Annotated in this window: 50 protein-coding genes; 15 read left to right on the top strand and 35 right to left on the bottom strand. The window is 38.5% G+C overall.

Going from position 1 to position 57671, the window contains the following annotated elements; all coding sequences use genetic code 11:
* Positions 1–63 precede the first annotated feature (63 nt).
* On the top strand, positions 64–1203 hold the full coding sequence (locus Q8S11_RS07265) for a 5-(carboxyamino)imidazole ribonucleotide synthase (RefSeq protein ID WP_305661423.1): 1140 nt from the start codon (positions 64–66) through the stop codon (positions 1201–1203).
* Positions 1204–1253: 50 nt separating this feature from the next.
* Positions 1254–1754, top strand: a complete 501-nt coding sequence (gene purE, locus Q8S11_RS07260; protein ID WP_305661422.1) for a 5-(carboxyamino)imidazole ribonucleotide mutase — start codon at positions 1254–1256, stop codon at positions 1752–1754.
* A 69-nt stretch (positions 1755–1823) separates the two neighbouring features.
* Here purE and Q8S11_RS07255 read toward each other — a convergent pair whose 3' ends face one another.
* On the bottom strand, positions 1824–2387 hold the full coding sequence (locus tag Q8S11_RS07255) for a YqgE/AlgH family protein (protein ID WP_305661421.1): 564 nt from the start codon (positions 2385–2387) through the stop codon (positions 1824–1826).
* Positions 2388–2532: 145 nt separating this feature from the next.
* On the opposite strand from Q8S11_RS07255, the gene pdxH reads away from it, so the two are divergent.
* Genes pdxH through Q8S11_RS07240 form a run of 3 tightly spaced genes read left to right on the top strand, consistent with a single transcriptional unit; the run spans position 2533 to position 4900 of the window.
* Positions 2533–3186, top strand: coding sequence for a pyridoxamine 5'-phosphate oxidase (gene pdxH, locus Q8S11_RS07250; RefSeq protein ID WP_305661420.1), 654 nt, complete (start codon positions 2533–2535; stop codon positions 3184–3186).
* Positions 3187–3195: 9 nt separating this feature from the next.
* Positions 3196–3693 carry an NADH-quinone oxidoreductase subunit C gene (locus tag Q8S11_RS07245; protein WP_305661419.1) on the top strand — a complete coding sequence of 166 codons (498 nt, stop codon included), beginning with the start codon at positions 3196–3198 and terminating at the stop codon, positions 3691–3693.
* 25 nt (positions 3694–3718) lie between these two features.
* Positions 3719–4900 (top strand): NADH-quinone oxidoreductase subunit D, encoded by a 1182-nt coding sequence (locus Q8S11_RS07240; RefSeq protein WP_305661418.1) that lies wholly within the window; start codon positions 3719–3721, stop codon positions 4898–4900.
* A 60-nt stretch (positions 4901–4960) separates the two neighbouring features.
* On the opposite strand, the gene Q8S11_RS07235 is transcribed toward Q8S11_RS07240, so the two are convergent.
* Complete coding sequence (locus tag Q8S11_RS07235; RefSeq protein WP_305661417.1) at positions 4961–6052, bottom strand: S1C family serine protease; 1092 nt, start codon at positions 6050–6052, stop codon at positions 4961–4963.
* Positions 6053–6062: 10 nt separating this feature from the next.
* Positions 6063–6629 carry an RNA polymerase sigma factor gene (locus Q8S11_RS07230; RefSeq protein WP_305661416.1) on the bottom strand — a complete coding sequence of 189 codons (567 nt, stop codon included), beginning with the start codon at positions 6627–6629 and terminating at the stop codon, positions 6063–6065.
* 137 nt (positions 6630–6766) lie between these two features.
* On the opposite strand from Q8S11_RS07230, the gene Q8S11_RS07225 reads away from it, so the two are divergent.
* Complete coding sequence (locus Q8S11_RS07225) at positions 6767–6931, top strand: hypothetical protein (RefSeq protein WP_305661415.1); 165 nt, start codon at positions 6767–6769, stop codon at positions 6929–6931.
* Between the two features lie 133 nt (positions 6932–7064).
* Here Q8S11_RS07225 and Q8S11_RS07220 read toward each other — a convergent pair whose 3' ends face one another.
* From Q8S11_RS07220 to Q8S11_RS07200, 5 genes are all read right to left on the bottom strand, one after another.
* Positions 7065–7361: a hypothetical protein gene (locus Q8S11_RS07220; RefSeq protein WP_305661414.1), complete on the bottom strand. Its 297-nt coding sequence runs from the start codon at positions 7359–7361 to the stop codon at positions 7065–7067.
* A 110-nt stretch (positions 7362–7471) separates the two neighbouring features.
* Positions 7472–10858, bottom strand: a complete 3387-nt coding sequence (locus Q8S11_RS07215) for an efflux RND transporter permease subunit (RefSeq protein ID WP_305661413.1) — start codon at positions 10856–10858, stop codon at positions 7472–7474.
* Positions 10859–10900: 42 nt separating this feature from the next.
* Positions 10901–11995, bottom strand: a complete 1095-nt coding sequence (locus tag Q8S11_RS07210; protein WP_305661412.1) for an efflux RND transporter periplasmic adaptor subunit — start codon at positions 11993–11995, stop codon at positions 10901–10903.
* Positions 11996–12088: 93 nt separating this feature from the next.
* On the bottom strand, positions 12089–13426 hold the full coding sequence (locus Q8S11_RS07205) for a TolC family protein (RefSeq protein WP_305661411.1): 1338 nt from the start codon (positions 13424–13426) through the stop codon (positions 12089–12091).
* Positions 13427–13433: 7 nt separating this feature from the next.
* Positions 13434–14114 (bottom strand): TetR/AcrR family transcriptional regulator, encoded by a 681-nt coding sequence (locus Q8S11_RS07200; protein WP_305661410.1) that lies wholly within the window; start codon positions 14112–14114, stop codon positions 13434–13436.
* A gap of 178 nt (positions 14115–14292) precedes the next feature.
* On the opposite strand from Q8S11_RS07200, the gene purB reads away from it, so the two are divergent.
* Together purB and Q8S11_RS07190 are read left to right on the top strand one after the other, a co-directional pair.
* The gene (gene purB / locus Q8S11_RS07195) at positions 14293–15657 is read left to right on the top strand and encodes an adenylosuccinate lyase (RefSeq protein WP_305661409.1); all 1365 of its coding nucleotides are present in this window, start codon (positions 14293–14295) and stop codon (positions 15655–15657) included.
* 59 nt (positions 15658–15716) lie between these two features.
* Positions 15717–16280: a NifU family protein gene (locus tag Q8S11_RS07190; protein ID WP_305661408.1), complete on the top strand. Its 564-nt coding sequence runs from the start codon at positions 15717–15719 to the stop codon at positions 16278–16280.
* Between the two features lie 98 nt (positions 16281–16378).
* Here Q8S11_RS07190 and Q8S11_RS07185 read toward each other — a convergent pair whose 3' ends face one another.
* The 6 genes from Q8S11_RS07185 to Q8S11_RS07160 all read right to left on the bottom strand — a co-directional run bounded on the left by Q8S11_RS07185 (position 16379) and on the right by Q8S11_RS07160 (position 21540).
* Positions 16379–16846, bottom strand: a complete 468-nt coding sequence (locus Q8S11_RS07185) for a heme-binding domain-containing protein (RefSeq protein ID WP_305661407.1) — start codon at positions 16844–16846, stop codon at positions 16379–16381.
* A 67-nt stretch (positions 16847–16913) separates the two neighbouring features.
* A complete protein-coding gene (locus Q8S11_RS07180) occupies positions 16914–17720 on the bottom strand; it encodes an inositol monophosphatase family protein (protein ID WP_305661406.1) in 807 nt (268 codons plus the stop codon).
* Between the two features lie 3 nt (positions 17721–17723).
* Entirely contained in the window at positions 17724–18893 is a 1170-nt protein-coding gene (locus Q8S11_RS07175; protein WP_305661405.1) for a prolipoprotein diacylglyceryl transferase, read from the bottom strand.
* A gap of 96 nt (positions 18894–18989) precedes the next feature.
* Positions 18990–20309 (bottom strand): tRNA (N(6)-L-threonylcarbamoyladenosine(37)-C(2))-methylthiotransferase MtaB, encoded by a 1320-nt coding sequence (gene mtaB, locus Q8S11_RS07170; RefSeq protein WP_305661404.1) that lies wholly within the window; start codon positions 20307–20309, stop codon positions 18990–18992.
* A gap of 152 nt (positions 20310–20461) precedes the next feature.
* On the bottom strand, positions 20462–21025 hold the full coding sequence (locus Q8S11_RS07165; RefSeq protein ID WP_305661403.1) for a UbiX family flavin prenyltransferase: 564 nt from the start codon (positions 21023–21025) through the stop codon (positions 20462–20464).
* 188 nt (positions 21026–21213) lie between these two features.
* Entirely contained in the window at positions 21214–21540 is a 327-nt protein-coding gene (locus tag Q8S11_RS07160) for a hypothetical protein (RefSeq protein WP_305661402.1), read from the bottom strand.
* A gap of 229 nt (positions 21541–21769) precedes the next feature.
* Between Q8S11_RS07160 and Q8S11_RS07155 the strand changes: the two genes are divergently transcribed.
* Positions 21770–22873 carry a sensor histidine kinase gene (locus tag Q8S11_RS07155; RefSeq protein WP_305661401.1) on the top strand — a complete coding sequence of 368 codons (1104 nt, stop codon included), beginning with the start codon at positions 21770–21772 and terminating at the stop codon, positions 22871–22873.
* Positions 22870–23589 (top strand): LytTR family DNA-binding domain-containing protein, encoded by a 720-nt coding sequence (locus Q8S11_RS07150; RefSeq protein ID WP_305661400.1) that lies wholly within the window; start codon positions 22870–22872, stop codon positions 23587–23589. Before Q8S11_RS07155 ends, Q8S11_RS07150 begins: the two co-directional genes overlap by 4 nt.
* A 44-nt stretch (positions 23590–23633) precedes the next feature.
* On the opposite strand, the gene Q8S11_RS07145 is transcribed toward Q8S11_RS07150, so the two are convergent.
* Both Q8S11_RS07145 and Q8S11_RS07140 read right to left on the bottom strand, forming a co-directional pair.
* Entirely contained in the window at positions 23634–24365 is a 732-nt protein-coding gene (locus Q8S11_RS07145; RefSeq protein WP_305661399.1) for a ThuA domain-containing protein, read from the bottom strand.
* A gap of 502 nt (positions 24366–24867) precedes the next feature.
* Positions 24868–26166: a DEAD/DEAH box helicase gene (locus Q8S11_RS07140; protein ID WP_305661398.1), complete on the bottom strand. Its 1299-nt coding sequence runs from the start codon at positions 26164–26166 to the stop codon at positions 24868–24870.
* A gap of 282 nt (positions 26167–26448) precedes the next feature.
* Between Q8S11_RS07140 and Q8S11_RS07135 the strand changes: the two genes are divergently transcribed.
* Entirely contained in the window at positions 26449–27075 is a 627-nt protein-coding gene (locus Q8S11_RS07135) for a DUF6266 family protein (RefSeq protein WP_305661397.1), read from the top strand.
* Between the two features lie 71 nt (positions 27076–27146).
* Here the strand turns inward: Q8S11_RS07135 and Q8S11_RS07130 are convergent, their stop codons facing one another.
* The gene (locus Q8S11_RS07130) at positions 27147–28388 is read right to left on the bottom strand and encodes a DUF2130 domain-containing protein (protein ID WP_305661396.1); all 1242 of its coding nucleotides are present in this window, start codon (positions 28386–28388) and stop codon (positions 27147–27149) included.
* Between the two features lie 246 nt (positions 28389–28634).
* On the opposite strand from Q8S11_RS07130, the gene Q8S11_RS07125 reads away from it, so the two are divergent.
* Positions 28635–29342 (top strand): bifunctional 2-polyprenyl-6-hydroxyphenol methylase/3-demethylubiquinol 3-O-methyltransferase UbiG, encoded by a 708-nt coding sequence (locus Q8S11_RS07125; protein WP_305661395.1) that lies wholly within the window; start codon positions 28635–28637, stop codon positions 29340–29342.
* 316 nt (positions 29343–29658) lie between these two features.
* Complete coding sequence (locus Q8S11_RS07120; protein ID WP_305661394.1) at positions 29659–32442, top strand: bifunctional YncE family protein/alkaline phosphatase family protein; 2784 nt, start codon at positions 29659–29661, stop codon at positions 32440–32442.
* Positions 32443–33171: 729 nt separating this feature from the next.
* Here the strand turns inward: Q8S11_RS07120 and Q8S11_RS07115 are convergent.
* Together Q8S11_RS07115 and Q8S11_RS07110 are read right to left on the bottom strand one after the other, a co-directional pair.
* Positions 33172–34041, bottom strand: coding sequence for an aldose 1-epimerase family protein (locus Q8S11_RS07115; protein ID WP_305661393.1), 870 nt, complete (start codon positions 34039–34041; stop codon positions 33172–33174).
* A 69-nt stretch (positions 34042–34110) separates the two neighbouring features.
* Positions 34111–35340: a DEAD/DEAH box helicase gene (locus tag Q8S11_RS07110; RefSeq protein ID WP_305661392.1), complete on the bottom strand. Its 1230-nt coding sequence runs from the start codon at positions 35338–35340 to the stop codon at positions 34111–34113.
* Between the two features lie 301 nt (positions 35341–35641).
* On the opposite strand from Q8S11_RS07110, the gene Q8S11_RS07105 reads away from it, so the two are divergent.
* Entirely contained in the window at positions 35642–37252 is a 1611-nt protein-coding gene (locus Q8S11_RS07105; protein ID WP_305661391.1) for a CTP synthase, read from the top strand.
* Positions 37253–37280: 28 nt separating this feature from the next.
* Positions 37281–39158 carry a membrane protein insertase YidC gene (gene yidC / locus Q8S11_RS07100; RefSeq protein WP_305661390.1) on the top strand — a complete coding sequence of 626 codons (1878 nt, stop codon included), beginning with the start codon at positions 37281–37283 and terminating at the stop codon, positions 39156–39158.
* A gap of 94 nt (positions 39159–39252) precedes the next feature.
* Here yidC and Q8S11_RS07095 read toward each other — a convergent pair whose 3' ends face one another.
* From Q8S11_RS07095 to Q8S11_RS17825, 16 genes are all read right to left on the bottom strand, one after another.
* Positions 39253–39645 carry a hypothetical protein gene (locus tag Q8S11_RS07095; RefSeq protein ID WP_305661389.1) on the bottom strand — a complete coding sequence of 131 codons (393 nt, stop codon included), beginning with the start codon at positions 39643–39645 and terminating at the stop codon, positions 39253–39255.
* A 65-nt stretch (positions 39646–39710) separates the two neighbouring features.
* The gene (locus Q8S11_RS07090) at positions 39711–40865 is read right to left on the bottom strand and encodes a dipeptidase (protein ID WP_305661388.1); all 1155 of its coding nucleotides are present in this window, start codon (positions 40863–40865) and stop codon (positions 39711–39713) included.
* An 86-nt stretch (positions 40866–40951) separates the two neighbouring features.
* Positions 40952–41590, bottom strand: a complete 639-nt coding sequence (locus Q8S11_RS07085; RefSeq protein WP_305661387.1) for an HAD family hydrolase — start codon at positions 41588–41590, stop codon at positions 40952–40954.
* 99 nt (positions 41591–41689) lie between these two features.
* A complete protein-coding gene (locus Q8S11_RS07080; RefSeq protein WP_305661386.1) occupies positions 41690–42118 on the bottom strand; it encodes a nuclear transport factor 2 family protein in 429 nt (142 codons plus the stop codon).
* Positions 42119–42130: 12 nt separating this feature from the next.
* A complete protein-coding gene (locus Q8S11_RS07075; protein ID WP_305661385.1) occupies positions 42131–43252 on the bottom strand; it encodes a bile acid:sodium symporter family protein in 1122 nt (373 codons plus the stop codon).
* 44 nt (positions 43253–43296) lie between these two features.
* Positions 43297–44220 carry an RraA family protein gene (locus Q8S11_RS07070; protein WP_305661384.1) on the bottom strand — a complete coding sequence of 308 codons (924 nt, stop codon included), beginning with the start codon at positions 44218–44220 and terminating at the stop codon, positions 43297–43299.
* An 89-nt stretch (positions 44221–44309) separates the two neighbouring features.
* The gene (locus tag Q8S11_RS07065) at positions 44310–45794 is read right to left on the bottom strand and encodes a sorbosone dehydrogenase family protein (RefSeq protein ID WP_305661383.1); all 1485 of its coding nucleotides are present in this window, start codon (positions 45792–45794) and stop codon (positions 44310–44312) included.
* Positions 45795–45801: 7 nt separating this feature from the next.
* Positions 45802–46266: a cytochrome c gene (locus Q8S11_RS07060; RefSeq protein WP_305661382.1), complete on the bottom strand. Its 465-nt coding sequence runs from the start codon at positions 46264–46266 to the stop codon at positions 45802–45804.
* A 131-nt stretch (positions 46267–46397) separates the two neighbouring features.
* Positions 46398–46865, bottom strand: a complete 468-nt coding sequence (locus Q8S11_RS07055; RefSeq protein ID WP_305661381.1) for a RidA family protein — start codon at positions 46863–46865, stop codon at positions 46398–46400.
* Positions 46866–46887: 22 nt separating this feature from the next.
* Positions 46888–47817: an SMP-30/gluconolactonase/LRE family protein gene (locus Q8S11_RS07050; protein WP_305661380.1), complete on the bottom strand. Its 930-nt coding sequence runs from the start codon at positions 47815–47817 to the stop codon at positions 46888–46890.
* Between the two features lie 203 nt (positions 47818–48020).
* Complete coding sequence (locus tag Q8S11_RS07045; protein ID WP_305661379.1) at positions 48021–48560, bottom strand: c-type cytochrome; 540 nt, start codon at positions 48558–48560, stop codon at positions 48021–48023.
* A gap of 184 nt (positions 48561–48744) precedes the next feature.
* The gene (locus Q8S11_RS07040) at positions 48745–50046 is read right to left on the bottom strand and encodes a vanadium-dependent haloperoxidase (RefSeq protein WP_305661378.1); all 1302 of its coding nucleotides are present in this window, start codon (positions 50044–50046) and stop codon (positions 48745–48747) included.
* Between the two features lie 130 nt (positions 50047–50176).
* Positions 50177–51847: an aminotransferase class V-fold PLP-dependent enzyme gene (locus Q8S11_RS07035; protein ID WP_305661377.1), complete on the bottom strand. Its 1671-nt coding sequence runs from the start codon at positions 51845–51847 to the stop codon at positions 50177–50179.
* A gap of 62 nt (positions 51848–51909) precedes the next feature.
* On the bottom strand, positions 51910–53451 hold the full coding sequence (locus Q8S11_RS07030; RefSeq protein ID WP_305661376.1) for a PQQ-dependent sugar dehydrogenase: 1542 nt from the start codon (positions 53449–53451) through the stop codon (positions 51910–51912).
* 93 nt (positions 53452–53544) lie between these two features.
* Complete coding sequence (locus Q8S11_RS07025; protein ID WP_305661375.1) at positions 53545–56838, bottom strand: VCBS repeat-containing protein; 3294 nt, start codon at positions 56836–56838, stop codon at positions 53545–53547.
* Between the two features lie 695 nt (positions 56839–57533).
* The gene (locus Q8S11_RS17825) at positions 57534–57653 is read right to left on the bottom strand and encodes a SusD/RagB family nutrient-binding outer membrane lipoprotein (RefSeq protein WP_371135139.1); all 120 of its coding nucleotides are present in this window, start codon (positions 57651–57653) and stop codon (positions 57534–57536) included.
* Positions 57654–57671: the final 18 nt, after the last annotated feature.

Raw genomic sequence — 57671 nt, 5'->3', positions numbered from 1 at the left:
TCAGGAAAGGAAAGCTACCAAAAATTGGATAATCTCACAGATTTGGCATAAACTTGCAACAATATGAAATCATTTTACGGTGACCTTAAGCTTGGAATACTTGGTGGCGGACAACTTGGCCGTATGCTCATTCAGGAATCAATAAATTATAACATTACCACCTACGTAATGGATCCTGATAAAGAGGCTCCATGCAAGGATCTCTGCAGGAAATTTGTTCAGGGTTCATTAACTGATTTTGATACTGTTTATAATTTTGGGAAAGAGGTTGATATTTTAACCATCGAAATTGAAAAAGTAAATGTTGATGCACTTGATAAGCTCGAAAAAGAGGGTTTAACTGTTTATCCTCAATCAAGGGTAATCAGACTCATTCAGGATAAAGGGGTTCAAAAGCAGTTCTTTCAGGAAAATGATATTCCTTCCGCACCATTTAAAATTTTCGGTAATAAAAATGAACTAATCTCTGCGAATGTTCCATTTCCGTACATACAAAAGCTCCGCAGGGATGGGTATGATGGCAGGGGTGTAAAAATGATAAAATCAGCTTCAGACCTTGAAAAAGCCTTCGATGAACCAAGTCTTATCGAAGAACTAATTGATTTTGAAAAGGAACTATCTGTAATTGTTTCCAGAAACGAAGACGGGGTTATAAAGACATTTCCCTGTGTAGAAATGGAGTTCAATGCAGAAGCAAATCTGGTTGAATTTCTGATCTCCCCTTCAACTTTAGATTTTGAAATACTTCAAAGGGCGGATCAGCTGGCCATGAAGATTGCTAATGATCTGAAGATTGTAGGAATTCTGGCAGTTGAACTATTCCTTACAAAAGATGGCGATCTTCTGGTTAATGAAATTGCCCCGCGCCCTCACAATAGTGGGCATCAGAGCATTGAGGGAAATTTCACCTCGCAATATGATCAATTATTGAGGGCTATATTTAACCTTCCTCCAGGAGATACCAGCGCAATCAGCAATTCAGTAATGATCAATTTGCTTGGCGAAAAAGGTTATGAAGGAGCAGCAGAATATGAAGGATTGCATGAAGTATTAGAAATGGAAGGTGTCTACATTCATTTATATGGAAAGAAATTTACTAAGCCCTTCCGTAAAATGGGGCATGTCACCATAATGGATGATGACCGTCAGAAAGCTATTGAAAAAGCAAAATTTGTGCAAAATAAGATTAAAGTTAAGGTTTAAGTAAATTTTATAAACTATTAGTTTACAATATCATATCTATATTAAATTATATGGCAACTGAAGCGATTAAAGTCGGCATAATAATGGGCAGCAAGTCTGACCTTGGCATTATGCAAGAGGCAGCAGATGTATTAAAAGAACTTGGAGTTCACTTTGAAATTACCGTTGTTTCAGCTCATCGCACACCTGAACGAATGTTTGAATATGCAAGAAGAGCAGCTGAAAGAGGCTTAAAGGTGATCATTGCAGGTGCCGGAGGTGCAGCACACCTACCCGGAATGGTTGCTTCCATTACACATCTTCCGGTAATCGGAGTTCCGGTCAAATCAAGTAATTCTATTGATGGCTGGGATTCAATCCTGTCAATACTTCAAATGCCTAATGGTGTTCCTGTTGCTACTGTAGCATTAAATGCTGCCAAAAATGCCGGAATACTTGCTGCACAAATCTTAGGAACATCCGATTCGGCACTTTCACAGAGACTTATTGATTATAAGGAAGAACTAAAGCGCAAGGTGGAGGAAAGTGCGAGGGAAATGGAAGAGAATTGAGAATGGAGAATGGAGAGTTGAGAATAGGCAACGATCTGACTGATAACCGGCAACTGACAACCGATTACTTTAATTCCACTGTGGATTTTCAGGGAAATTAGCAATGTGTGCATACTTCGGCCCCAGGCCTATCACCACCTCCCTCCATAAGTTTTCTTCATCTTCAACAAAAATAACCTCAGAACTGTATTTATCGGTTACCAACCATGAATTCTGATTGAGTTCTTCATTTAACTGACCCGCTCCCCATCCCGAATAACCAACGAAAAATTTGATCTCAGTATGATTAAGCTCATTATTATTTAAAAGGATATTAATTGTCTCGAAATTACCTCCCCAATATACCCCTTCTCTAATCTTAATTCCGCTATTCAGTTTATCATAACAAGAGTGAATAAAATGAAGGGTATCAGGGGCCACCGGGCCTCCGAAATAAACCGGAAAACCGGCTCCCTTTAAATCAGGAAACAGATCATTCAGCAGCAGATCACTTCGCTGATTTAAAATAAAGCCTACCGCCCCTGCCTCTTCACATTCTGTAAGTAGCACAACTGACCTTTTAAAATTAGGATCAGACATGAATGGCTCTGAAACGATCAGACTTCCGTTGTTTGGTTTAAGGGGACTAAGCATAAAAAAAATAATTAAACAACCATTAAAGTATATAAATTTACAATATATATCTAAAAATCATTGAAATGATAGAATGCAATCCGCAATTGTTAAGTTTGTAATATAAGACACCTACCCTATACCAAGTGGGCGAAAAACATTTAAAATGGCAGTAGATAAAGAAACACTTGAAAATCTTCGACAGGAATATATTTCTGAAAAACTCTCTAAAAGGGAAGTAGATAAAGACCCTATCAAACAATTTGGCAAATGGTTTAAAGAGGCTATGGATGCGGGCATTCATGAGCCGAACTCGATGACTCTTGCTACCACCAGCATTGACCGTAAACCAAGTGCAAGAATTGTATTATTAAAAGGATATGAGGAAAGGGGTTTCACGTTTTATTCCAATTATCTGAGTGCAAAGGGAAAGGAAATGTCGAAAAATCCCGTTGTAGCGATTGTTTTCCACTGGGCTGAGCTGGCAAGGCAAGTAAGAATTGAAGGAACAGTAGAAAAACTCAGTAAAGAAGAATCTGATCGTTATTTTCAGAGCCGCCCAAAACAAAGTCAGATCGGTGCTCTGGTTTCTCCGCAAAGCCAGGTAATTGAAGACAAAGAAGATCTTGAAAGGGATTGGAAAGAAGCTGAGATAAGATATGAGAACAAAACGATTCCCAAGCCGGCGCATTGGGGCGGATATCTGGTAAAGCCCCAGGTCATCGAATTCTGGCAGGGTCGTCCCAGCCGGCTCCACGACAGGATTGTTTATAAAAAAGCAGATAAACATAGCTGGAAAATCGTAAGGCTTGCACCCTGAACTATTCCTATGGACTTTAATGAAATAAAGGATCTCCTAACAGATAAATTCGGGCCGGCTGTAATTACCAATGTTGAAACCAATGGCTTGCAACCTGCTTTACAAATCGATCCGGAACTTATTGTGCAGGTTTGTGAAGAACTCAGAGATAATAATAACACCTGGTTTGATTTTCTATCCTGCCTGAGTGCAGTTGACCATGGGCTTGAAAAGAACCAATTTGAAGTAGTTTATCATCTGGCCTCAATACCCCATAAAAAACAACTTGTTCTTAAAACAACAAAGTATCACGACAGAAATATCGGCACTCTGCCAAATTTTCACAGCGTTTCAGAAGTTTGGCGTACCGCCGAATGGCATGAGCGTGAAGCATTTGATCTGTTTGGAATTTATTTCGAAGGGAATCCTGATCTGAGAAGAATCCTGCTTCCTGACGACTGGGAGGGTTATCCACTGCGTAAGGATTATATTGCAGCCGAAGAATATAAAGGGATCAAAATAAACTGAACTCATAAGATCATAAAATTGCATCATGCAGGTTAGTAAAACCAGATATGCCCAATTGACTGAAGGCCTAAAGCCTGAAGAGATGCTGATCAATATGGGTCCACAGCATCCTTCCACACATGGTGTATTAAGGCTTGAACTCATCACCGATGGGGAGATTGTAAACGAAGTGATCCCTCATATGGGTTATTTGCACAGGTGTTTTGAAAAGCATTGCGAAAACCTTACTTATCAGCAGATCATCCCTTTTGTAGATCGTATGGACTATCTGGCTTCCATGAATAACGATCATGCATTTGTTATGGGTGTTGAACGTATGATGGGTATTGACAAGGATATTCCAAAAAGAATCGAATATATCCGGGTTCTGGTTTGTGAGTTGAACCGCATTAGTTCACATCTCATAGCCATCGGAACCTATGGAATTGATATTGGCGCCTATACTCCATTTCTGTGGTGTTTTCGTGATCGTGAGCATATCATGAATATGCTGGAATGGGCTTCCGGTTCTAGAATGCTATATAATTATATTTGGGTCGGCGGACTTTTCTATGATCTGCCTGTTGGATTCGAAGAACGTTGCCGTGAATTTATTGGGTATTTCAAGCCAAAACTGACTGAACTAAATCAGTTACTTACAGACAATCAAATATTTATTGGAAGAACGGCAGGGATTGGGGTACTTCCACTTGATGTAGCCATTAATTATGGTTGCTCAGGTCCTATGCTCAGGGGTTCAGGATTGAAATGGGATCTAAGGCGTGTAGATGAATATTCTGTCTATCCTGAACTTGAGTTTGAAATTCCTGTCGGGAGTGGTGAAATGGGCAAGACCGGTGATTGCTGGGACCGGTATAAAATACGGACAGATGAGATTGCAGAGTCTATTCGCATTATTGAACAATGCCTTGACAGATTACAAAAAGAATTAAAGCGAAGTCCTGAATTTGACCCCAGAGCCAAACTTCCAAAAAAGATAATACCCAAAGAGCAGGATTTTTATATTCGCGCTGAAAATCCAAAAGGTGAACTGGGATATTATTTTATATGCGATGGGAAAACTGAAATCCCAAAACGGGTCAAAGCAAGAGCACCCAGTTTTAATAACCTATCTGTCCTCCCAGAGATATCCAGAGGCGTATTAATTGCCGATCTGGTCGCTATACTCGGATCAATTGATATTGTACTTGGTGAGGTAGACCGCTAAACTATAAAAGGCTGAAAGAATCATAATTCAATCAGCCTTTATAAACACAAAACAAAATATTTAGTAAACCTTAACCATATAGATATATGGTTCCAGTTTTTTGAACTGATCTTTACGGCTTAAACCGGCCAATGTATTCCGTTTATTTACAACAAGTTTTTCGTTCAAAGAATCCTGTGGAATTGCTTCTATAGATTTAAGAATAAAAGAGGATTTTATTGCGAATGCTGCACCATCCAATAATGCTTGCTTTCCATTTATAATCCCAATGACATTTCCACGATTATCGAGTAAAGGGCCACCGCTGTTCCCCGGATTTACCGGAATTGAAACCTGATAAGCAACTGTATCACCTGCATAACCATTTTTTGCACTGACATATCCTTTTCCTAAAACCTGCTCATCTCTTGGGAATCCAATGGTAAATACATCTTCTCCAACATCTGAAGCAGCCTTTTTAAAGGCATAAGGCAAGCTTGCCAGCTTCTCAAAACCTGGATCTGTTATTTGGAGTACTGCCAGATCATAAGCCGGATCAATATAGATTAATTTCACCTTAAAGGATTCACCATCAGAATTTTGAACATATACTGAGTCGGCCCCTTTAACAACATGGAAATTTGTAACTAAATAGCCATTGGATGATAATGCAAAACCTGTACCTCCAAATACTCCCGGATCTGCAGGACCTTTAGCAGGTTTATCATTAATGTTTTTAATCAAGGCATTCTGGGAACGTTTGATACTGTTAATTTCCCGACGCAAGAGATTAACATTAGTAGAGAGGGACTTCGAAAAATAACCGGTTGAAATCAAGGTCGCGGAGACTGCTATAAAAGCAACAGAGGCTGCAATAGCGGTATTAATCCGATACTTTTTCCATAAGCGCATCACTTTGGGTGCTTCAGGAGCAACCTTATCCCTAATTGCCTGAATATCCAATGATTCGTGAATTGTATTCATGTCAGATGAAAGCTTTACCCGGCTTCCATATTCCGATAAATTCAATAAGAAGTTTTGATGCTCCACGACCTTCATATCAAAGGATGGATCACTTTTTCTCAATTGCTCAAAATCAGACAGGGCAGATCCTTCCAGTTCTCCCCTAAAATAAGCATCAATAAAATTTGTCAATTCCAAATCACTTTTCATCTTCTTCTGTTTAGGTTTGAAAAAATAATTTTTTCAAACGCTGCAGGCATTTATATTTTTGAGTTTTGGCATTATCCGCGTTGGTATAACCAAATTTCTCACAGATCTCCTGCATCGATCTGTTTTGTATGTAATAATCTTCTATAATAGTTTTACAAGGTTCTCCTAATTGCATTAGGGCCGATTCCATTATTGCAAACTGTTTGTCCTTCTCTTCATGCTTCTCTAGGTCCACTTCAACTGCAACAATCTCAGAAAAGTCCTGAAAATTTCTGATAGTCTTGCTTTGCTCATTTAATCGCTTGAGCCATAACCTTCGGCAAACAGAATACAAAAAAGTATTGAGTTTACTGTTTAACTCAAAGTTTCCCCCTTTAACTTTATTGTAAAGAACGATAACCGATTCCTGAAATACATCTTTAGCATCATCTTCATTTCCATTATTCTTAAGTACCAACTGTAGTACCATAGGGAAATAGGAAGTGTATAATCGGCTAAGGGTTTCCTTAGAATCATTCAGTATCCCTAATACAATCTCACTATCTGCTGGAACTGAACTTTTTACCTCTTTTTTCACTATTAATACTATTTATCAGGAATTGTAACCCAATGATAGGAAATTATTTTTTTATTTTTTTTTTGATTAACCAGGGTTACCTTTTTCGCAAACAAGTATTAAGAGTAATTATTTATAAATAAATTAAAACAAAAACAATGAAAAATTCATTCAAATTCGGTTTTTTAGCTTTAGCTATCTCTTTATCAGTTGCTGCTTGTAACTCAAACAAAACTGAAGAAGTTGCTACTGATTCTGTTGCTGTTATGGACACAACTATTGTAGTTGATTCAGTTGCTGTTGATTCAGCTGCTATTCAATAATTAACCTAAAATTACAATTGGCCATCCCGGAATAAATCCAGGATGGCTTTTTTTATTTCTATGGTCTCGGTTAAATTTTATCAGAAACCTGATTTAAAGCTATTTGCCAATTTCCGGGATCTCAAGAGAATAACTAGTTTTCATCAAGATCGCTATGATCATCCCCTCCCAGACTATAATAATTATTTTCCTCATCCTCCCCGCCTATCAGTTCACTGGCATCATCCAGCTCGGCTCCGGGAACATCAAGGTCTTCATCCAGCCTGGTATCGGATGATTGTTTTTTTTGACCTGTAATTTCAGACTCGTCGAAAGCTACTTTCTTTTCTTTCTGAAATATATCTTCTTCAGTTGGATAAGCCGGATAGCCCGGAAGTTCATCCTTTCCCTGATTAGAATCGGGATTTAGTTTGTTTGGTTTTTTGCTCATTTGGAATTTATTAGAATTAATATTAAAAAAGGCCAAAACACTAAATAGTTTAAACCAAAAAGCGGGCCATACTTAAAATGACCCGCTTCATCACTATTATGAATTCAGAACTAAATTGTTTCGGGTTTCTTCTTAAACCATGCTTTGATGCGTTTAGAGTTTGAATCACCTATTAATAACATACAAGGCACCAGAATCAGGGTCAGGAAGGTTGCAAAACCCAAACCGAATATCATGGTCCATGATAAAGGTCCCCAGAAAGCAACGTTATCTCCACCAAAGTAAAGGTTCGCATCAAATTCGGTGAACAGGGTTACAAAGTCCATATTTAAACCTACAGCAAGGGGAATTAAACCTAACATGGTTGCCGTAGCGGTAAGTAATACCGGAGTCATCCTGGTTCTCCCTGCTTCAATGATCGCATCTTTTACATCCATCCCCTGTTCAATCATTAAATCGGTAAATTCAACAAGCAGAATACCATTTCTGACTACAATACCTGCAAGAGCAATTATACCAACTCCGGACATCACAATTGACATTTCCATTCCGAATATTGTGACACCAAGTAAGACTCCAATAATACTGAATAAGATCTCACTCAGAATGATCAGTGGTTTTGTAATTGAATTGAACTGAGTAACCAGAATAATTAGTATAAGGCCTAATGAAATCAATAATGCTGTGCCGAGAAAGAGCATCGTTTCCTGTTGCTCTTCCTGCTCACCAGCCATATTAACTTCAACACCTGCCGGAGACTTAAACTGATCAATCTCCCGTTGAATATTAGCCACTACCTCATTTGGATTGTATTCACTCAGTACATTTGATGAAAGAATAATGATTCTTTTATCTTGTTTACGTTTTATTCCTCCATAGGTATTCACGTAATCAATAGAAGCAAAAGAAGAAAGTGGCACCTGACGGATAATTCCGCCCATACCCATATCCCGGTAAGTCACTTTCATATTCCGCAAAGCATCCAGATTGTTTCTCTGGCTTTCGTTTGCCCGTAGGTTAATCTCATAATCTTCATTAGCATCACGGAACTTGGAAACTTCCTTTCCAAAAATAGCGGTACGGAGATCCATACCAATTTGTCCTGTTGAAATACCCTCACGGTTAGCACGCTCACGATTAATATCGAATATAATTTCAGGTTTGTTATTTTGAAAATCTGATTTTAACTCCTCAACACCAGCAATCTGACGACTATCGAGGTATTGTTTAAGATTTTCGGATACTTTTACAAGTGAATCCAGATTATCTCCCCTTATCTCAATACTAATCGGTTTAGCTGTTGGCGGACCTGATTGCTCCTGGGCCACAGTGATTTCAGCCCCGGGAATTCCTTTTACTGCCTCCCTGATCCTATCCAGATAGACAGAGGTACTTTCACCTGTTCGTTTACCGTAACTCACAAAAGCAACAGTTACTTTACCCATATTGGTATACTGTCCCTGATCTTCACTCTGAGGGTCTGTCACCCCTATTGTAACATTGGAAAGTATAGAGGATACATCCTTATTATCCCTACCTACGACTTTAGTTACATTTTCTTCTACTTTCTTAACCACTTCATTGGTATACGCCTGATCTGTGCCCACCGGCAATTGAATATAGACATAGACGAAATTGGGATCCGATTTCGGAAAAAATACAATTTTAGGAGACACCACCGAGACCAGTACAAGGGTCAGGAAAAACAATCCAACGGTACCCCACATCATGGCTCGGGGCCATGATAAAGCCCATTTAAGTACTGTTACATATTTATTCTGTGCACGCGGCCAAACATTAGTTTGAAAATTCCGGATAACATTACTCACATAAAAATGGTTCAGAAGATAGAGTAAAGCAATGAAAACCACCAGGTTTCCAATTCCAAAATTTATTAAATAGCCCAGAATAGCAAGTCCCAGGAATATCAGGAGAATCTTTCTGACGCTTTTATCAAACACTGGCTTTTTTGCCGTATGATCTTCAGGCACCATAAAATCTACTGCAAACACCGGGTTAATTATATAGGCAACCACCAGTGAGGCAAGTAAGGTAATAATAAGTGTCATCGGCAGAAAAAACATGAATTCACCTATCACACCTGGCCAGAATAGTAATGGAACAAATGGCGCCAGGGTAGTCAGAGTACCCGAAAGTACCGGCAAGAACACTTCTGCAGCAGCAATTTTAGCTGCTTTTTTAATAGGAACCTTTCCATTATCAAAGATCCGGTGGGTATTTTCAATCACTACAATGGCATCATCAACAACAATTCCAAGCCCCAAAAGGAAAGAGAACAAAACCATCATATTCATCGTAAAACTGAAACCCATTATACTTCCAAGGGCTGGCATAGCCATAAATGCGATAAACATGGATAAGGGTACCGACAAAGCGACGAACAAAGCGTTGGTTATACCCATAAAAAACATCAGGATTACCGTAACCAGAATAAAGCCTATAATAATGGTATTGATCAGGTCATGTAAAGTGATACGGGTTCTGTCTGATTGGTCACCAGTTATTCTTACATCAAGGTTTTTAGGCAATGATTTGGCCTTCATTTCTAAAATGAGGGCATTAATTTTATCAGATGCATCGATCAGATTTTCACCACTCCTTTTCTTAACATTTAAAGTAATAACATTCTTTCCGTATAATCGGGCATAACTTTCCTGTTCCTTAAATGAATCTTTTACTTCAGCAATATCTCTAAGATAGACCGACGAGCCTGTCGGAGTTTTAATAATCAGATTAGATAATTCCTGAGCACTTACAAACTCCTTTTTTACATTCAGCGTCCTGCGAACCCCATCCATTTTTATGGTTCCGCCAGAAATAGTAAGGTTCTCATAACCCACAGCACGTTCAATATCTCCAAATGAAATCTGAGTCGCGGCCATCTTATTCAGGTCTGCATTAATCTGTACTTCCTGTTCAAGGGCTCCGACAATGTCGACACCGGAAATTTCTTTAAGGCTTTCAACCTGATCCTGAACTTCCTCGGCGTATTTTTTAAGACTCTTCAGGTCATAGTCACCAGAAATATTCAGATACATGATCGGCAAATCCGAAAGATTAATATCCATTACATTAGGTTCATTCGGCAGGTCGGACGGAAGATCCTGTCTCGCCTTATCTACAGCATCCTTAACCCTTTGCTTGGCATCTTTGGTTTCAACATTGGTATTAAACTCGGCTGTAATTATAGAAAAATCCTGATAGGAATTGGAAGTGATCCTCTTTAATCCTGAAGCAGACTTCAACTGCTTTTCTATCTGTTTGGTCACCAGATTCTCCATATTGGCAGGAGATGTTCCCGGATAAACAGTTTGAATAAATATTTTAGGTATTACTACTTCAGGAAAATTCTCCTTTGGCAATCCTAAATATGAAAAATATCCAATTACAGAAATGATAACGGTAAGCACATAAATGGCTGTCCTGTTTTCAATTGCCCAACTGGATGGTTTAAATTCTTTGTTAATGTCTTCCATCTTATTTTAAATTATGATGTTGTCTCTATCAGGTGAATACAATTAATTTGCTTTAACTATATCTCCCGGACTTAAACCATTGGTACCTGCAATGATAACCTTGTCTCCTACTTTAAGACCGGAAATAATTTCAGCCTGTCCTTCAGAAATTTTACCTGCCTGTACATTTACGCGCTTTGCTTTACCACCTTCTTCAACAAAGACATAATCACCATTCTCGGCCTTCTGGACAGCATTTACCGGGATTACTAAGGCCTTAAGGTTTTGGTAATCAATTATTTTGAGAATGGAAAGCATATTAGGTCGATATCTACTATTTGAGGGCAGATTGATTTCAACGGTAAAACTCCTCGACACCGGATCAATAGTCTTGGATGCGAAAGAGATTTTTGTTGAAACTGTATCCGGGACATCAGGCAATATTACCTGAACATTATCTCCCTGATTAACCCGGCTGGCATAAGATTCTGCAACCAAAGCCTTTGCCTTTAATTTGCTGGCATTTACTACCCGGATTCCTGACATTCCCGGTGAAACTGCTTGTCCCACTTTTAAATCCATCGCATCGATAGTTCCTGAAATAGGAGATTTGATTTTAAACATAGAAACTTGTGTCTTTAGGGTTTCTATTCGGCGCTGAGCTGCATCCCGCTGTGTTTTTGCATTTAAAAACTGGACTTCTGTGCCAATTTTCTGATCCCAGAGACTCTTTTGACGCTCATAAAGAGTTGTTGCAAGGTCGAGTTGGGTTTCAAGTTCAGAAATATTCTGGCGCAAAACCTGATCATCTATTTGGGCCAGTACCTGCCCTGTTTTCACATTTTGTCCTATAACTGCATAAACCGCAGTTACAATACCCTGAGCCTGTGGGTTTACCTGAACATTCTCTTCTGCATCAATTTTGCCCTGAACTTCCAAATAGTTTTTGAATGAAGTTTCTTTCAATTCCAAAACAGAAACATCTTTCACGTCCCCGGCAGTAGAAACACTTCCAACTTCAGCTTCAAGCTTCTCGATTTTTGAATTTAATACTGCACGCTCCTTCTTCAAGGCCTCAAGCTCAGATTTTTTATCAGTAGGTTTTCCTCCGCATGACGCGAGAAAAATAACAGTAGAGATCAATATTATCCTTTTCATTTGTGTTATTTTTGAGTTTTTTAATGTTCCGCTCTGAGCGGATAGTTTTTAGTTTTTTATGCCAATAAGCTGGCCGGTAATGTTTTTAATCTTTTAATAAACTATCTTCCCTAATGCCTTATCCATATTTACCTTGTTGATCAAAAGATCATAAAGTGCATTGATATAATTGTTTTGTGCTTCCTTAAGAGAAGTTTCAGCTGATGTAACTTCAATACTTGAACCAACCCCCTGTTCGTATTTAATTTTTGTAACCCTTAATACTTCCTGAGCGAGTTCCATATTACGGTTTTGATTTTCAAGGGACTTAAGACCATTCCGGTAAGTAGTCTGAGCCTGTTCAACCTCAAGACTGATCCCATTTCTGAGGTTGATGAGATTGTTCTGAGTTTTCAGGATTTCCAGCTTTGCATTACGAACCTGATATAGTTTAATCCCTCCTGAAAGGATAGGAACAGCCAGACGAAAACCAATAACCGTTGTTGGGAAGCTTCTGTCGAACAAAGTGTTAAAATTATTGGACTGCAAACTTTGTGAAGTACTTCCAAATGCCGAAAGTGATGGCAAGAACTGACTTTTGTATCGCTTTAAATCAAGTTCATTCAATTTTTTCTGTGTTTCGAGCAAGGAGTATTCTATTCTGTTTTTGTATGCGTCTTCATCATAAACGTCCATAGATTGAACCACCTGAAGACCCGCTATTGAATCTTTTAAAGTCAACTTACTTTGGATACTCATCCCCATCTGAAACTTCAACAGATTTACATTAAACTCCAGAAGCCTGATTACATTTTCACGTTCAGTTTCAAGGTTGTTGTTAAGTACGGTTAGGCGATCAACATCAATTTTCTCGACAAAACCATTGGCATACAGGGCTTTTGTGTCATTCAATGATTTTTTTAAACGAAGTAAATTGGCATCCAGAAGACTCAGTTGCTCATTACTTACCAGTACTGAGTAATAGGCTTTGCTTACCGCAACTGCTGTTTCAATGCGGCTCCTTGTCAGGCTCTTGTTAGACAATTCCCTATAAGTCTTAGAGGCCTGTAAGCCTACAAGATAGGTTCCGTCGAACAATAACTGATTGACTTCAAGTCCGAATGCCGATTGATATTTAACACCAAACTGAACCGGAACCTGTGTGCCTGGCTGGCCGAAAAACTCACCTGGTAATAAATTGGTAGGCACTTTAAGGAAATCATTAAAATTTAAATTTCCGCTCACCTGAGGCAAACCAATTCCGATGGTCTGCTTTACCGTATTTGCAGCAATTTCTTCATCAATTTTAGCGTTCTGAATAGCGCTCTGATTTCTCTGTGCATATTCTATAGCCTCCTGCAGATTAAAATGAGCTACAGTATCTGTTAATTGTGCCCTGGCATGTAAAGCGCTAAACAGAAAAAGGATTAGGGTTAAGTATTTGTACTTCATAGTTAGTTTATTCTTCTTCAATTATTTCTTTGTATTTATTAATTAGTTTATGTCCTTTTAAGGTGCATATCCCATATAAAAAGTGCTCTGTCAATTCTGACATTACCTGAACAAGTCCATATTTACCATTGGTATAAGCAGAATTCCCACTGAAGATCAGATCGATTTGTTCTAATCTCATCTGTGTCAGAATATCCGGTTTGATATCTTCCCGGTAATAACCCTCCTTAATCCCACGTAACAAATTATCATAAATGGTTGTATAAAGATGCTTTTCCCTGAACTCTTTAAAATATAACCAAGCCTTAGGATGATATTTTTGAAGATCATAGAACAAAGTCGGGTTGATATTAGATAAGACTTCCTTCATATTTGTTACAGCAAAAAACACCTCATGAACAGCATTTTCTGCAGCATCGATATTCTCTTTGATCAGACATTTCTGACAATTCAGTTTGATATCTATAACTATATTTACAATCTCATTTTTATCACAAAAATGAGTGTAAATAGTCTTTTTTGACATTCCCAGATGCCTGGCAATATCATCCATCGTAACACTTTTAAAACCATACTGGCAGAAAAGCTTATCCGACTCAGAAATGATATACTCTCTTACTTCCAATCCCATCCTTTTTTGATTCGGCGGTAAAACTATGGAAACATTTATAAATTCCAAAGTTTCCATAAAAAATATTTAAATTTAATGAGATCGGAGGTCGGAAGTCGGAAGCCTGAGGTCGGAAGTCATACCTCATACCTCATACCTCAGATCTCATACCTCAGATCTCATACCACAGACCTCAGACCTCATACGCTAACCTCAGACAATAAATAAAAATCGTAACTTCGCAAAAAATCTCGATATGAACTTTTCTCCATTATCTACCATTTCTCCGATAGATGGACGCTATCATAATTCTACTAAAGAATTATCTGATTTCTTTTCTGAAGCTGCTTTAATCAAGTTTAGGGTTTATGTAGAAGTGGAGTATTTTATCTCATTGTGCGAGTTGCCCTTACCACAATTAAAAAAATTCGATAAAAGTAAGTTCGAAGTGTTGAGATCTGTTTATTTAAATTTTACTGAAGCCGATGCCAGGGCGGTTAAAGAAATAGAAAAAACAACCAACCATGATGTAAAAGCGGTGGAATATTTCATAAAAGACAAGTTTAATGAAACAGGTTTAAATGAGTTTAAAGAATTTATTCATTTCGGCCTGACTTCTCAGGATATTAATAATACCGCAATACCTCATTCATTTAAACTTTCTGTGCAATCATCCTATCTCCCTGCACTAAACGAGTTATTGGATCATTTAAAGGCTAGAGTTTCAGAGTGGTCTGACATACCTATGCTTGCTCATACCCATGGTCAGCCGGCATCTCCAACCCTTCTGGGAAAGGAACTGCAGGTCTTCGTTGAGCGGATTGAAACCCAGGTAGAGCAATTGAAATCGATCCCATTTTCCGCTAAATTCGGTGGAGCAACTGGAAATTTTAATGCGCACCATGTCGCCTACCCTGATATTGACTGGACAGATTTTGCAAATAAGTTTGTGAATGATCGCTTGAAATTAAACCGTTCTCAGTATACAACGCAAATCGAGCATTACGATAATTTTGCGGCGCATTGTGATGCCCTTAAGCGAATAAACAGTATTTTGATAGATCTGAACAGAGACATCTGGTCTTATATTTCAATGAATTACTTTAAGCAACAGATCAAAGCAGGAGAAGTAGGTTCATCTGCAATGCCCCATAAGGTAAATCCTATCGATTTTGAAAATTCTGAAGGTAACCTGGGGCTGGCAAATGCAGTATTTGAGCATTTAGCAGCAAAACTCCCTGTTTCCAGGCTTCAGCGGGATCTAACTGACTCTACCGTTCTCAGAAATATTGGAGTACCAGTCGCGCATACCCTGATTGCAATAAAATCAACCCTGAGAGGATTTAAAAAGTTATTACTCAATGAAGCTAGTATTCAGGCTGATCTCGAATCAAACTGGGCAGTCGTTGCTGAAGCAATACAAACCATTTTGCGTCGCGAAGCTTATCCTAATCCATATGAGGCCTTAAAAGACCTTACCCGGACCAATCAGCAAATTAATAAAGACACCATTGCTGAATTTGTTGACAAACTTGACATATCAGATGAAGTTAAACAAGAATTGAAGGCTATTTCTCCCTCTAATTATACTGGAATACAAGCAGTCATTCATGTGTCATAACTTCAATTCAGAAGTTCAGTAATTTAAAAATTAGTAAATTTGTATATAAATACATGAATATGAGCACTGCAACTTCAACAACAAACGTATATACTGAAATTACTCCAAATCCTGCTACCCGTAAGTTTCTGGTTAATAAATTACTTACCAATAATAGTATTGACTTTCCAAATAGGGAAAGTGCAGAGAAATCACATTTTGCACGCGAGCTTTTTAAATTCAATTTCGTTACGGGTGTATTTTTTGCTAGTAATTTCGTAACGATCACTAAAGCTGAAACTGCCGACTGGCAGGATATTGAGCCAATATTAAAAGAATTTGTAAAAGGAGCCGTTGAATCTGAACTTAATATCGTTGAGAAGGAAGAAGCTCTTGCGAGTTTTGAAGGTTCAGAAACTGAAATAAAAATACAACAGATATTACATGATTATGTTCGTCCGGCAGTTGAGCAGGATGGCGGTGCAATCAGTTACAGATCATTTAAAGAAGGTATAGTTACTGTTGAGTTACGTGGTTCGTGCAGTGGATGCCCTTCATCAACAATTACACTTAAATCAGGTATTGAGAACCTTTTAAAACGTATGGTTCCTGAAGTAACTGAGGTAGTTTCGGAAGCTCTATAAATAATAATATTTCCTAAATGAAATCCCCTCTTCGGATATGATCTGAAGAGGGGATTTTCAGTTTTCTGTTGTCTGAGGTCTGAGGTCTGATATCTAAATCACTTGATGTTGGGCTGAATCAGGGCTCTAACTTCTTCTGCCCATTTGGATAATTCATCACGCTGCACATCAGATAATCTGGCATCACCATGTATCAGAGTATAAGACTTAAGTGGCATCTCCTCTTCTTTAATCATTTCAACAAGTTCCTCCAACTTATGGTCTCCTTTTTTAGGGGAATAGCTCGCAAATTCAGAAAAATTCAATTCAGATTTACCTTCATTAACGTGATCAGCAAGCCACCAGGCCACCGGCTGTATTTCGGCATACCAGGGATATACCGTATTGTTGGAATGACAATCATAGCACGAAGTATGAATGAGTTGTTTCGTATTCTCAGATGCCTGATAATGAGCAAAAATATCATTTGGACTTTCGGCAATCGACTGATTCTTTTCAGGCCTGAAGAATTGAATAATTATAAATATCGCTAAAAGGACAATCAGGATTTTTTTTGTCGTTGACATGATGATTAATTTATTAATTGTGACAATGTGAATGGGATAACTCCATTATTAAATACTAAGGATCGTTTTAATCTATATCAAACGAAGTAAATTTATCCTCTAATATAAAAAGTAATTCAGCAGAGATCAATCCATTGGTTGCCACCATTTCTCTTTTTTCAATACTATCATTTCCACCTGAAAAATCAAATATTTCACCACCTGCCTCCCTAACCAAAACCATCCCTGCAGCTACATCATACGAATTAAGATTAAATTCAAAATAACCATCAAACCTTCCACAGGCTACATAGGCAAGGTCGATGGCAGCAGAACCAATTCTTCTGACCCCATGGCATCGTTGCATTAGTTCCTTTAAAACAGCAAGATAGGCATCAAGTTTTCCAAATTCATAATAAGGAAAACCGGTTGCAAGCAATGTATTTTCAATCGGGGAAGCTTTTGATACCCTGATTCGTTTATTATTGAGGTACGCACCCCCATTTTTCCAGGCTGAAAAACATTCGTCTCTGTTTATCTCATAAACCACTCCCAGAATGAGTTCATTATTACATTGCAGGGCAATACTGATTGAATAAGTAGGAAGCCCGTGTATAAAGTTTGTTGTTCCGTCGAGTGGGTCAATAATCCAATCGTATTTCTCACCGGTAATGGTGGCGGTTTTTTCTTCCGTTACAAATCCGGCTTCAGGAAGCAAAGCCTTCAGGCCTTTAACAATACTTATTTCTGCGGTTTTATCAACATAGGAAACCATATCATGAAGGCCCTTGTACTCGACACGTTCAAGCTCGAAGACCAGAGCCTCCCTTCTGATAAATTCACCAACTTCTTTGGATAAGGCTATTACACCAGCTGTGAGTTTTGGAAGATCCATGGGTCAGGATTTTATTGGCAATGAATATTTGTCAGCATTCTTTAAGGACCAGAATATACCGGCAATACCCAACAAAATCAGAATGGTAGATATCATCTCGGCCTGAGTAAAAGCAAGACCAAAGGCATGGTATTCAGAATTTACACGTATAGTTTCAATAAGGAAACGTTCCAGTCCGTTAAATATCAGGTAAAATGACCACATGAGCCCAGCTATTTTAATTTTATGCCTGAATCCCCATAAAAGTGCAAATATGAACAGACCCATAACTACTTCATAGAATGGTGTAGGGAAGACTGGAAAAGGAAGTTCATTACAAAAAGGGCCGGTACAACCGGGTATTGGAACACCGCTGTTAACCACATTATGAGGATATTTAAAGGCCCAAACCCAATCAGGAGCCCAGCTTAACCAGGATGGTTTTGGGGCAAGGTTTTCTATCCCCCAATCGCCATCACCCGACAGATGACATCCAATACGCCCAACCGCATAGGCTAGCATCATTCCCGGACCGGCGATATCCAGCATGTGAATCCATTTGATACCATACTTATTGGCATGATAAATCACCGCAGCCCCGCCCATAATCAAACCTCCATAAAAGGTTAAACCACTAAAGGACAATAGTCCGCCGATCGGATCCTGAATAAAATCATCCCAGTACTCCAGATTATGGAATATTTTAGCGCCAAGGAAACCCCATATGGCTGCCCACATCAGCAATGTACCCATGATCTGATATGGATGAACCAGTTCTTTGACAATTTTTGGCTGAGTCAGCTGCTCCTTTTTCTTTTCTGTATAAGCCCAGTAGATGAATAAACCAGCCAATAACAATCCTCCAAGAAAACTTCCTCTGGATGATAAAATAAAACTCTGAGGATTGGCAACAAAGGCGGAATAGTTTAATAATCCATCCAGAAGTTTATAACCTACTAAAAACCCAAATATTCCGTTGAATACCAGTTCCTGAGTACTTGCAGGCTCTCCTACCCTGACTTCACGGGTAAAAGGCAGTACAAGTCCGAGTTTTTCCTTTCTTTTAAACTCCTGAGAAAGCGCCCAGTAACCCGCTGCAAAAGCAATAGCAACAAAAAATCCGAAAGTTTGAATTGGTAGCGGTATATTGATACCTGTTAAATATTCAATGAGGTGGGTTATGGTTGGAAACATAGGCTAAATATACAATCTTGTTAGAATTTACAATGTTAATAAAAAGCTAAAGAATTAATACAGGAATAAGAAAACAAGGCCAGAAAGACCGAGTGTTCAATGAACAAAGGATTCTGCCAGTTCAGAAATTTCCATATCACCATCAGCGGCAATACTTTCCAATCTTACCCAGCGCATTTCATTGATCATCAAAGGATCGTATGGCGCTTTCACTTTTACATAATTACGGCTAAATCCATGCATGAAACCATTTTTATGATCCGCCTCAAAAAGCACCTCTGCCATTTTTCCTAACTGGCTTTCATAGAACGCCCGGCGTTTTTTCTCGGAAAGGATATGCAGCATTTTACTCCTGTCGGCTCTTTGTGAACCGGGAACAGAACCCCTCATCTTAACTGCATCTGTATTTTCACGTTCTGAATAAGTAAATACGTGTAAATAGGAAACATCAAGCCCGTTAAGAAAGTTATAGGTTTCAATAAAATCATCTCTGGTTTCACCGGGAAATCCGACAATAACATCAACCCCGATACAACAATCGGGCATTAGTCTTTTTATTTCCTGAATCCGGTCGGCATATAATTCGCGTTTGTATCGTCTGCGCATCAAACCCAAAATTTTATTACTGCCTGATTGAAGAGGTATATGAAAGTGTGGAACAAATTTACCTGATGAAGAAACAAATTTGATGATCTCATTACTCAACAGATTGGGTTCAATCGAAGAAATCCGTATTCTATCAATTCCCTCAACCTGATCAAGAGCCTTGACCAGATCAAAAAACTTATCCACTCTCTGACCATTTCGAATCCCAAAATCTCCAAGATTCACACCGGTAAGTACAATTTCCTTCACACCCGAGCTGGCAATTTCATTCGCCTGCTGAAAGACATTTTCAATTGTTTCACTTCTGCTCGATCCGCGGGCAAGAGGAATGGTACAGAATGAACAGGTATAATCGCAGCCATCCTGAACCTTAAGAAAGGTACGGGTCCTGTCTCCTATTGAATATGAAGGAATAAAATCTCTTGTTTCGCTAATATCCTGATTGTATACCTGCGTTTTCTCCTGCTTGGTTAAATCGCTGATGTATTCAATAATTCTGAATTTTTCGGCAGCACCGAGCACAATATCAACACCCGGGATTTCAGAAATTTCCTGTGGTTTTAGCTGAGCATAACAACCCACAATGGCGATATAGGCATTTGGGGAATGTTTTAAAGCCTCTTTAACAACTTTGCGGCATTTTTTATCAGCATGATCTGTTACTGAACAAGTGTTGATCAGGTATACATCTGCCTTGTCTGTAAAAGATACAGTATCAAAACCGGCATCATTAAACTGACGCCCGATTGCTGAACTTTCTGAAAAGTTCAGCTTACAACCCAGTGTATAAAATGCAACCTTTTTATTCATATTGAGGTGCAAAGATAAGGATTAGAGAATTGAAAATTGAGAATTGAGAATTGAAAGTACCGGTGATTGTGTAATTAGCAGAATTTAGACTTGCGAATTTACCCAGGCGTCATGCACAATAAATTCGCAAGTCACCTGCTATAATAAAGAGTTTATTTTCCCCACTGATAAGAATCATGATCAAAACCCACTAAATCGATCACCCTGTTAATCACAGTTGCGGCAACTTCTTCAATAGTTTTGGGGAGACTGTAAAAAGATGGAGTTGCCGGACAAATTATCCCACCGGCTTCGGTAACCGTTTTCATATTATTGATGTGGATCAGGCTGTATGGCGTTTCCCTGACCAGCAGGATCAATTTTCGTCTTTCCTTAAGAATAACATCTGCAGAACGGGTAATCAGATCATCCGAAACACCGCTTGCCACACGGCCCAATGTCCCCATAGAGCATGGACAGACAATCATTGTATCAAACCCGGCAGATCCCGAAGCAAAAGGAGCCATGAAATCACGTTTATCATAAAACCTGAAATTATAGGATGAATAGTCCTTATTCCCAAGTTCATGCAACCAGACATCTTTGGCATTATCAGACATGATGATGCCAATTTCAGAAATCTGATCCTGCAGATCTTTTAATTTATCAAATAGAACTTTTGCATAAATTGAACCACTTGCTCCTGTTACTGCAACGACAATCTTCTTCTTATTCATTGGTATTTTTAAGATAAATCACACCAATAAAGGTGTCCGATCAATTTGCACTTTTCCGGAGAAAGTATTTCTTTACTCCAATTATCAAATATCCAGACAAATATCAATCAATTTAGCCGTAAAATACTATGAGACACAAGATTCAATGCCCCGGTTCTGCCATAAGGAGGTAAAAAAACAATCAATTTTCAATTATCTCTTTTAAGCTGCCTTAATGATGCCGTTAGACTATCTCGTTCAAGTACTTTCTCATTTACCAGTGCATAATTGAGAGCTTTGTCAAGAGAACGTCTTACCCTCTCTTTCTCTATCCGGACTCTTTTATTTTTAACTTCTTCCTGATAGATCAATTCCTGTCTGGAATTATAGAATTTAATCACCTGATCCTTCGGACTCATGACATTGCTTTCAACCACCCAGGTTCCCTTTGACTTGTCGTTTTTAATTTCCTGAGCTATTGCAACCTGAATGGAACAGAACAGTACTGCTGTTGTAATTATTGTTTTTGCTTTCATCTTTATTAAATTTTATTCAAAATTGTATTCTGTGCGATCTCAAAAAAAGAAATACAGACACAGACATAATGAAGCCATTTAAATAACCTGATATGATGGTTAAAAGCCGTTTATCAAAAAAAACGGTCCAAATACCAGTGCTGGAGGTCGTTTATCGACAGAATTGAGCTTTACATCGATAATCATCCTATCTCATTCTGCAACATTTAATAAAAAAGTATTTTTGGGTATGAATCTCAATCACAGACTTTTAACAAAACCAAAACTCAAGCGGCTTATTGAGCATCTCATATTCTGGATCATTGCACTGGCCTTGCTTACCTTCTATTTTGGTGCGGATAAACCCAATTATCTGATCCCATTAAGAAACAATCTCTTTTACCTGCCTGTACATATTGGCTATTTCTATTTTCTTGCCTATTATTTAATCCCTAAATATTTATACACCCGGAAATATCTCAGGTTTTTCGTATCACTCATCGGTCTTATTCTTGTCACCGGATTTTTTACACGTCTGATTGATATTTTCTTTGTGGATCCATACTTATACAGGATTCAGAAAGAAATGAATATCAAATTCATCTGGGATAAAATGGAAGGTGATTTTTTTGATAAGCTTCAAAAACCTTATTACTATGTCAATGCAATCAAAGGCTCAAACCTGATAATTTGGATTGCATTGAGTATTAAGTTTTTTAAAATGTGGTATGAACGCAGGCAGGCAGCAATGGAAGCCGAACTAAACTTTCTAAAGGGGCAAATCCATCCTCATTTTCTATTCAATACGCTCAATAACCTGTATTCTCTGACTATCCAAATGTCGCCCAAATCTCCATTTATAGTAATGGGATTATCTGATATTCTACGCTACATGCTTTATGAATGTAATACAGATTCAATTGCTTTAAAACGCGAAATAGAACTAATTGAAAGTTATATCGCGCTCGAAAAGATCAGGTATGATAACCGACTTGAATTAAACCTGAGCATAAGCGGCAATGTTGATAATATTGAAATTGCCCCGCTGCTGATGCTACCGCTAGTGGAGAATGCATTTAAACATGGAGTTGGTGAAAAGCTGGGGGATGCCTGGGTCAATATTGATCTGACAATAAAAAGTAACATTTTGAAACTTAAAATATCTAATAGTAAACCGGAAACTTTTTCTGAAAGCAGTGAAAAGAATAAAGGCAATATTGGTCTTGCTAATTTAAAAAAGAGGCTCGAAATTTTATATCCTAATGCTTATGATTTGAAATTATTTGACGAACAGGATATGTTCCTTGCAGTTTTAGAGATTCAGACGGATAAGCATATTGTTTTTTTACGATGAAAATAAGAACAGTGATTGTTGATGATGAGCCTCTTGCCATAGAGGTCATTGAAACCTATCTCAAAAATTTTAGTGATATTGAAATCATTGCAAAATGCGGGGATGGTATACAGGCATTCAATGTTTTACAACAAAAAAAGGCTGATCTGATGTTTCTTGACGTAAAAATGCCCGGACTCAATGGTACTGAACTTTTAAAAAGTCTTAAAAACCCACCAAAAGTAATTTTTACTACTGCTTACCACGACTATGCAGTTGAAGGGTTCGAACTGAATGCATTGGATTATTTGCTTAAACCTGTGTCATTTGACCGCTTCCTGAAAGCCATGGAGAAAGTTTATGAACATTTCGGTTTTACTTCAAGGCAGAATATTCAAACCGGGATTATGCCTGCAAGAAACCAGGATATATTTCTGTATCTCAAGGTTGAAAGAAAAATGGTCAAAGTAGATGTGAAGGATATTTTGTGGATAGAGAGCCAGAAAGATTATATAAAAGTAGTACTCACAGACAGAGAATTAATCTCCAAACAAAAGATCAGCATCTTAGAGGAATTACTCCCGGAGGAGGAGTTCCTGAGAATACACCGTTCCTTTATCATTTCAGTGAATAAGATTGAAAGTTTTAACTCAAGTAAAATTGAGATTGGTAGCAAGGAGTTGCCCATTGGCAGAAATTATAAAAACGATTGCCAAAGACGCTTGAATCAATATTGATATATTTTTTGCTTTCAGCTTTATACTTTAAGCTTTAAGCTTCCCTATCTCTCTCCTCCCATCGCATAACGTATTCCTTCCAGTATATGCTTCAGAAATAAAGGATTCGTATATTTTTCATCAGCATGACCGAGTGCAGTGTAAAATGACCTTCCTCCTTCAAATTTTCGATACCATGCCATAGGATGAAAAGAACCATTGGTTCCTCCTTTATAGGTACTTTCATCAACAGTAATCAATACTTTTATATCATTGCTGATATTCTTAAAATTATAGAGTTCCTCCTTGATATTCCAGCTTTCAGGAAGGTGTCTTGTGGCTCTGTTCTTTCTGTCAATTACATTGAAAGTAGCAAATTGTTGTACGGGGTGGCCGTTAAAAATTGCTCCTACGAGTTTACCGTACCATGGCCAGTTATAGCCCCCGGCCGAGGCGCCATGAATACCCATATAGCCTCCACCATTTCGAATATAAGATTCGAAGGCTCTTTGCTGCAAACTATCCAGCATATCCCCGGAAGTGCTTAAAAACACCACAGCATCATAACTTTTAAGATTATTAATCGTAAATAAGTTTGAATCATTACTGGTGTCGGTCTGAAATTTAAATTCCTGTCCGAGTTTTACTATAGCAGCAATACCTGCGGGAATGGAAGCATGTTTGTAAGCGGCTGTTTTGTAAAATAGCAGGATCTTTTTGGGATGTTTTTGTGCTTTGAGATCAGAGGCAAAGATGCAAGTGAATACCAGTAAAAACATAAGGGTAATTTTATTCATAAATTGATTTTGGAATCACTGTTGTCCGGTAAAAATAAAAAGTTTAAAAATATGCTTTTAAAAAGTATCGTGAACGATTTTATTTCCTGATTTCAAAAAACAAGCCCCGCTGTTAGCACACTCGCTCAATAGGCCCCGCTTTTAAGCGGGGTAAACAAGGAGGATATTCCAGGCTTCAGCCCCAAATAATCCGTTTATACTGGAACACCCGCATCGGGCTTCAGCCCGATTAAATGTTGTCGGCGCTGAAGCACCGGTTTACGTTATTTTCTAACCTGCTATATGCGGGGCTGAAGCCCGAATTGAATCACGCCGATTACAACCCGCCTAAAGGCGGGCCCTATTGAGCGATACGCCTATACCCGAGATTAAAATAGCTCAATTGTTAATAAAATACCCTCTTTCCTAAATATGGCAAGAGTTTCAATTCTGCTGCCGGGCTAAACCTTAATAAAAACTTTCCCCGGACAAAAGTGATTTTGGAATTTGCTGATTAAGGTGATTATCTGTTCTTAAATTTCATTTTTGCCTTTTCCCTTGAACTGTAATTATAATCTTTAGCATTACTTTCCTTTTTGGGATGAAAGGCTGCTCCGCTCAATGTTTCGGTATCCTGACTAATTTTTGTGGTTTTGATAGCCTTTTTGGGTTTATCCTTTTCAATCACAAGATCTTCAGGCAGCTCTGCAATTGGAAGGATCTTACCGATAGCAAGCTCAATTTTCTTGATCAAAGCAAGCTCAATATCCGTTGAAAAGCTGATTGCCATTTGTTCGATTTCAGCATTTGGCTTACTCTTCACTATCCTGCCGACAAAAGTCTCAACCTCTGCAGGAATTTCCAGATGAAAAATAAAGGGAATTCCATCAAGCTGAATTGATTCTTTCAGATCATCTGCGATAAGCAATACTCTTGTATCATCTGTTTGTTTAAAATCATCAATCAGATCAAAGCCGGGGTGATCAAAGAATAATGGTTTGTAAATCGCAATATCCTTATCAAGGTATTTAAAAAGGCTCTTGAATACTTTTTCTGCTGTAAGTCTGGTATTGACGAACACAACAACTTTACTGAATACATCCTTGTCACGAAGGAGAAGATTGAGCAAATTTACTTTTGTCTTGAAATCAGGAACTTTATAAAGCAACTGATCAATAGTTTCCAGTTTGGGTTCGCCCAGATCATTTACTTCAATCAAAGCCGGCTGAATCATAAACTGATCGATCAAAAGATGCAGTTTATCATGCAGAACCTCAGTAAATACCAGATGCTGACATTTAACAATGCTTCTGGCCAGTTCTGCAACAGGTAATTGCATCCCGCGTTTAACGATCTCTGCGGCATCATCCACAATGAAAATGATGATTTTATTCAGGTTCAAACCGAGCTTGAGATAGATCGCCCTTGCCCTGTCGGGAGTTGCAACCACAATATCAGCACCATCGGCTAATGCATCCATCTGCGACTCCATCCCGGCTTCAGGATATAATCCCACTATGCGTATCGTCTGATTTCTGTTCAATAATTCAAACCGCTCAATAACAGCTAACACATGATCTTTATCCGGAACCAGAACCAAAGCGCGTGGCGCTTCTTCCAGGCCATATTTTAAGCGCATCAGCGATCCCAAAACATAAGCTGTTGTCTTCCCCGAACCTTCAGGTGCTACTGAGATCACATCCTGACCACCCAGAATGCGTGACATTGTTTTAAGCTGAATTTCTTTGGGACCTAAATAACCCGCATCAGTCATTGCTCTGACTAAGGGCTTACTCAGCTTTAATTTCTCTAACAAGACCATGCAAACAGATTTTTATTTTGAAATGCAAAGGTAGCAGAATAGTATTGAGTATAGAGTATTGAGTATTGAGATATTAAGTTAATTGGATGAGACATGTTAGAGACATATGGGTACCTGATTATAAAAAAACACAGAGTAAACGCGGACTAAACGCGGACAAAACACGAATAAAACAAAAATATATTCGCGTTTACTACAGGTTTAGTCCCTGGTTATCAAATGTTTAATTTGGATTTATCCGGAACTTTTCCTATATTCAGTATAGACATAAACCGAACAATTATGGCAAGATTAATCAACGGTATCAATGGCCCTTTTGTAGGAAAGGTAGGCTCTGTGATTGGTTATACTGTAAATGGTGTAGCATATATGAAGGGGCTCTATAAAAAAAGAACCAAAAAGCCAAAAGAAGGCGAAGTTCTTAACCGCAAAAAATTTGCGGCAGCGCAAGCCTGGCTACATCCTGTAACAGATTTTGTAAGAGTTGGATTTAAGGGGTATAATGAACGATTTCAAGGTTTTACAGCAGCCAAATCATGGCTTATGAAAAATTGCATTCAGGTTATTGATGGTGAAATCATTATTGATCCTTCACTTGTAAAAATCAGTTCAGGCAATTTACCGCTTCCTGAAAATATACAATGCAGTCTGCAGGAACCGAACACTTTTCACATCAGCTGGACTCCGGTATGGAAACAAGGCCTACTTTCGGATCAGGCCATGGTAATGGCTTATGACCAGAAACATAGTCCTTATGGTGTCATTTATGGTAGTGACAGAACTGTCGGTGAAGTGCTTATACCGGTTCATCCTTCGTCCAAACCCTATCATGTTTACCTGGCATTTATCGCTGCCGACCGGAGCAGGCAATCGGAAAGTGTGTATTTGGGGGAGTTTTGGGTTTTATAATCTTAGGCTAGTGATTTGAGGAGTCAAACAACTCTGAAGCCTTCCCATTTTTATAAGCATCCCTGAAAATATTATTCAAGCAACAGAGTATCATCTTCATCATCCGAAAGGCTCAGCGAAATCGTATCTGCACCTGCAATCCCTTCAATAGAACCTTTAATACTTGAAGCATTCAGCAAGACCTTATCCAATTGCTTTTCACGCATTTTCCACATTTTCTCCATCGCATCCCGTTCCCGATGAATGGATAAGCGCATACTCATATACCCTTCACGAATGGCCTTCCATTGCTCTGAAAACTCAGTCCCTGTCAGATAATCATAAAGCATATGCATTTTATCGCCCCTGTTCTCCTGGGATTTGGAGGAATTATAAAGTCTCAGGATGCCATCCCGTAAAACGTAGGCTACAGCCTTAACTTCCTCAAAAGAACAGATCCATACACCATCCCGCTCTCCAAAACAGTTCATTCCTTTAGGGTAAGTTTGGGTTACAATTACTGCAATATCCACCCCCTCCTTACGCATATCCTTTTTAAGTTTATCTATCCAGTCGTTCGCAAAATCCTTGGTCCGTTTACTTTCATAAATGATCTTACCGCAATCCTGGCCAAATTTATTCCTCACGACCTGGATACAGTCGGCACCGCGAACGCCTTTTCCAACTTCACCAATCTGATCAAATGGGAATGTAACCCTCAACACTTCCTCCAGAATCAATTCCTGAACCTCACCCTGCAGCTGCATCGAACCCTGTTCGGCTTTGCGGCGCATTTCATCTACCAGCTTCTTCTGGTCTTCCAATTGCTTCTCAAATTCTTTGATACGCAATTGATGTTCAGTTTCTTTCAACTGATTTTTTTCAAGCTCCTGCTTCTTGATCTGTTCAACGATCTGATTCCGCTCTGTCTGCATTTTTCGCTGAATCTCGATCTCCATTTCTTCTGCCCTGGTCTTAAGTTCCTGCTCCTTCTTTAAAAATTCCAGTTCCTTCTGCCCTGCCAGTTTTAACTTTTCCTGGTTCTCTTTATTGGCATTCTCTAAAAAATTCAGTTTATTCTCAAAATCTACAGCAATACTTTTACGAACCGCTTCCTCAAGATTGATCTTTTCCTGTGCCAGCTGCTGCTCATATTTAAGAGAAAGTGCTTTTTGCTGAACCTTAAAATCCTCTTCCTTTTTAAGAAATTCTTCATCCTTCTTCTTCTGCCAGGCAATCATCTTATCGCGCAATTCCTGCTCATATTCCTTACCAATGGCCTCCTCGAGTGGGAACGAGTGACCGCAGGATGGACATTTTACTTCTGTTGACATATATTCAGCTTAAACAATCCGATGTATCATTTTAATACTCTTATATTTTATTTTCTAATTTACTAACATTTTTAGTAAATCCATGATTGATATTCAAAATAATTAACACAAAAATAATCTTATGAATTTTCAGAAATTTAATTTAGAACAATTCATAAGGAGTATTTTTATCCAATATTAGAAAAATTTGACGAAGTCGGGATTAAGAATCAATTTGTACAGGATTGATTCTGTGACAAAATATACATGGATATCTACGGACAGGCATTACTGGATCAATACCGGGGTAAACTAAAAAGTAAACTCTGGCTGTATAACAGCTACGGGCACCCTGAAGATATGCCTGTTGATATTTTCTTCAGACCCGAAGCTGACATGCCCGAAATGGAAATTATCGCTATGGATCTATGCAGGGGAAAAACTCTGGATATTGGGGCAGGGGTTGGCAGTCATGCCCTGATTCTGCAGTCTAAAGGCATTGATGTCACTGCTCTTGAAATCTCTTCAAAAGCCTGTGAAATAATGAAGCACCGGGGCGTTAAAAAGGTTGTTAATGCAGATATACTTAAATACGATTCTGAAAAATATGATACCATATTACTGCTTATGAATGGTATCGGGCTCTGTGAAGACATCTCTGGTCTGCGCTATTTTCTTGACTACATAAAGAATCTATTATTGCCAACAGGACAGCTAATATTCGATTCATCCGATATTGCCTATCTGTATAAACCCGATGAATTCATATCCAGTAATTATTACGGTGAAATATCATATCAATATGAATATCAAAAGATTAAGGGAAATTGGTTTAAGTGGTTATATGTTGATTTCGACACCTTAAAGGTAATAGCTGAAAAAGCCGGATGGGAGTGTGAGATGATCTATGAAGACGATATGGATCAGTATCTTGTAAGGATGGTTCTGCTTAAAGAGATCAATGAAAACAAATGATAGGGTTATATATTTAGTTTGCTTAGCTATCCCATTTTTAAATGCAAATGACAGGAGTTAAATAATGCAGTATTTCATCGACAGAATTAATAAACTAAGGCTACATAATCCAAATAATCATAATTAAATTAATGAAATCTACTCTTAAAATATAGTTCCCTGTATAGCTGATCGTACAGGACTTTTGTACCAAAAATTAAGATTATCTTCACACTCATTTAATCTCAAACTAGAGTTAATAGCATAGTTTTATATTTTAATGTCCAAACTGAATTTTATGATTTTAAAATCTCTAACAAACTGTTTTAAGATAAATTTGAAAGCATATTTTACTTTGATAGTTCAGGTACTATTATCAGGAACACTTTTCGCCCAGCTCCCGAATTACGTAATCTCTGCTCCTGCCGGGGAAGAATATGTGACTATCAAAAAAGATGGCAAGACAGTTATCCCTAATGGACGCTATATTAGTCCCCTGGGCAGAGCTCATATGGTCGCTCCTCACCCCTACGGCTTGGCGATAAGCAGCGATGGGAATATTGCAATCACAGCAAATTCGGGAACAAACCCCATCTCAATCAATATCCTTAAAAATATCCTATCAGAAAACCCAGAAATCACCCAGGTACCTGAAAATCCCAAAGGAGACACAGGAATACTTGAATCTGCATTTATGGGTCTGGTGATCTCGCCGGATAATAAAACAGTCTATGTAGCAGGCGGGCAAAGTAATAAAGTCTACAAATTTGATATTGCAAGCGGAAAACCTCTCGGAGCAATCAATTGCAGTTTTAAAAACAGCAAATTTGATTATTCACATGGATATATCGGGGATATGGTCGGCTCGAAAGATGGGCGCTACCTTTATGCAGTAGATCAGATCGGATTCAGAATGATCACGATCGACCTGCTGCAGGAAAAAATGATTTCCTCAAGCCCTGTTGGGCGATATCCTTTTGGAATAAGCCTTTCAAAAGATGAAAAAACAGTTTATGTGGCCAATGTGGGCATGTTTGAATACAGTTATATCAAAAAGAAAGTAAATGGAGAGTGGAAAAGAGGGTCAATAGCTGCTCCGGGTTTTGCCTATGATACTCCGGAAGCTGAAAAAGGCATTGAGACTGATACTGTTCAGATCCCCGGACTTGGTCCGGTGCAGTCGGAGAAAGCATTTTCTGTATGGGCTTTACAGGTCAAAGACCCGCTTAAACCTGTTGTAATTGCGAAGATCAAGACCGGAAACATGGTGGGACAAATGGTTGATGGGATTCCGGCAGTTGGTGGCTCAAGTCCTAATTCAATAGTTTCAGCAGGGAATTATGTATTCATTAGTAATGGAAATAATGATAATATCACGGTACTCGATAGCCGGAAACAAAAGATTGTAACTCATATAAAACTGGCGCCGGAAGAACGATTAAGTAAACTAAGAGGGATTATTCCTTTCGGATTAGCAGTTTCTCCGGATGAAAAACGGGTTTATGTTGCTGAATCCGGCATTAATGCTGTTGCAGTTATTGATGTCCCAACCTTAAAAGTGATCGGCCACATTCCTGCAGGCTGGTTTCCTGCAAAATTAAAAGTATCACCTGATAACAAAAAACTGATCATTTCTAATGCTAAAGGATTCGGAAGTGGCCCGAATGGAGGAGAGTCGTTTAAAAGTGGTCCCGCAGGTTCCTATATCGGTAGTCTGATGTTTGGCTCAGTACAGGTTTGCGACATTCCTGATGATAAGGATTTGGGAGATTTGACCAGGCAGGTGATTGAGAACAATTTTATATTCAGAAAGGCATCCGATACTTCCTTTTCATGGAGAAATAACAATCCAATTCCTCTTTTCCCCGGACAAAAAGAATCACCAATTAAACATATTGTGTTCATTTCTAAGGAGAACCGTACCTATGATGAAGTTTTTGGTCAGCTAAAAAATGGAAAGGGTGATCCTTCAATCGCCAGATATGGGGAAGATGTCTCCTTCAGCAACAGTAAAGGAACTGCAAGGGTTGAATCGGCTACTGTCATGCCTAATCACCTGAAACTTGCCAGAACATTTTCATTCAGTGATAACTTCTATGTGGATGCAGATGTGTCTGCAGATGGGCATCGCTGGTTGGTGAATACCTATCCGAACCAGTGGGTGGAGGCTACAACGGCTGCAGGATATGGCTCAAACAGATCCTATCGCAGTGATTCGAATGCCCCGGGAAACCTTGGAATTAATGGTTCGGCGGGTGCAATTTATCCTGAAGATTATAATGAAGCGGGTTCAATGTGGGAGCATATGGAAAGAAATAAGGTTGGCTATTTTAATTTCGGTTTTGGGGTTATGTTTGAACCCGGCGATTATAAGGATCATTATAAATACGGGGGAATTAAACACCTTGCTAATTATCCTATGCCCAAACCTTTGTTTTCGCGCACATCTTATACCTATCCTACCTACAATATGGCTATTCCTGATCAATTCAGGGTAAGTGTTTTCGAAAAGGAATTTAATGAAAAATGGGGATTGGGAAAGGAAATAATGCCATCTGTTTTGACAGTTATCCTTCCAAATGATCATGGTGCTGCTGATCGTCCGGAAGCGGGTTATCCTTTCAGGGAGAGTTACATGGCAGACAATGACCTTGCAGTAGGCCGGATTGTTGAATTTCTATCCAATACACCCTACTGGAAAAATATGCTTATCATCATAACCGAGGATGATGCCCAAAATGGCGTTGATCATATTGATGCTCACCGGAGTATTTTAATGGCAATTTCGCCTTATACTAAAAGGAACTATTCAAGCCATACCCATACAAGCTTTGGAAGCATATTTAAAACTTTTTGGAATATTTTAGGTATTCCTTACCTAAACCAATATGATGCAGGTGCCAGCGACCTTGCAGATATGTTTACTGAAGTTCCTGATTTTACACCATACAAGGCTATACCTGCAGACAGCAGATTTTTCGATCCTCAAAAGGCCCTTGATCCCTATGATGAGAAATTTGACTGGAAAGCCCTTAAGGAAGGTCCTGAAATGGATGATATGAAGGATATGATCCGTGAAAGCAGAAAACAGGACAGGCAAAGGTTATCGAAAAAGGAATAAGAGTATTAGGATAATTAGTTTCATAAGTAGCGGAATATCTTGAGGGGTTTTAGGTATTTAGGATTCCCCTCTGGTCGGTGTTCTCACCGTACCAAGCACGATCATATCATTGGTCGGTGATAACACCAACCACAGGGAAATTATCTTGATTTTGATTTAAGGAAGATTAAAAGGCAGTGTTAAAATTATTCAGATAAAGCTTTGGAGCGATATAATTGGATTTTGGAAAGCAATACCTGTATAATATAGGCTAGTTCAGTCCTTTCCTCCGGGGTAGTTCCGGCAAAAAATCACGTACTATTTCAAATTACGAATAGCCGGAAGCTACCTCCTCCGGCAAGGTTTATTTTACCCGGAGCTGTGTTTCATAGGGATGGGCAACCCGGAGCTGCTGTTGCGCATGTGCCCTGCGTTTCATGAATTAAATGAACAAACACAGGCGACACGAGTGCGCACTATGTCATTATTTAAGAGTCTGGAGGTTCCAGCTTGCGCTGGAATGACAAAATTTTTGGTTATTAAGGAGATTCCAGCCTGCGCTGGAATCGGGTTAAGTTATCTACTTATTTTTTCAGTACCCTTGCCCGGCATTTAAATAGACAAAAAACATTTAAAGCACCACAGTATTTATTAAAGGTTTCAGCATTTCGATTCCAGCGAAGGCTGGAATCTCCTTACTCCCCAAACAATACTTGTCATTCTCGCGAAAGCGAGAACCTCCACTAACACCTAATTTATCCCAATCGTAAAACTGCATTCAAAAACTTTAGAAGTTTCCAATTTTTGAATTCCATCCTTTTCTGAAAACTCTTTCAGTTCACCGGTACTATCCGCATAACCAAGCCAGGGTTCGATGCAAACAAATGCTGCATCGGGAGCTGCCCAAATCCCCAATGATGGGAAATCTTCATAAGAAACAGATACAAAATTGGGTGTTTGATGATTTCTGATCAGTACTTCTTTAGAAAGTAAGTCCTTAAATACGAGCGCACCATCCCTGAATAAATCTTTACTAAGGTTTAGTCTCCTGCTATCCAGAAACACTTGTGTAGTTTCACCTGTAAAAAAACCAGCATCATTAAACAGGTGTTTGACTAATACTTCATCCTGATCAAATTCAATATAATAATCATCGTATGTCCCATCTTTAGAAAAGGGAATATTGAATGCAGGATGTGCACCAATAGAAAAGAAGATAGGTTTATCATCCTTATTTATCACTATATAATCCATAGTAATCTCGGTATCCTGCAAGTGATAAGCTACCTGTAATAAAAATTTAAAGGGATAAACTGCTAGAGTTTGCTCAGAATAATCAAGGGTAAAAACTGCATGTTTAGCTGAACTTTCAGTTAAAATAAAATTTGAATGCCGTGCAAAACCATGTCTCTGCATTGGATATTTTATTCCTTCAATCTGAATCTGATTATTCATACAGTTTCCCACCACCGGAAACAGGTTTGGTGCATGGAATGCCCAAACCGAAGGTTCAGCCTGCCACAAGTATTCCAGACCATTAATTTTATTGGAAATGGAACATAACTCAGCTCCTTTATTCAGGATACCTACCGACAGGAATTCGTTTTCCAGAACATGCATGACAGGTACTAATTAATATAAAAATAAGCAGAATGATTTTGAAAATGACAAATTTAGGAAAAATCTGAACTAGGCCTGCTTCCTGTTTACCCAGACTTTTTTCTTATTCCGCCCATTCCTCTGATTTCCACTGGTTGAAGGTCTCCTCATTCCCGGGCTATAAACAGGTCCTTCCCCTAATTCTTCAGGCAAAGTCATTCTTGGTATCTCTTTACCGATAAGGTTTTCAATGAAAGAAAATTTACGCTGGTCTTTTTCGTTCACAAAAGTTATGGCAGTGCCCGTTGTTTCTGCTCTGGCCGTTCTGCCAATCCGGTGGATATAATCTTCAGGATCGGGCGGTACGTCAAAATTAATTACAAGACTGATTCCTTCTACATCTATTCCACGACTTAATACATCTGTACCAATAATCACAGGCAAGGTACGGCTTTTAAAGGCTCTCAAGACTGTTTCACGTTGTTCCTGCTCCAGATCAGAGTGGAAAGCTTCCGATTTTATCCCCTCTTTTCGGAGTGTTCTGTTAAGGTCTTTTACGGTTTCCTTTCTCGAACAAAAAATAAGGACACTTTTGTATTCCCCGCCTTTCAGCAAGGTGCTGATCAATTTAATCTTTTGGTTATCATGAACCATATAAACCTGCTGGGAAATACCAGCAGCAGGTTGTGAAAGTGCAATATTAATCTGTTCAGGGTTCTTTAATATGGTATTTGCAAGTGTTCTGATCTTTGGAGGCATCGTAGCCGAGAAAAGCAGGGTTTGTCTTTCTTTAGGAAGATTACTGATAATCCTTAAAATATCTTCATAAAATCCCATATCAAGCATTCGATCGGCTTCATCCAAAACCAGATATTGAAGATGGTCAAGTTTAATCACACCAGATGCGAGGTGGGCAATTAATCGTCCGGGGGTGGCAATTACAATATCAACACCGTCCATCATTGCCCGGCGTTGTTGTTCGTAAATCATACCATCCCCACCACCATAAACGGCTATTGAACTGATTCCTGCAAAATAGGCCAAACCTTCAACCTGCTGATCGATTTGCTGTGCCAATTCCCTTGTAGGTGCCAGAATCAGCGCCTTTGTATATTTCTTTTCAGAAATACTGATGTGCTGCAGGACTGGTAAAAGATAGGATGCAGTCTTACCTGTGCCAGTTTGGGCACAAGCAATCAGATCTTTATGTTCAAGAATTAGTGGAATTGCCTGGGATTGAATTGGGGTGGGTTTAACGTAACCCATACTTTGAAGTCCTTCAAGTAACTGAGGATCAAAATTGAAATCGCTGAAAGTCAAATTGAAATATTAATAATTAAATAAAAGCAAAAATAGGGAAAAGAATTGAGAGTGGAGAATGGAGAGTTGAGAGTTAAAAAAACAATATCACAATTAAAAGAAATTTTGTTCATTCTCCACTCTCCACTCTCAATTTTGAATTAAATGCATTTATTAACACCACCCAATTTCTCAACAAATAATACAATTATCAAAAAATATACTACTTTTGAATCCCGTACAAAACAATGTTTTTTATTGTCTGAGACTCGGTAATAAGCCATCAGATAATAAAGCATTCTTAGCAAATCCTACAGATATCATGACCAAATACATTTTTGTTACGGGCGGCGTTACTTCGTCGTTAGGAAAAGGTATTATTTCCGCTTCCCTGGCTAAACTTCTTCAATCAAGAGGGTACCGGGTAACTATCCAAAAGTTCGATCCTTATATTAATATCGATCCGGGAACTTTAAACCCCTATGAACATGGTGAATGTTATGTAACTGAAGATGGAGCTGAAACAGATCTGGATCTGGGTCATTATGAGCGTTTTCTGAATGTTCCAACATCAAAGGCCAATAACATAACCACCGGCAGGATTTATCAGAATGTTATCAATAAAGAGCGTGAAGGAGCTTATTTGGGCAAAACTGTTCAGGTAGTACCCCACATCACCGACGAGATCAAACGCAATATGAAAATATTGGGTGAAACAGGTGATTATGATATTATAATTACGGAACTGGGAGGAACTGTTGGGGATATCGAGTCACTCCCGTTCATTGAAGCTGTGCGTCAGTTAAGATGGGAATTAGGTTCTGGTAATTCATTGGTTATTCACCTTACCCTTGTTCCTTATCTGGCAGCTGCAGGTGAGTTAAAAACGAAACCTACCCAGCACTCTGTTAAAATGCTTCTTGAATATGGTATTCAACCGGATATATTAGTTTGCCGCACCGAACACCATCTTCCCCAGGAATTAAGAAAGAAAATTGCACTTTTTTGCAATGTGAATATCAATGCAGTTATCGAATCAATCGATGCATCAACGATTTATGATGTTCCCTTGCTGATGCTGAAAGAGCAACTTGACAAAACGGTTCTAAGCAAATTAAAACTGCCAAATAAAAATGAACCAGATCTGGAGAACTGGAAAGATTTTCTGGGCCGACTGAAAAATCCTACAGCAGAAATCAATATCGGGCTCGTAGGTAAATATGTAGAACTTCCTGATGCCTATAAATCGATAACGGAGGCATTTATTCATGCTGGTGCAAAAAATGAATGTAAAGTCAAAGTAAAATGCATTCATTCTGAAAATATCAGTGCTGAAAACGTAGCTGAAAAGCTAAAGGGGCTTGATGGAGTTCTGGTTGCTCCCGGATTTGGAAGCCGGGGAATTGAAGGCAAAATTGAAGCCATAAAATATGTCAGAGAGCAACAAATGCCTTTCTTCGGGATTTGCCTGGGCATGCAATGTGCTGTCATTGAATTTGCCCGCAATGTTCTGGGACTTAAGGAGGCGCATAGTATTGAGATGAATGAGGATACCAAAGATCCGGTCATCTCGATGATGGAGGAACAGAAAAAGATTAAAAATAAGGGCGGGACAATGCGATTAGGTTCATATACCTGTGATCTAAAAAAAGGAAGCAAAGCTGCAGCAATTTACGGGAAGAGCCGCATTACTGAACGTCATCGTCATCGCTATGAGTTCAATAATTCCTATTTAGAGCAGTTTGAAAAGGCCGGAATGATCGCATCTGGAATTAATCCTGAGAATAATCTCGTTGAAATAGTAGAATTAAAGGATCATCCATTTTTTATAGGAGGGCAATTTCACCCTGAATTAAAATCAACAGTTGATAATCCTCATCCACTTTTTGTTAACTTTGTCGCCGCCGCATTAAGCTATTCTAAAAAGAAGTAAGCTTTTTAGCAAAAAAGACTAAAAAATAATGGATAGAAATACTTTCACAGGACTCTTTTTGATATTAATCATATTAGTTGGGTCAACCTACCTGATGCAACCCTCTGATGAAGATATCAAAAGAGAAAAAGCAAAACAAACACAAGATTCATTAATAAGAGTAACAAAAAGTGAAGCGGCACCCGCTGCCGCTATGCCCGATACGGCCAAAGCTGTTATATCACCTGCAATTGATTCCACTCTAATAAAATCAGGACCATTCGGAGCAGCGCAATCAGGTAGCAATGAACCTGTTATCCTTGAAAATGAGTTCCTTAAGGTAAGAATCAGTCCGAGAGGAGGAAGAATTGCCTCAGTTCAATTAAAGGATTTCAAAACCTATTCCCAGGAGCCTTTGATTATGTTTGAAGGTGAAGGGAATAAGTTCGGATTGATCTTTGGCTCTGCAGGACAGAATGTTAATACAAACGATCTTTATTTTGTTCCTTCAGGCAAATCATTTAGCGTTACAAAATCAGATTCCTCATCATTGACGATGCGGTTAACCCATTCTGAAGGAAAATACATCGACTATATCTATAGCCTTAAAGGTGAAAGTTATAACGTTGGCCTTACAATCCAGACTACTGGAATGCAGGATGTGGTAGCTCCTACCCAGCAATATGTTATCCTGAATTGGGAAGCTGTTTTAAAGCAAAAGGAAAAAGATCTGCCTGGTGAGCAAAAATATTCAAGTGCTTATTTTAAACAGGGTGATGAAAGTGTTGATTATTTAAGCCTTTCTGAATCGGAAACAAAAGAGCTGAATGAGGGAAAGATCAAATGGTTCTCCTTCAAACAGCATTTCTTCTCCAATGTCCTGATAGCGAAGAACAGCTTTGATAAGGGTGAATTAAGCGTTAATACAAGTCCTGATGCCGGGACTGTAAAAAGCTTTGCAGCTAAGATGCAGATACCTTTCCAGAGACAGGAAAGCAGCTCCTTTCCAATGGAGTTCTATTTTGGTCCTAATCAGTTAAATATCCTCGAAAAACAAGGCTTTGATATTGAAAAACAAATAGATCTTGGTTACTGGCCATTGAAGTATATTAACAGATGGGTTGTTTTACCTGTTTTCAATTTCCTTGAAGGGTTTGGATGGGGCTACGGACTTATTATTCTTGTTCTCACCATTCTTCTTAAAATGGTTCTGTTACCGCTTACGTATAAGTCTTACCTGTCTATGGCAAAGATGCGTATACTGAAACCGGAGATGGATGAAATCAAAGGCAAAGTTGGCGAAGACAACCCTACCCTGTTACAACAGGAATATTTAAAATTGTATAAAAAAGCTGGTGTAAATCCACTTGGTGGCTGTCTGCCAATGCTCTTGCAGCTTCCGATTATCATGGCTTTTTTCTTCTTCTTCCCGAATCTGTTTGAACTGCGCCAGCGCAGTTTCCTCTGGATGGAAGATCTTTCAACTTATGATGCATTCTTTAATTTAGGATTTGTAGTGCCATTTCTAGGGGACCATATTAGTTTGATGTGTATTTTAATGACTATTTCCACATTAATTTATACTTATTTTAATAACCAGGTTTCGGGAGCAACAGGTCAAATGAAATACATTGGTTATATCACACCAATCATTTTCTTTGGAGTACTGAACAGTTTCCCTGCGGGTTTGAATTATTATTATTTCCTTGCCAACCTGATGACCTTTGCGCAGCAATATATCATCAGAATGTTTGTTGATGATAACAAAATACATGCTCAGATTCAGGAGAACAAAAAGAAGCCAGCTTCAGAAAAGAAGACCTCAGGGTTTCAGAAAAGAATGGAGGATTATATGAGGCAACAGCAAGCCGCTAAAACCAAGGGTGCTGTTGAGGATAAAGGATCCAAAAAGAAATTAAAAAAATAATTAGTTAACGCTGACAGGGTTTTGAACCCTGTCAGCGTTAATTTGAACCCAGTCAGCGTTGTTTGAACCCTGCCAGCGTTGATTCAGAACCCTGTCAGCGTTTTCTGATTGCTGTAACCCTGGTAAAATTCTTTTCCATAGTTTGAAACATTAATTCAGTTTCCGAAAGTTTAGTGATCAAAAATGGAAATTCCCTTGTCCGGCCTCCTTCCAGTGATTCGGTATACCTGATCATCTTCCCATCCAGCCTGTATTTCCCATGAGACAACTGTTTACCGCCCCATTCAATGATCAGCTCATTGCTGGCAGTGAAAATTATTGCAGGCGATTGTTGTTTTATCTCTTCATCACTGGTGATATCCTCAGGATCTGCATTCACTACCTTTACATAATTCCATCTGCCATACAGATCATTTTGCTCGATAGAGCCGGAACAGGAAGCGAAAAAGATAAATAGACTGGTATAAATAACATTATAGCTTTTCATAAACGGGAAATAAAATAACAGAAAAAAGTCAATGCTAATATTAAAAGGTTAAATTAAATTGAGCACTATTCCGGTAAATTCTTTAAAAAGAAATCCCTGATATTTCCACCCACAATTTTTTCAATATCATCCCTTGAAAAACCAAGCTTCAGAAGTTCTTTGACAATTAAGGGAGTACCGGTAACATCAAAATGCATTTCAAAAGCCCCATCCCAATCTGATCCTAAAGCCACCTTATCTACACCAATCTTATCAGCAACATATTTGATCGTTTTTGCTGTTGAAGCTGCATCAGTACCACAAACTGCTGTTTCCCATAACCCAATCCCGACCAGGCCGTTCCGCTCTCCTATTTTTATCAGTTGTTCATCAGATAAGTTGCGCTGATTATCACACATCCCTCTGACACCAGTGTGTGAGACTAATATGGCTCCCCTGAAATTTTTAAACACATCCTCAATTGTATTTTGGGAGGAATGAGCGAGATCAACGGCAATACCCAACTCTTCCATTCTCTTGAGCAAAGAATGCCCTTTGGGAGTCAATCCTCCCTTCTTCATCCCATGAGCTGAACCTGCCCATTCATTGTCAAAAAAGTGCGTCAGTCCGATATAACGGATTCCGGCATTATAAAACTCATCCAGATTGGAAAGATCATTTTCGAGACAATGTGCTCCTTCAAGACCGAGCATGCCTGAACTTAATGTCCGGTCAACAGCCCGGTCAAAAAGAAAAGCTTTCATATCTGCTTTGCTCTGTATTACTCTGAATTTTCCTTCAGATCTTTCGGCAAAGTCATGTAATGCATTGGCCTGATAAAGGGATCTTTTTTTAACACTGAACCAATTTGCAGGTGACTGCAATTGGGCAAAACTAAGCAGGCCGATCTGATCTGAACGATCATCATTCTGTTCAATATTAATACCTGCCGGGACCTTACTCACAATAGTAAAAACCTGGAAAGCCATATTGCTCTTTTGCATACGTGGAAGATCAACATGACCGAAAGTATGCTCTTTGAGTAAATTTCGGTTCCATAATAAAGCATCACAATGAAGATCTGCTACAAATGGAATGGAATCATACCAGGAAATCTTTTCAAATGGCCCATTTATAGTGGATTTATTTTTTGAACGGTCAATGTATTGAGGGACAAATAAAAAAAATAGCAGGGCAAGCAAAACAAGTACAAGCATAATGATTTTAAATGCCTTTTTCATAGCTTTTTGATTTTGTACTATTGTTTAAACCATATTTAGATTAATAAAATGATCATTTAGAAAGATAATGATTAAAATACAGCTTATTAATCTTCCAGATTCATAAAATACTCAGTAAATGTGATAAAATCATCAAATTTAAGATCAAAATCCTCAGTAGTGCCAAAACCATATGTAAGCAGAACAAAAGGCAGTCCGGCCTTTCTGGTCTCTAATTCATCTCCCAATGTATCTCCGATATAAACCGGTGATTTTAAATTATGTTTATCAACAAGCAATTTAATATTATAGTGCTTAGGCATAGAATTTACGCCGTGTGCCATTTCATCTGTCACATATTCCTCAAGATTGGCCCACTTCAAAAATTCAACGATCAGGTTCTCAGGACAATTACTCACAATGAATAACTTATACTTTCTGCTGAGCTTAATGAGTCCGTCCCGTACGCCTTCATACATCACTCCTCCCCGTTCAGGCATCAGTCTAAGCCTGCAATCGTTTATAGTCTTATAAACCCGCTCTCGACCCTCCTCATCCATCTCAGGGAACAAATGGCTCAACACTTTAGATCGTTCCCAACCCATTACATAATGCAAGTCATCCCGTGTAAAAACCCGGTTCAGGTTTTCAATTTTGGCACCTTCATTCCACGATTCAAGGTAGGTATCAAGGGCATCCCATAAGGTGCCATCGAGATCAAATATTAAGCTATCAGGTTTTAACATTTTGAAAATTAGATTTTGAAATTTTGAAAAAATAAAAAAAGTGCGCTATGGAAAAATGCGCACTTTTAAAAAATTTATGGGATAACAATCCCGGTATGATTATAGTCTGAATGCCTGTCTTGCCAGTAATTTCCATTTCCCGCCCTCTTTTCTCCATACCATCAGATTACCTAATCTGATGTCAGTAGGAACACCTGCATTTGTGGCTTTTCCAATAAATACATGTCTTACAACAGCATTTTTTCCACTAACCCGAATTGTTTGATCGGTGGTGTTGATCGAAGTAAACTTAAACGGGCCGTTAAATAAAAAGTCAATAAACTGTTCTTTATTCTCAACCTTTCCAGCTGAATGACCATAGGACAATGCATCAGAGACCAACAAGTCTAAAGCTATCCGCTCAGGATTTACTACATTACTATGTAGCGCAGTGACTGCAGTTGCAACAGCTTGTTCAGACTTTGACTGTGAATAAATGTTTGTTACAACAAACATCATTAAAGCAAAAAATAATCCAATTTTCTTCATATCTATACGATTTTAATGAGATCTAACCTCTCCTTCAATTTCCGGTTCAACATACCCTTCAGGAGTTCTTCTGTGCCAGTAAGAAGCCAGCATAGAGCCCGTGATATTCATCAATGGTCCAAATACTGCAGGTGCTAGTCCCATAGTTGCGATTTTACCTAAACTATTCGCAATACCCGAAGCAAGTCCACCGTTTTGCATTCCCACCTCAAGTGCAACTGTACGTGCATCACGTTCAGGCATCTTGAATAGACGTGCGAACCAAAATCCTAAAGTATATCCAAATATATTATGAATCAACACAATCAGAATCAATAATGCACCTATGTCCAGCAAACTATCACGGCCTGCAGCTGTGATAACCACAATAATTAATGCAATCCCTGTCATAGAAACAATTGGCAATGCGTCGTCCAGCCATTTTGCTTTACCTGCAAAGAGTTTATTAAACAATAAACCTGCTCCAATCGGAATAATGATCATTTTTGCAATATCCCACATCATTCCCATCATATCTATTTCAATAAATTGACCTGCCAATAACTTCATCAGTAATGGAGTAAAAATCGGTGCTAATAGAGTTGCAATTGATGTTATTGTTAACGAAAGGGCAAGGTTGGCTTTAGCTAAATAGGCCATTACATTGGATGCCAGACCACTTGGCGAACAACCAATTAATACAATACCGGCAGCTATTTCGGGTGGAAAATTTGACATTGTAGCAAGGAAATAACCCATTCCCGGCATAATTAAAAATTGAGCTATGATTCCTACGAAAACCCCTTTAGGTGTCTTAAATACGGCTACAAAGTCCTTTGCGCTCATTGAAGTACCCATACCAAACATAATAATCTGGATAAGAGGAGTAATTAAACCCGTTAGCTTAAAATCTCCAACTGTTATAAAATAGACCGGATAATATAATGCCATTACCACAGCTGCAAATATTAAAGTGGTATAGGATAAACCTTTCAGTGCCTCAAAACCTCTAAAACCCAGAGCCATGGCCAGGAAGAAAAATATTATTATGGGTCCGGCGCTTTCTATATTACCCGTAAAAATAAGACCCAGAGAAATCAATAATAACAGAGCGGCAATACCTAAAGCTGCTGAGTGGAGGTTTAGCTGTTTCAATGTTTGAAATATTTAGTTTAAGTGAATAATGTTTAATCGTAAAATTACCAGGTTCTTTTGCTCATGATTACATCAAGTTCTGCTTTAGTCATTTTTCCTTCTTCAGGATGTCTTTCCATCCATTTCAGGAAATCCAGCTTCATTTCTTCAGTCCATTCAGCGTCCAACTGACCACCTGAATATTTTCCTGATTTGATAACTTCAAAGGCATATTTATCTCTTCTAACTACAAATTCAGCAGTCGATACCACTTGCTCTGCTAAATGTGCAGGAATAAACAAAACGCCAATTTTAGCCGCAATTACTAAATCACCAGGCATAACAACCGCATTACCGATACGAATTGGGGTATTTAAGCCCATCAACAGCATTTCCTCCATAAAACTAGGATGGAAGTCCCTCACAAAAGCATTGAATCCTTTTATCTCTTCCAATCCCGGTACATCTCTCGCTGCACCATTAAGTATTACCCCATTGCCTGAATTAGCAAAAATTGATGTCCCAAGAGTACTTCCAATTAGCGTACCTCCATTAATTTTTCCAAAAGCATCAGCAACATAAATATCTCCCTTTTTTAATACTGCAATTGGCCAGGTATTTGTATTACCAACACGTCCCTGCTTTACACCTCTTTCTTTAATGTTTTTTTCCAGGTCAGGACGATTTGGCATATACATAGCAGTTACTGCCCTTCCGGTCATAACTTCATCGTTCAGGGTTTTCCATCCATGCTCAAACTGATTGAGATAACCAGATACTTTCAATACTTGCCAGGCATCATCCAGGCCTATATTTTTTGCCCTTTCCAGAAGATTGTCGGCAATTTTGGGACGGCCATCAGGAAAACGTTCGCCCTTCCATTCGGAGGTTAAAAATATAAGTTCTTCCTTTGGAATTGTTTGTGCAAATAAATAAGCTTGAGAAGTAACACAAGCAAATACAAATGATAATAATAATTTAACTCTCATAGTTTTAATTTAATTTATAAATAAACAAAAATTATTTAAAAAATAATCAGATTAGCTGTTTTCTTTGATTTTGCCCGGAATTTTCCTGCTCATATTTTCTTTTTTACTCTTTTGACCTTTTTAGAACCTGCAGGCAAAGTGACTTTCCAGATACTTCCAGCCCTGGCATCATATTCAATAATATACAAGGAGTTTCCCAGCAAAACAGCATCTGTCGGATTATTGAATGAATCCACAATCCGGGTTGTTTTTACAAAATAATTATCACTTCCCTTATCGTATGTCATGTCGAGATGAAGCAGGTCTCTACCCTGCTCTGTAAACGGTTTCATCAAACTCGATTTAGCTCCAAGAGTGTTTCTAAGCACGAAGCCATCACCCCTAAATTCATTAGAAAGTACTCTTTTGGTATCAAAAACAAGACCTAATGGAGAACTGTGAGCGGTAAACGTACTGATAGTTACTCCGGTATTATCTCCATCAAGTATTTTACCGGAATGACCTCTGTATTCATTGGCATCCGGACCAAGGTTTTGAACCCCCGGAGTAAATTTTAATCCCTCAGGTATTTTAGGAAAATCCGGATCATTCCGAAAATATTTCATTAGCATCCCATGAGATGTCGCAGGGAGAAATGGGTCCTTTTTAGGATCGGGCATAAAATCAGGATATTGTTGTGGATTTTCTATACCTCCCATAATCCATGGAAATCCATAATGCCGCCCTTGTCTAACCCAAAACATATCTTCAGCATGATCATAGTCTGAAGAATTAACAACGGCAAATAAATTATTTTCAGGATCAAAGGCCATATCATAGGCGTTGCGAATTCCTTCAGCATAGAGATAAGCATCTGCCTTTAATTTATTTATATCATTGGGCAATAACAGATTCTCTGCTTTGACAGGGATTCTGAAAATTTTAGTAGTTAAAGCATTGTCACGGGCATTTGGGTATACTCCCTTATCATCCTGAATTTCACCATGCCCGGTTCTGGAGCCGGAAGTGATAAAAATATATTGTTCATCAGGACTCAGTACAAGTGCATTCCAACCATGATCCCAGGTTGTTGCATTCAAGCCGTATGGTTCGGTATTAAATACAACTGTCATTCTGGGACTACTATTGGGTACAATTGAAAATCGGACCAATCTTCCCCGTGTACCCCGGTTATTATTCTCGGTAGTATTTCCGCATAAAAACAGATCAGAACCAGCAAATACAGCACCTTGTAATTTATTAATTCCGTGATCTTCTACTGTCAGAATTTTTTCTGAAATCAATAATCCATTCTTGTTTGTGATTTGAAAAACACCACCCTCAAATGTGGTGTAATAAAAATCGCCTGAAATAGGATGAATTAATAGACGAACAGCATTGGCTTCTATGTCTGCATACTTTTCGATCAAAATATCCGGCCGCAAGGGGACGGGAATTGATTGAACTACCGGGTTTAATCTTGGTGAAGGATTTTTTGTTTCATTCGCTTTAGAATCATTCTGTGCGTATAAAACAGAGGAAGCCATTAAAGTAATCAGCAGTCCAATTACGTATATGCCTTGCTTGACTTGCATTTTTTAGCTATTCTGTTTTGCCTAATTCCCTAAGAAAGACAATTAATTGCCAGCGTTGTTCTTCAGTTAAGGCTTCCTTAAAAGGGGGCATATTGCCTTTTCCGTTAGTTAATTTCCAGAATAACGCTCCGTCTTTTTGCTTCATTACCTTCTGATCATGAAAATTCGCAGGTCTGACACCCATTGATCCACCGGCAGGGCCATCTCCATAACCTGTATCTCCATGACAAGAAAAGCAATACATATTATATAATTCTTCTCCTTTAGAAATGGATTCCTGTGACACTGCAACAGGATTCTTGAGGGAGTCAGCTGATTCCGGTGCTAACCATGCAAGCTGCTTTACAGTATCCGTTAAAAACTTTGAATCCGCCTGTCTATCTTTAAGTGGATAATAATTAGTGGAAGCAGATAGTATGAAAACACTAACAGCGCAGAACGATAAAAGAGTGTAAAATTTATACTTTTTCATTGAGATAAAATTTGTACCAATCTTGAGCATTTGTGACAATAATACAGCCAATACAAATTCAGAAAACTCATATTGGCCGCAATAATTTGAATTAATCAGGAATTATTAATCTTTCAAATATCATTAGAAGATTAAATATACGCGATTGCATCCATTTCCACGAGTGAGTCGCCTGGAACACCACCTTTAGCTACAGCAATAGTAGAACGAACCGGAGGTTTTTTCCCAAAACGACCTTTGTAAACATCATTCATACCTTGGTAATCTGCAATATCATTAAGATATACCGTAACTTTCAATACTTTTTCCATTGAAGAACCAGCCTTAATTAACTCTTTCTCAAGTTCTTTAAGAACAATCTCAGTATGTGCTTTAATTTCAAATGGCGCAGTATGGGCACCTTTCCCTGCGATATAAACTAATCCATTATGAATTACGTGTCCGGAAAACATTGGAACATTTTGAACGGATGAAATATTTCCTACAACTTTTTCTGGTGATGATTCAATCCCTTTAGCATTCGCCACTACACCTAATCCGGTTACCCCTACTACAGAAGCAAATAATTTTTTTAATACTGATCTTCTTTCCGTCTTCATTTTTATATACTTAAATTAATATTTATTTCTTTTTTGACATCAGCCACTCACGGCCTGGTTTATCAACCCTAAAGCTTTCAACATTACCTTTATCCTGTAAGGTAACATAGGCTGTGCATCCGTCATTGCCTCCAAATGCGATATTACTTGGTAGTTTTCCTGCCAGGGTAATTTCAGACAACAATTTTCCTTGAGGTGATAATTTGGCAATAGTACCCTTTCCATGTCGGGTTACGTATAAATTTCCATCTATATCGCAGCGCATACCGTCCATACCAAAATCAGGGAATTCGTGAAAAAGTCGTTTATTACTTACTTCTCCCTTATCCGAGAGATTATAAACCCAAATTTTACGCTGGACTGATTCATTAACATATAACAATTTATTATCCGGGCTCACCTCAATACCATTCGCAGTCCCCATGCTATCCAGTTTTGTAGATTTTCCATTGGTATCAATCCGCCAGATCCTACCTGTCCCTGCTGCCCAATTTGGATCACTTGCATACAGCCTGTCTTTATTATCTATAGCAATATCATTTGGCTGACTCATATTGGAATTATGCGCAAAGACTGAAATCTTTTTAGTTGACATATTGACTTTCAGTATATTATGATTTGTATAATCTGCAATAAGCATATTGCCTTTGCTATCAAATCGAATTCCATTTCCGATACTTCCTGATGGGAGTTCAACAAAAAGGCTTGCAGAACCATCAGGACTTACCTGTCCGATTGTACCCTGTTTAGCGAAATTAACTACATATAAAATACCTGCCTTATCCACTGCAGGACCTTCAATTCCTCTGGTAAAACCATTTAGATCTGTTAAAGCTGAAGATTTATACAAGGGGGTTTTAGAATCCTGGGCATTTGTGAAAAACACAATACTGACTAAAAGAAAAGTCAGGCTCAATGGTTTCATTGCTGAAGTATTTTCTATCTTATTCATAACATTCACTATTAAAATCGGATTAATAATATGAGTAAAATTCAAAGGGTATCCCCTATGAAACAATTAAATTAATAGTGCAATTTAAACTTATCTTAACAGGAGTGCAATAACACAGAAAAATGTTACAGTGAGCGAGTTTTTACCGAATGTGGTAAAAGGTTCTGAAAATCGACAATATTCTCAGAACCTTTGAATATTAATTATTTCAGGCTCAAAATATAATGAACCATTGCCTCAGCATCTTCATCTGATAATGCAGGGTGTGGTGACATCGGTATAGCTCCCCATACTCCGCTACCGCCATTTTTTATCTTAGTTACAAGATAATCTACATTAGCTTTAGTATCTCCGTACTTGTTTGCTACCTCCTTATAACTTGGGCCCAATAGCTTTTCATTTGCTTTGTGACAGGCAAAACAATCTGATTTTGAAATTAAGGTCTCCCCCTTTTTTGTGTCTCTGGCTTCTGTAACAACTACAGGCTTAACAGGCTCAGCAGGCTGAACTTCTTTTGCAGCAGGTTTATCTTTGGCTTTCACCTCGGTAACTTTTGTTTCAGACACTTTAACAGTAGCAGGCTGGCTTGTGGGTTCTGAAATAATTGGATCAGCAGCTGAAGAAGTTATACTAACTGTGTCTACATCTACTGAAGCTATTGTATCAGCATCGCTGGACTTTTCAGAAGAACTACTACAGGCAACAAAAAGGGCGCAAACACCCAACACTAAAATTCTTTTCATTTCTTTGGTAACGTGATTCTTAAGCATACAACATTGTATGGCACAATTCTATTTAAAAAATCCCGAATTTAAAATTAAAACTTAAAATCGTGACAGATAGCCCGAAAAAACAGAAATCGAGATAAGTATCTGATTTTATTATGAGTAATTAACGGAAAAAGTAGATTAAAAGTCTGGATAATTATTAGTTTAATTTACTGAATACAAGTTCACCAATTTTTTCACCTTCGATTATCCCTACTTCCATGCCTTCGCGATAATGAATTCCACCGTAGAGACGACTCAAAGCTGCTTCGTTCGAAGCCTGTTTAACATTTTCATACTTCCGGTCAGGCCAACCCCATGCTCTTTCTGTAGTATCAACAAATGGCGTATGATCACCAAATATTTTAGTTAAAACCGTAGCCGACGCACTGGAAATAATGGAGTGTCCGCTGGTATATTCAGGAAATGGAGGTGTTTGAAGATAGGGCTTCCAGGCATTATCCATATAATTGTTAATATAGGTTTCAGGCCTTACCAGATCATAAGTAAATTTTGTATTCCAGCAGGCGATAAATGCATCCATTACAGCAATAGAAACACCTGCGTAAGCAAATACAGTTTTATCAAAATCAGCTTTCTGTGCAGTACATACTATACCAGTAATACCCATCCAATGACCGCCAGGAGTCATAGCCTTGGTTGCAAACATCACATGACCTGAAACATTAACTTTAAATCCGTTACAATCCCAAAAATCAGCAATTGCTTTTTGTTCATCGCTTAAGTTTTTACCGGTTTCGTAAACTTCGGTTGCCAGTTTATAGAAATCACTATTCTTATCCTTACTAAATTTAGAAGGTGGTATAGGTAAAAACTGACTTGCAGAATCGATCAGAACGGGACGTATTTTCATCCAACTAGGCTCGATAGCAGGCATATATGCAGGCGGAGTTGGAACCCATCTTCCTTCTTTGTTATTCACAGTATATTTTACTGCTGAACGTGTCTGCTTGTAATTATCCTTTTTAGACCAATCAAGAACTGCCTTACTTACTTCAAGAGCATATTCCTGTGAGCTATTTAAAAGCTCCTCCGGCATACCACTAACTTCAGCAAGTTGAATATGATTATCGATAATTTTCTGGGTCGAGTCCTTTGAAAATGTTAATTCCTTTCCAACATACATAAAAGCCAGGATCGCTGAAAGCTCTTTATTAACAGGTTTTTTTGCAGCAGAAACATTTAGCCCTTCAATTTTACCACTGAGGGGCTTATAGTCTTTTGACTGGCTTGCAATAACCTCATATGCAGCGATACTACTGTAGGCATAAATTCTGCTTGCAACCGGGGGAGAGAAAATATCATGAGTAATGACCTGTGTCAACAATCCTACAGTTTTAGAGTATTGTTCCGGATTTGAAAATACAGCTTCGTAATCAGCTTTCTTTGCACAACTACCAAACAAAAAACCAATAATTACAGCCAATAAAATTTTTTTCATTTCAAATTAAATTTTCAACCATTAAAGCTTTAGAATTCTTTATTTACTCTTAAATAATTTTTCTCCGGGTTAATATCACTTTGAAAGTTTTGTAAAATTAAAAAATCCAAATGCAATAAAAAATATAAAATCAGGTAGCCAGAGGTGGCCCTTTAGGAACCAGCACTTTTTTCCGGGCCGGCTTATCTGTCGATTTACTTGCAGTAAATGTAGCTGTACGGTATTCGCCCATATGTATATCTCCCGTAATTGAGTTTCCGTTTAGCGTACCTGAGAAGTAAAAAGTGATCTGATCACCCGGAAGTCTCAGGACACTACTTAATTTGATCTGATTACCTTCAATTGTTCCGTTTATATCGCGTAGATCAAAATCGCCTTTATGCGTTCCGTTAATCCAGTTACCATCCTGCTGAAGTGTAAAATTATGTTTAACAGTACTATTAAAATATCTTACATCAACATCCCACTTTCCAGTCAAATTTGATGCGGGAGCAGTCATTGCCTCGGTTCTTGGGCTTCGCTTTCTGGAAAGTATTTCATATATCCTGTTCGCTACTATTACATCCTCACCTTCTTTCATATGACTTGAAACAATATCAATAGTAGTATCCCCATTGCTTTCATCACGGGATCCGATAGCAACTCTGGGTTTAGTACTGCTGATTTCTTCGGCCACTTCATATGCACTAACATGAAGCTTAGCAGGATCCCAGCTAATCCATAAGGTAGGGTGTTTGTTAGAAAGCTCTGTTGGATTGGTAACATTGGTTTTTACACCTTGAACGGTCAGAGCCTTTTTGGCAATTACATCCAGTCGGCTGAGCCAGCTCTTGTACTCAGCTTCATGATCCCGCCTTATCCAGGTTTCAACTGCGGCCATCATTCCTATCATTTCTTCTCGTCCAACTTTATTATCGCGGCCGGGACCGTGATGAGGTGAGCTTGCCTGCCATGCAGACATTAAAATTTCTTTATTTCCAAGCAATAATCCCGCACACTGAGGTCCCCGCATGGCCTTTCCTCCACTATATGCCACCACATCAGCACCTCGTTCAAGATGGACAGAAGGTATTGTCAGATTTTCGGCTGCTGCATCAATTAATACCGGCACCTTCTTAGGTTTGGCTATACCTGCAATCACCTCAAGAGAAAACGCTTGCCCTGTAAAAGAACCATTAACAGCATTCACGTAAATCATTGCTGTTCTTGGATTGATCGCCCTTTCGAGTTCCTCAGGTGTTGATACATGAATTATGGTAACGCCTATGTTTCGAATAGAATGATCATAGGTATTGCGGGAGTATAATGGAATAATCACCTCATTCTTTTCAAATCCGGTTAGATTTGGAATTCTGATAAGCTTTTCAGGGCTGCCACCTGTTACACAAGCAGCAGTAACATGTTTCATTCCTGCAGCACATCCTGACGAAACCATACCCCACTCAGACTTAGTCAGGTCTGCAAGCCTTTGTCCTATTCCTTCGGCTAATTCATCGTACTGAACAAAGTTTTGGGAGGCTGCTTCCATAGCTTCCCTAACGGGAGGAAGTTCCAGCGATCCACCAATAATTGTATAAGCTCCCCGGCAATTAATAATGGGTTCTACACCGATAGATCGAAAAATATTCGTTTCAGCCATAAATGAAGATTCCGTAGTAATACTTTCCGCTTTAGTTAATGGAACAGTAAATGATTGCCTGAGCCCTGAACCTGGACTAGCAGCTAAAACAGATTCCCGGGTAATTGTTCCAGCAGCAAGAGGAAACAGGGCTAATCCCTTTATTACATTTCTACGTTTCATATCTTTAATTTGAATTTTTAATTTAGGTAAGATTCCGGCTTAATAATTTATAATTATCTGAGTCAAATCTTGCTCAATGGTACTAATCTGACCAGAATACCGGTATCTTCAGTCATTACATATAAAAATTGATCAGGTCCATATTTTACATCTCTGATTCGGCCCAGATTATGCAGCATAGCTTCATCATGTACAAATTTATCATCTTTCATAACTACACGATAAAGCTTCTTGGTAGCGAGTCCTCCAATGAAAATATTACCATCCCATGCCGGATATCGGGTTCCATAAACAAAATCAAGATCTGATGGAGCGATAGCGTAATGATGAATCGGTGGTTCCATGCCTTCACGATACGGACTTTCAGAAATTATTGAGCCATTATATTCAAGGCTGAATGTTACGAGAGGCCAGCCATAATTCGCTCCGCGTTTTAAAATATTCAATTCATCTCCTGCAAGTTCCCCAAACTCCACAAAAAACAGTCGCCCTGTTTTAGGATCCTTTCGAAAGCCCTGATGCATGCGATTTCCGTAGGTATAAATCTCAGGCAAAGCTCCGGGGGTGTTCACAAATGGATTATCTTTAGGAATACTGCCATCCTCATGGAGCCTCATGGTCTTACCATCTGGCGCATCAAGTTTTTGCGAATTCATTCTGTCACTATGTATTCCAACCGTAAAGTATAAAAATCCCTTATCGTCAAATTCGATTTTGCTTCCAAACCAGTCACCATTACGTTTAAAAGGCCCTGCTTTGTATATCATCTTTTCCTCAACCAGCTTGTCTCCAATTAGCTTTCCTCTCATCAATGCAGTATATCCGGTACCGGGTGTTGTTGGCTCTATAAAATAAGATAAATAAATAATTCTGTTTTTTTCGAAGTTGGGATGAAGCTTAACATCACGTAAGCTTGTTGGAACATTGCCGCCTATTGGATTGGCCTGAACTTTCCCGTCTTTTACTTTCAATAATTTACCACTTCTCTCTGCTATCAGTACTGAATTATCAGGCATAAAAACCATACTCCAGGGTCTGACCAGGTTTTTTACTACCGTATCAACCATAAAGAGCTGTTCCTCAGAACTATATACATTACTTACCTTAGTAGGTAGTGGGAAATATCGGGTTGAGAAATTCTTATCAAACCGATAGTTTTTTAGCGGTAAAACCGGCTTTGAAACAGTAAGATTCAAATCCTGCTTTGCGAATTGCCGAATGTATGCTATTAATTGCCATCTCTTTTCTTCATCGAAGGCAAGGCCATAGCCTGGCATATTACCTTTACCATTTGTTAGCTTCCAGAACAAGGCGCCATCTTTTTGATCAGTTACCTGCTTACTGTGGAAGTTTGCTGGAGGTATTTTATACCTGCCCGGTTGTCCATCACCAAGTCCGGTATTTCCATGACAGGAAACACATAGCGTGTTATACAATTTTTCACCTTCCCTGATTACCTGAGGTGTAAAAGGGAACGGACTTTTAATTGTATCTGCTGAATCAGGTGCTTTCCAGGGTTCCTGTACAGGACTATTGGATTTAAAAGAGAGAAAAAACAAAGTGGCTACTCCACATAATAAAACAACAAACGCCTTTTTGTTCATAGTTAATATTTACTTCAGTTTTGCTGATACTGGATTCCGGTAGTATGTGACAGAATATTAATACATCTGAAACAACATAAACCGGGTTTTAAATTAATTAATTTTTATAGTTTTAACCGGGGCATTATTAATACCAAAAATAAACTGATGCCCTGATTTTTTTCCAATTGAGAAAGCTTCAAGGCTTCTCACATTACCTCTGATGTTGAGCCCGCTTTTCCATTGAGGAACATAGGTAAATTCACCTTTGCCATTTCCTGAAAGTAGTGTACCGCTGCTTGATGTAAAATGTCCAAATTTAATCCTGGTCCAGGAATTATTCCCGGCTAATAACAAATCCTTCTTCCCATCTTTATCCACATCAGCAGAAGCAATAGCATATACCGGTGCATATTGCGCCTCAACGGGGAGCTTTTTCAAATTAAAACCTTTACCCGTATTTTCTAAATAGACAGTTTCAAGCAGCTCTGCTTTAAGCACTTTGGCATCTTTTAACTGGTCAGGAGTAAACAAATCATTTATTGTTGCATTGGCATATTTATGATATTCAAGAAATTTATTCTTAAGGCTTGGGAGTTGATCCATCAGATCATCCCTTGAGGCTGCCGGATAAGAAACACCATCAATATAATAGCAGAATATAGGATCTACAGAGCCATTCTCGTCGAAATCTTTGTAATAAATGCTCATTGGTTCCTTTTCGCTCGCTTTAAACTGTGCATTGAGTCCCAAATTTCCAATCACCAGATCCTGATCGCCATCTGCATCCATATCTTCAACATGAATTGTATTCCACCAGCCTGAGGATCCAAATTTTATAAACTCGGATGATCTGTCTACTAACTTACCTTTTTGATTGAGGAATATGCGTATAGGCATCCATTCACCCACTATAATCAGATCATTTACCTTATCCTGATTGACATCAATCCAAACAGCATCAGTTACCATTCCAGCAAATTTGATCTCAGGGGCAATATTATCAGTTAAATCAGAAAAATTACCCTTTCCGTCATTGATCAGAATTTTACTCTCTGGAGTACTAGGATACATACCGGGCACGACACGGCTTCCAATAAACAAATCCAGATCACCATCACCATCGATATCAGATGATCTGACTGTGCCGGTACTGCTCAACATTTTAGGGAGCCCGTCGGCTTTCTTTGTGAAATTACCCTTGCCATCATTGATGTATACCCGATCCTGAAGCCAGGGACTATCTGGTCCAAATTCATAGCCACCACTTCCAACATACAAGTCAAGATCGCCATCACCATCTATATCAAGAAATTCTGCAGCAGTATCTTCATATTGGGCATCTGTTTCCAATGAACCGGAATTCTTTTTAATAAAATCACCCGATGTAGTCTGCGTAAATAAAGCGCTGGCCTGGCCTGCAGCACCTCCGATAAACAAATCCTCTATTCCATCACCATTAAAATCTCCTTTGGCCATGGCAGGTCCAGGTCTTGAAAGATAATTTGGTAGCAAGGTTTGAACCGTAAAATCATTGAATTGATTCTCCGTATGAATATAATTAACAGAAGATGAACCTAATAAATATGTATCACCTGATGGAATCGGAATAAATTTCAAATCAAGATTAGCATTTTTAAGATCAAGTGTCAGGGTCTGATTAACTTTCACATCTTTGATGATCTGACTCTTGTCATTCGGCCAAACAATAAACAATGAATCAATAAGCTGATTCTCACCGAGTCCGAAGTTTAATACCGGATCTACTGAAGACTGAAACCCTCTGACCGGGATTTGTTCCTGATAGTATTTTACACCTTTGGCATACAAAATTACCTTTGCACCGATACCCAATGAATTTTGTTGATCACCCTTTAATTGAACTCTCAGATAGGTGTTTTTATTCAACAATTCAGAATTATTCCTGTAGACACTGGCAAAATCATTGGTATTACTCACAACAAGGTCTAAATCGCCATCATTATCCAGATCAGCATAGACTGCACCGGCTGAAATACCTTTTTGATCAAGCCCCCACTCTTTATTTTTCTTCTCAAAGCGGTCATTACCAACATTTTGAAAGACATAATTTGGCTGAACGATGGTTGGCATCTTTTGAATAAAATCCTTTGCAACTAGTACATTTCCCTGTTGTCTGGAACGAATAGTTTCGTCCATTGTATATTTCAGGAAGTCCATGTCGGTATAATCCTTAACATATCCGTTAGTCACAAACAGATCTTTTTTTCCATCTCTATCCAGATCTGTTAATAAAGCTGCCCAACTCCAGTCAGTATTGGATATTCCTGCAATTTGTCCGATTTCAGAAAAAGTTCCATCACCATTATTCTTCTGAAGCATATTCCTGCTGAACTGATAATAAAAACCTTTGTCGAACAAAAATTGCATTTTATCGAAATTCTCAGCTCCCGAATGCATTTTTTGAGTCTCATTACTTTCAGGAAGCATGTCAAGCGTTACTATATCAGGTAAACCGTCATTATTATAATCAGCAACATCCGATCCCATAGAGTACATGGAAATCTGCGACATACTTTCTGTCAATTTATCAGTAAAAGTACCATCCCCATTATTAATAAACAGATAATCCGGTTCATTAAAATCGTTTGAAACATAAATATCAGGCCAGCTGTCATTGTTTATATCCGAAACAGCAAGTCCCAAACCGAAAGTCAACACATTGGATGTAATGCCGGCTTCGGCACTTATATCCCTGAATTTACCATTGTCATTTCTATATAATTTGTTGGCAAAATCAGGATTCTGTTCTTTTCTCAATTGCACATTTTCCTGAACACCGGTTGTGTATTGTTGTAAGGAATGATTGATCAGGAACATATCCAGATCACCATCTTTATCATAATCAAAAAATGAAGCCTGTGTGGAATAGCCATGGTCTGCAAGGCCATATTCTTCGGCCTTCTCAGTAAATGTCAGATCACCATTGTTGATAAACAATAAGTTCTTTCTTCGTTCAGGATTTATGTCTGCCGATCGGCAAATATAAATATCGAGATGCCCATCACCATTAATATCAACCATAGTTGCACCGGTACACCATCCCTGCATACTCGCAATACCACTTTTATCTGTGATATCCTCAAATTCAAAATTTCCTTTGTTGAGGTAAAGACGGTTTTTAACCATGTTACCGGTAAAAAGCAAATCCTGAAGGCCATCATTATTTATATCACCAACAGAAACTCCGGCACCGTTATAGAAATATGAATAGTTCATTACATTCATATCATCACTCTCCTGAAGCAAATTTCGAAAATCAATACCGGTTTCATCTTCATCCATTAAGCTGAACAGTTTGTCGTTTTTCTTAGTACAGCCACTCAATACAAGACTCAAAAGAGCAGCAGCAAAAATGTATTTTAGCATCTTAATATATTTTGTTGTACACGGATGATTGAAAATTTAATTTATCCATTTGGGGTTTTAGCTTTTTAAAATAAAAAGATTCTGGAATAATGAAAAAAGCTATGATAAGAAACAATAAATAATTTATTCCCAAGTGCCGTGATTAATAGTGAATCATTAAATATAAAAAAAATATTTTAGCTCTGTAAGGAAATATTCTGAAGACTTATATTATTTTATAAAATGAATTGAATGATCATTGGAGCGATATAAATTCATTTGTGTCCGGAGAAAATTGAAATTGTAGGAATTATAATCTTATTCCTAACTTATAATTATTCTATATAATTTCCTGCAGCAGAAAAGTAACATGCCGAGGAGGAACAACGAGACCATGAGTACCTTAAAAACAATAGACAAAAACGAATAAATGCCGCCGCTGTCCCGAAGGTTCGGGAATGCTATTAATTTAATGGTATGGCTTGGACTGTGCCTACCGCACCTGCTGAGGCGGAAAAAAAAAAAAAAATTAACGGAGATTTTGTGCTTAGGCCAAAGCTTATGTACAGTCCTGTCATTATAACTAAAAACAGCACAGATTTTATTCAGTGAATGTGGTAAAATTGACAATATTGAGATAGTTTTTACCGGAATTATTCACAAAAAAAGGTCTTCCTGAAAAACAGGAAGACCTCCAGGATTCGGGAATCCTATGTTTATTTATTCCACCATAAACGGGTAGCTTCATTATCGGCACCACCAAGTTTGGTAACACCAGATGCAACACCTGTCGGATTTACCTGGCTTTCACCAATAGTATATGGTACACGGCGAATAACCTGATCTTTAGCTAC

The sequence above is a fragment of the Daejeonella sp. genome (assembly GCF_030695525.1).
GTDB lineage: Bacteria > Bacteroidota > Bacteroidia > Sphingobacteriales > Sphingobacteriaceae > Daejeonella.
This window is presented reverse-complemented; position numbering and strand designations above follow the sequence as displayed.

Excerpts from the sequence above, each read along its gene's own strand:
- Q8S11_RS07265 (WP_305661423.1), top strand. The coding sequence starts at position 64 with ATGAAATCATTTTACGGTGACCTTAAGCTTGGAATACTTGGTGGCGGA.
- purE (WP_305661422.1), top strand. The coding sequence starts at position 1,254 with ATGGCAACTGAAGCGATTAAAGTCGGCATAATAATGGGCAGCAAGTCT.
- Q8S11_RS07255 (WP_305661421.1), bottom strand. The coding sequence starts at position 2,387 with ATGCTTAGTCCCCTTAAACCAAACAACGGAAGTCTGATCGTTTCAGAG.
- pdxH (WP_305661420.1), top strand. The coding sequence starts at position 2,533 with ATGGCAGTAGATAAAGAAACACTTGAAAATCTTCGACAGGAATATATT.
- Q8S11_RS07245 (WP_305661419.1), top strand. The coding sequence starts at position 3,196 with ATGGACTTTAATGAAATAAAGGATCTCCTAACAGATAAATTCGGGCCG.
- Q8S11_RS07240 (WP_305661418.1), top strand. The coding sequence starts at position 3,719 with ATGCAGGTTAGTAAAACCAGATATGCCCAATTGACTGAAGGCCTAAAG.
- Q8S11_RS07235 (WP_305661417.1), bottom strand. The coding sequence starts at position 6,052 with ATGAAAAGTGATTTGGAATTGACAAATTTTATTGATGCTTATTTTAGG.
- Q8S11_RS07225 (WP_305661415.1), top strand. The coding sequence starts at position 6,767 with ATGAAAAATTCATTCAAATTCGGTTTTTTAGCTTTAGCTATCTCTTTA.
- Q8S11_RS07220 (WP_305661414.1), bottom strand. The coding sequence starts at position 7,361 with ATGAGCAAAAAACCAAACAAACTAAATCCCGATTCTAATCAGGGAAAG.
- Q8S11_RS07215 (WP_305661413.1), bottom strand. The coding sequence starts at position 10,858 with ATGGAAGACATTAACAAAGAATTTAAACCATCCAGTTGGGCAATTGAA.
- Q8S11_RS07210 (WP_305661412.1), bottom strand. The coding sequence starts at position 11,995 with ATGAAAAGGATAATATTGATCTCTACTGTTATTTTTCTCGCGTCATGC.
- Q8S11_RS07205 (WP_305661411.1), bottom strand. The coding sequence starts at position 13,426 with ATGAAGTACAAATACTTAACCCTAATCCTTTTTCTGTTTAGCGCTTTA.
- Q8S11_RS07200 (WP_305661410.1), bottom strand. The coding sequence starts at position 14,114 with ATGGAAACTTTGGAATTTATAAATGTTTCCATAGTTTTACCGCCGAAT.
- purB (WP_305661409.1), top strand. The coding sequence starts at position 14,293 with ATGAACTTTTCTCCATTATCTACCATTTCTCCGATAGATGGACGCTAT.
- Q8S11_RS07190 (WP_305661408.1), top strand. The coding sequence starts at position 15,717 with ATGAGCACTGCAACTTCAACAACAAACGTATATACTGAAATTACTCCA.
- Q8S11_RS07185 (WP_305661407.1), bottom strand. The coding sequence starts at position 16,846 with ATGTCAACGACAAAAAAAATCCTGATTGTCCTTTTAGCGATATTTATA.
- Q8S11_RS07180 (WP_305661406.1), bottom strand. The coding sequence starts at position 17,720 with ATGGATCTTCCAAAACTCACAGCTGGTGTAATAGCCTTATCCAAAGAA.
- Q8S11_RS07175 (WP_305661405.1), bottom strand. The coding sequence starts at position 18,893 with ATGTTTCCAACCATAACCCACCTCATTGAATATTTAACAGGTATCAAT.
- mtaB (WP_305661404.1), bottom strand. The coding sequence starts at position 20,309 with ATGAATAAAAAGGTTGCATTTTATACACTGGGTTGTAAGCTGAACTTT.
- Q8S11_RS07165 (WP_305661403.1), bottom strand. The coding sequence starts at position 21,025 with ATGAATAAGAAGAAGATTGTCGTTGCAGTAACAGGAGCAAGTGGTTCA.
- Q8S11_RS07160 (WP_305661402.1), bottom strand. The coding sequence starts at position 21,540 with ATGAAAGCAAAAACAATAATTACAACAGCAGTACTGTTCTGTTCCATT.
- Q8S11_RS07155 (WP_305661401.1), top strand. The coding sequence starts at position 21,770 with ATGAATCTCAATCACAGACTTTTAACAAAACCAAAACTCAAGCGGCTT.
- Q8S11_RS07150 (WP_305661400.1), top strand. The coding sequence starts at position 22,870 with ATGAAAATAAGAACAGTGATTGTTGATGATGAGCCTCTTGCCATAGAG.
- Q8S11_RS07145 (WP_305661399.1), bottom strand. The coding sequence starts at position 24,365 with ATGAATAAAATTACCCTTATGTTTTTACTGGTATTCACTTGCATCTTT.
- Q8S11_RS07140 (WP_305661398.1), bottom strand. The coding sequence starts at position 26,166 with ATGGTCTTGTTAGAGAAATTAAAGCTGAGTAAGCCCTTAGTCAGAGCA.
- Q8S11_RS07135 (WP_305661397.1), top strand. The coding sequence starts at position 26,449 with ATGGCAAGATTAATCAACGGTATCAATGGCCCTTTTGTAGGAAAGGTA.
- Q8S11_RS07130 (WP_305661396.1), bottom strand. The coding sequence starts at position 28,388 with ATGTCAACAGAAGTAAAATGTCCATCCTGCGGTCACTCGTTCCCACTC.
- Q8S11_RS07125 (WP_305661395.1), top strand. The coding sequence starts at position 28,635 with ATGGATATCTACGGACAGGCATTACTGGATCAATACCGGGGTAAACTA.
- Q8S11_RS07115 (WP_305661393.1), bottom strand. The coding sequence starts at position 34,041 with ATGCATGTTCTGGAAAACGAATTCCTGTCGGTAGGTATCCTGAATAAA.
- Q8S11_RS07105 (WP_305661391.1), top strand. The coding sequence starts at position 35,642 with ATGACCAAATACATTTTTGTTACGGGCGGCGTTACTTCGTCGTTAGGA.
- yidC (WP_305661390.1), top strand. The coding sequence starts at position 37,281 with ATGGATAGAAATACTTTCACAGGACTCTTTTTGATATTAATCATATTA.
- Q8S11_RS07095 (WP_305661389.1), bottom strand. The coding sequence starts at position 39,645 with ATGAAAAGCTATAATGTTATTTATACCAGTCTATTTATCTTTTTCGCT.
- Q8S11_RS07090 (WP_305661388.1), bottom strand. The coding sequence starts at position 40,865 with ATGAAAAAGGCATTTAAAATCATTATGCTTGTACTTGTTTTGCTTGCC.
- Q8S11_RS07085 (WP_305661387.1), bottom strand. The coding sequence starts at position 41,590 with ATGTTAAAACCTGATAGCTTAATATTTGATCTCGATGGCACCTTATGG.
- Q8S11_RS07080 (WP_305661386.1), bottom strand. The coding sequence starts at position 42,118 with ATGAAGAAAATTGGATTATTTTTTGCTTTAATGATGTTTGTTGTAACA.
- Q8S11_RS07070 (WP_305661384.1), bottom strand. The coding sequence starts at position 44,220 with ATGAGAGTTAAATTATTATTATCATTTGTATTTGCTTGTGTTACTTCT.
- Q8S11_RS07065 (WP_305661383.1), bottom strand. The coding sequence starts at position 45,794 with ATGCAAGTCAAGCAAGGCATATACGTAATTGGACTGCTGATTACTTTA.
- Q8S11_RS07060 (WP_305661382.1), bottom strand. The coding sequence starts at position 46,266 with ATGAAAAAGTATAAATTTTACACTCTTTTATCGTTCTGCGCTGTTAGT.
- Q8S11_RS07055 (WP_305661381.1), bottom strand. The coding sequence starts at position 46,865 with ATGAAGACGGAAAGAAGATCAGTATTAAAAAAATTATTTGCTTCTGTA.
- Q8S11_RS07050 (WP_305661380.1), bottom strand. The coding sequence starts at position 47,817 with ATGAATAAGATAGAAAATACTTCAGCAATGAAACCATTGAGCCTGACT.
- Q8S11_RS07045 (WP_305661379.1), bottom strand. The coding sequence starts at position 48,560 with ATGAAAAGAATTTTAGTGTTGGGTGTTTGCGCCCTTTTTGTTGCCTGT.
- Q8S11_RS07040 (WP_305661378.1), bottom strand. The coding sequence starts at position 50,046 with ATGAAAAAAATTTTATTGGCTGTAATTATTGGTTTTTTGTTTGGTAGT.
- Q8S11_RS07035 (WP_305661377.1), bottom strand. The coding sequence starts at position 51,847 with ATGAAACGTAGAAATGTAATAAAGGGATTAGCCCTGTTTCCTCTTGCT.
- Q8S11_RS07030 (WP_305661376.1), bottom strand. The coding sequence starts at position 53,451 with ATGAACAAAAAGGCGTTTGTTGTTTTATTATGTGGAGTAGCCACTTTG.
- Q8S11_RS07025 (WP_305661375.1), bottom strand. The coding sequence starts at position 56,838 with ATGCTAAAATACATTTTTGCTGCTGCTCTTTTGAGTCTTGTATTGAGT.